The organism is Peptoniphilus gorbachii, assembly GCF_016908115.1.
Taxonomy (GTDB): Bacteria; Bacillota; Clostridia; order Tissierellales; family Peptoniphilaceae; genus Peptoniphilus_A; species Peptoniphilus_A gorbachii.
In genome coordinates, this window is sequence record NZ_JAFBDH010000004.1 from 115,343 (window position 1) to 172,353 (window position 57,011).

The 57,011-nt window shown below is 33.6% G+C and carries 65 protein-coding genes and 1 pseudogene (2 of these 66 running past the window's edge); 5 read left to right on the forward strand and 61 right to left on the reverse strand.

Going from position 1 to position 57,011, the window contains the following annotated elements; all coding sequences use genetic code 11:
- The 39 genes from gloB to JOD41_RS05330 form a co-directional block, all read right to left on the reverse strand.
- On the reverse strand, positions 1-282 hold the beginning of the coding sequence (gene gloB / locus JOD41_RS05140; protein WP_205051881.1) for a hydroxyacylglutathione hydrolase. 408 nt of this gene lie to the left of the window's left edge; the window shows 282 of its 690 coding nt (coding positions 1-282); the start codon lies at positions 280-282; its stop codon lies beyond the left edge, outside the window.
- Between the two features lie 1,011 nt (positions 283-1,293).
- Positions 1,294-2,916 (reverse strand): chaperonin GroEL, encoded by a 1,623-nt coding sequence (gene groL, locus JOD41_RS05145; RefSeq protein ID WP_205051882.1) that lies wholly within the window; start codon positions 2,914-2,916, stop codon positions 1,294-1,296.
- Between the two features lie 11 nt (positions 2,917-2,927).
- A complete protein-coding gene (locus tag JOD41_RS05150) occupies positions 2,928-3,209 on the reverse strand; it encodes a co-chaperone GroES (protein ID WP_019124969.1) in 282 nt (93 codons plus the stop codon).
- A 171-nt stretch (positions 3,210-3,380) separates the two neighbouring features.
- Positions 3,381-3,986: a methylated-DNA--[protein]-cysteine S-methyltransferase gene (locus JOD41_RS05155; RefSeq protein WP_205051883.1), complete on the reverse strand. Its 606-nt coding sequence runs from the start codon at positions 3,984-3,986 to the stop codon at positions 3,381-3,383.
- A gap of 43 nt (positions 3,987-4,029) precedes the next feature.
- On the reverse strand, positions 4,030-4,371 hold the full coding sequence (gene rplQ / locus JOD41_RS05160; RefSeq protein WP_205051884.1) for a 50S ribosomal protein L17: 342 nt from the start codon (positions 4,369-4,371) through the stop codon (positions 4,030-4,032).
- Positions 4,372-4,381: 10 nt separating this feature from the next.
- Positions 4,382-5,329 carry a DNA-directed RNA polymerase subunit alpha gene (locus JOD41_RS05165; protein WP_205051885.1) on the reverse strand — a complete coding sequence of 316 codons (948 nt, stop codon included), beginning with the start codon at positions 5,327-5,329 and terminating at the stop codon, positions 4,382-4,384.
- 26 nt (positions 5,330-5,355) lie between these two features.
- Entirely contained in the window at positions 5,356-5,751 is a 396-nt protein-coding gene (rpsK, locus tag JOD41_RS05170) for a 30S ribosomal protein S11 (protein WP_019124973.1), read from the reverse strand.
- A gap of 16 nt (positions 5,752-5,767) precedes the next feature.
- Entirely contained in the window at positions 5,768-6,130 is a 363-nt protein-coding gene (gene rpsM / locus JOD41_RS05175) for a 30S ribosomal protein S13 (RefSeq protein ID WP_019124974.1), read from the reverse strand.
- Between the two features lie 11 nt (positions 6,131-6,141).
- Complete coding sequence (gene rpmJ, locus JOD41_RS05180; RefSeq protein WP_010244353.1) at positions 6,142-6,255, reverse strand: 50S ribosomal protein L36; 114 nt, start codon at positions 6,253-6,255, stop codon at positions 6,142-6,144.
- A 23-nt stretch (positions 6,256-6,278) separates the two neighbouring features.
- Positions 6,279-6,497 carry a translation initiation factor IF-1 gene (infA, locus tag JOD41_RS05185; protein WP_156700495.1) on the reverse strand — a complete coding sequence of 73 codons (219 nt, stop codon included), beginning with the start codon at positions 6,495-6,497 and terminating at the stop codon, positions 6,279-6,281.
- An 18-nt stretch (positions 6,498-6,515) separates the two neighbouring features.
- Positions 6,516-6,770: a KOW domain-containing RNA-binding protein gene (locus JOD41_RS05190; protein WP_156700493.1), complete on the reverse strand. Its 255-nt coding sequence runs from the start codon at positions 6,768-6,770 to the stop codon at positions 6,516-6,518.
- 3 nt (positions 6,771-6,773) lie between these two features.
- Positions 6,774-7,415, reverse strand: coding sequence for an adenylate kinase (locus JOD41_RS05195; RefSeq protein ID WP_205051886.1), 642 nt, complete (start codon positions 7,413-7,415; stop codon positions 6,774-6,776).
- Positions 7,416-7,424: 9 nt separating this feature from the next.
- Positions 7,425-8,726: a preprotein translocase subunit SecY gene (gene secY, locus JOD41_RS05200; RefSeq protein WP_205051887.1), complete on the reverse strand. Its 1,302-nt coding sequence runs from the start codon at positions 8,724-8,726 to the stop codon at positions 7,425-7,427.
- Positions 8,726-9,175 (reverse strand): 50S ribosomal protein L15, encoded by a 450-nt coding sequence (gene rplO / locus JOD41_RS05205; RefSeq protein WP_156700487.1) that lies wholly within the window; start codon positions 9,173-9,175, stop codon positions 8,726-8,728. Before rplO ends, secY begins: the two co-directional genes overlap by 1 nt.
- Positions 9,176-9,187: 12 nt before the next feature.
- Positions 9,188-9,364 (reverse strand): 50S ribosomal protein L30, encoded by a 177-nt coding sequence (rpmD, locus tag JOD41_RS05210; protein WP_156700485.1) that lies wholly within the window; start codon positions 9,362-9,364, stop codon positions 9,188-9,190.
- Positions 9,365-9,374: 10 nt separating this feature from the next.
- On the reverse strand, positions 9,375-9,881 hold the full coding sequence (gene rpsE / locus JOD41_RS05215; RefSeq protein WP_205051888.1) for a 30S ribosomal protein S5: 507 nt from the start codon (positions 9,879-9,881) through the stop codon (positions 9,375-9,377).
- 13 nt (positions 9,882-9,894) lie between these two features.
- Positions 9,895-10,257 carry a 50S ribosomal protein L18 gene (gene rplR / locus JOD41_RS05220; protein ID WP_205051889.1) on the reverse strand — a complete coding sequence of 121 codons (363 nt, stop codon included), beginning with the start codon at positions 10,255-10,257 and terminating at the stop codon, positions 9,895-9,897.
- Between the two features lie 15 nt (positions 10,258-10,272).
- Positions 10,273-10,809 (reverse strand): 50S ribosomal protein L6, encoded by a 537-nt coding sequence (gene rplF / locus JOD41_RS05225; protein ID WP_156700479.1) that lies wholly within the window; start codon positions 10,807-10,809, stop codon positions 10,273-10,275.
- Between the two features lie 14 nt (positions 10,810-10,823).
- Positions 10,824-11,219: a 30S ribosomal protein S8 gene (rpsH, locus tag JOD41_RS05230; RefSeq protein WP_205051890.1), complete on the reverse strand. Its 396-nt coding sequence runs from the start codon at positions 11,217-11,219 to the stop codon at positions 10,824-10,826.
- A 30-nt stretch (positions 11,220-11,249) separates the two neighbouring features.
- Positions 11,250-11,435: a type Z 30S ribosomal protein S14 gene (locus JOD41_RS05235; protein ID WP_005957510.1), complete on the reverse strand. Its 186-nt coding sequence runs from the start codon at positions 11,433-11,435 to the stop codon at positions 11,250-11,252.
- A gap of 11 nt (positions 11,436-11,446) precedes the next feature.
- Positions 11,447-11,992, reverse strand: coding sequence for a 50S ribosomal protein L5 (gene rplE / locus JOD41_RS05240; protein ID WP_205051891.1), 546 nt, complete (start codon positions 11,990-11,992; stop codon positions 11,447-11,449).
- A gap of 11 nt (positions 11,993-12,003) precedes the next feature.
- On the reverse strand, positions 12,004-12,312 hold the full coding sequence (gene rplX, locus JOD41_RS05245) for a 50S ribosomal protein L24 (protein ID WP_205051892.1): 309 nt from the start codon (positions 12,310-12,312) through the stop codon (positions 12,004-12,006).
- Positions 12,313-12,326: 14 nt separating this feature from the next.
- On the reverse strand, positions 12,327-12,695 hold the full coding sequence (gene rplN, locus JOD41_RS05250) for a 50S ribosomal protein L14 (RefSeq protein ID WP_156700471.1): 369 nt from the start codon (positions 12,693-12,695) through the stop codon (positions 12,327-12,329).
- Between the two features lie 23 nt (positions 12,696-12,718).
- Positions 12,719-12,973 (reverse strand): 30S ribosomal protein S17, encoded by a 255-nt coding sequence (gene rpsQ / locus JOD41_RS05255; RefSeq protein ID WP_019124985.1) that lies wholly within the window; start codon positions 12,971-12,973, stop codon positions 12,719-12,721.
- Between the two features lie 4 nt (positions 12,974-12,977).
- Entirely contained in the window at positions 12,978-13,184 is a 207-nt protein-coding gene (gene rpmC, locus JOD41_RS05260; protein ID WP_156700469.1) for a 50S ribosomal protein L29, read from the reverse strand.
- On the reverse strand, positions 13,174-13,605 hold the full coding sequence (gene rplP, locus JOD41_RS05265) for a 50S ribosomal protein L16 (RefSeq protein WP_156700467.1): 432 nt from the start codon (positions 13,603-13,605) through the stop codon (positions 13,174-13,176). The genes rpmC and rplP overlap by 11 nt, the downstream gene beginning before the upstream one ends.
- Positions 13,606-13,622: 17 nt before the next feature.
- Positions 13,623-14,387 carry a 30S ribosomal protein S3 gene (gene rpsC, locus JOD41_RS05270; RefSeq protein WP_156700465.1) on the reverse strand — a complete coding sequence of 255 codons (765 nt, stop codon included), beginning with the start codon at positions 14,385-14,387 and terminating at the stop codon, positions 13,623-13,625.
- A gap of 11 nt (positions 14,388-14,398) precedes the next feature.
- Entirely contained in the window at positions 14,399-14,734 is a 336-nt protein-coding gene (gene rplV, locus JOD41_RS05275; RefSeq protein WP_019107918.1) for a 50S ribosomal protein L22, read from the reverse strand.
- Between the two features lie 11 nt (positions 14,735-14,745).
- Complete coding sequence (gene rpsS, locus JOD41_RS05280; RefSeq protein ID WP_019107919.1) at positions 14,746-15,030, reverse strand: 30S ribosomal protein S19; 285 nt, start codon at positions 15,028-15,030, stop codon at positions 14,746-14,748.
- A gap of 12 nt (positions 15,031-15,042) precedes the next feature.
- On the reverse strand, positions 15,043-15,873 hold the full coding sequence (gene rplB / locus JOD41_RS05285) for a 50S ribosomal protein L2 (RefSeq protein WP_156700464.1): 831 nt from the start codon (positions 15,871-15,873) through the stop codon (positions 15,043-15,045).
- 17 nt (positions 15,874-15,890) lie between these two features.
- Entirely contained in the window at positions 15,891-16,178 is a 288-nt protein-coding gene (gene rplW, locus JOD41_RS05290) for a 50S ribosomal protein L23 (RefSeq protein ID WP_156700462.1), read from the reverse strand.
- Entirely contained in the window at positions 16,178-16,801 is a 624-nt protein-coding gene (rplD, locus tag JOD41_RS05295) for a 50S ribosomal protein L4 (RefSeq protein ID WP_156700460.1), read from the reverse strand. The genes rplW and rplD overlap by 1 nt, the downstream gene beginning before the upstream one ends.
- A gap of 17 nt (positions 16,802-16,818) precedes the next feature.
- A complete protein-coding gene (gene rplC / locus JOD41_RS05300) occupies positions 16,819-17,451 on the reverse strand; it encodes a 50S ribosomal protein L3 (protein ID WP_156700458.1) in 633 nt (210 codons plus the stop codon).
- A gap of 58 nt (positions 17,452-17,509) precedes the next feature.
- Positions 17,510-17,827, reverse strand: coding sequence for a 30S ribosomal protein S10 (rpsJ, locus tag JOD41_RS05305; protein ID WP_005957385.1), 318 nt, complete (start codon positions 17,825-17,827; stop codon positions 17,510-17,512).
- A gap of 559 nt (positions 17,828-18,386) precedes the next feature.
- Positions 18,387-19,910 (reverse strand): alkyl hydroperoxide reductase subunit F, encoded by a 1,524-nt coding sequence (ahpF, locus tag JOD41_RS05310; protein WP_205051893.1) that lies wholly within the window; start codon positions 19,908-19,910, stop codon positions 18,387-18,389.
- Entirely contained in the window at positions 19,910-20,479 is a 570-nt protein-coding gene (gene ahpC / locus JOD41_RS05315; protein ID WP_205051894.1) for an alkyl hydroperoxide reductase subunit C, read from the reverse strand. The genes ahpF and ahpC overlap by 1 nt, the downstream gene beginning before the upstream one ends.
- A 158-nt stretch (positions 20,480-20,637) precedes the next feature.
- Complete coding sequence (locus tag JOD41_RS05320; protein ID WP_205051895.1) at positions 20,638-21,438, reverse strand: ABC transporter ATP-binding protein; 801 nt, start codon at positions 21,436-21,438, stop codon at positions 20,638-20,640.
- Entirely contained in the window at positions 21,435-22,463 is a 1,029-nt protein-coding gene (locus tag JOD41_RS05325; RefSeq protein ID WP_205051896.1) for a FecCD family ABC transporter permease, read from the reverse strand. The genes JOD41_RS05320 and JOD41_RS05325 overlap by 4 nt, the downstream gene beginning before the upstream one ends.
- On the reverse strand, positions 22,460-23,620 hold the full coding sequence (locus JOD41_RS05330; protein WP_205051897.1) for an ABC transporter substrate-binding protein: 1,161 nt from the start codon (positions 23,618-23,620) through the stop codon (positions 22,460-22,462). Before JOD41_RS05330 ends, JOD41_RS05325 begins: the two co-directional genes overlap by 4 nt.
- A 187-nt stretch (positions 23,621-23,807) precedes the next feature.
- On the opposite strand from JOD41_RS05330, the gene JOD41_RS05335 reads away from it, so the two are divergent.
- Both JOD41_RS05335 and JOD41_RS05340 read left to right on the forward strand, forming a co-directional pair.
- On the forward strand, positions 23,808-24,605 hold the full coding sequence (locus JOD41_RS05335) for an electron transfer flavoprotein subunit beta/FixA family protein (RefSeq protein ID WP_205051898.1): 798 nt from the start codon (positions 23,808-23,810) through the stop codon (positions 24,603-24,605).
- Positions 24,606-24,613: 8 nt separating this feature from the next.
- Positions 24,614-25,609, forward strand: a complete 996-nt coding sequence (locus JOD41_RS05340; RefSeq protein ID WP_205051899.1) for an electron transfer flavoprotein subunit alpha/FixB family protein — start codon at positions 24,614-24,616, stop codon at positions 25,607-25,609.
- A 307-nt stretch (positions 25,610-25,916) separates the two neighbouring features.
- On the opposite strand, the pseudogene JOD41_RS05345 reads toward JOD41_RS05340, so the two are convergent.
- The 13 genes and pseudogenes from JOD41_RS05345 to JOD41_RS05405 all read right to left on the reverse strand — a co-directional run bounded on the left by JOD41_RS05345 (position 25,917) and on the right by JOD41_RS05405 (position 36,691).
- Positions 25,917-26,206: pseudogene (locus JOD41_RS05345) on the reverse strand (DUF3847 domain-containing protein).
- A 211-nt stretch (positions 26,207-26,417) separates the two neighbouring features.
- Positions 26,418-27,170: a hypothetical protein gene (locus tag JOD41_RS05350; protein WP_205051900.1), complete on the reverse strand. Its 753-nt coding sequence runs from the start codon at positions 27,168-27,170 to the stop codon at positions 26,418-26,420.
- Positions 27,154-28,026, reverse strand: coding sequence for an ABC transporter ATP-binding protein (locus JOD41_RS05355; RefSeq protein ID WP_205051901.1), 873 nt, complete (start codon positions 28,024-28,026; stop codon positions 27,154-27,156). Before JOD41_RS05355 ends, JOD41_RS05350 begins: the two co-directional genes overlap by 17 nt.
- Positions 28,027-28,195: 169 nt before the next feature.
- Positions 28,196-29,617 (reverse strand): sensor histidine kinase, encoded by a 1,422-nt coding sequence (locus JOD41_RS05360; protein WP_205051902.1) that lies wholly within the window; start codon positions 29,615-29,617, stop codon positions 28,196-28,198.
- The gene (locus tag JOD41_RS05365; RefSeq protein ID WP_205051903.1) at positions 29,610-30,290 is read right to left on the reverse strand and encodes a response regulator transcription factor; all 681 of its coding nucleotides are present in this window, start codon (positions 30,288-30,290) and stop codon (positions 29,610-29,612) included. Before JOD41_RS05365 ends, JOD41_RS05360 begins: the two co-directional genes overlap by 8 nt.
- 193 nt (positions 30,291-30,483) lie before the next feature.
- Positions 30,484-30,624, reverse strand: a complete 141-nt coding sequence (locus JOD41_RS05370; RefSeq protein ID WP_205051904.1) for a hypothetical protein — start codon at positions 30,622-30,624, stop codon at positions 30,484-30,486.
- A gap of 2 nt (positions 30,625-30,626) precedes the next feature.
- A complete protein-coding gene (locus JOD41_RS05375; protein ID WP_008902116.1) occupies positions 30,627-30,839 on the reverse strand; it encodes a helix-turn-helix domain-containing protein in 213 nt (70 codons plus the stop codon).
- Positions 30,840-31,327: 488 nt separating this feature from the next.
- Positions 31,328-32,020, reverse strand: a complete 693-nt coding sequence (locus tag JOD41_RS05380; protein ID WP_205051905.1) for an LrgB family protein — start codon at positions 32,018-32,020, stop codon at positions 31,328-31,330.
- Positions 32,013-32,363 (reverse strand): CidA/LrgA family protein, encoded by a 351-nt coding sequence (locus tag JOD41_RS05385; RefSeq protein ID WP_205051906.1) that lies wholly within the window; start codon positions 32,361-32,363, stop codon positions 32,013-32,015. The genes JOD41_RS05380 and JOD41_RS05385 overlap by 8 nt, the downstream gene beginning before the upstream one ends.
- Positions 32,364-32,370: 7 nt before the next feature.
- Positions 32,371-33,342: an electron transfer flavoprotein subunit alpha/FixB family protein gene (locus tag JOD41_RS05390; protein ID WP_205051907.1), complete on the reverse strand. Its 972-nt coding sequence runs from the start codon at positions 33,340-33,342 to the stop codon at positions 32,371-32,373.
- Positions 33,343-33,351: 9 nt separating this feature from the next.
- The gene (locus JOD41_RS05395; protein ID WP_205051908.1) at positions 33,352-34,119 is read right to left on the reverse strand and encodes an electron transfer flavoprotein subunit beta/FixA family protein; all 768 of its coding nucleotides are present in this window, start codon (positions 34,117-34,119) and stop codon (positions 33,352-33,354) included.
- Between the two features lie 2 nt (positions 34,120-34,121).
- Positions 34,122-35,258 (reverse strand): acyl-CoA dehydrogenase family protein, encoded by a 1,137-nt coding sequence (locus JOD41_RS05400; RefSeq protein ID WP_205051909.1) that lies wholly within the window; start codon positions 35,256-35,258, stop codon positions 34,122-34,124.
- A gap of 20 nt (positions 35,259-35,278) precedes the next feature.
- Positions 35,279-36,691 (reverse strand): FAD-binding oxidoreductase, encoded by a 1,413-nt coding sequence (locus JOD41_RS05405; protein ID WP_205051910.1) that lies wholly within the window; start codon positions 36,689-36,691, stop codon positions 35,279-35,281.
- A 172-nt stretch (positions 36,692-36,863) separates the two neighbouring features.
- Here JOD41_RS05405 and JOD41_RS05410 point away from each other — a divergent pair, with 172 nt between their 5' ends.
- On the forward strand, positions 36,864-38,300 hold the full coding sequence (locus tag JOD41_RS05410) for a hypothetical protein (RefSeq protein WP_205051911.1): 1,437 nt from the start codon (positions 36,864-36,866) through the stop codon (positions 38,298-38,300).
- Between the two features lie 460 nt (positions 38,301-38,760).
- Here JOD41_RS05410 and JOD41_RS05415 read toward each other — a convergent pair whose 3' ends face one another.
- Positions 38,761-45,294, reverse strand: a complete 6,534-nt coding sequence (locus JOD41_RS05415) for a S8 family serine peptidase (RefSeq protein ID WP_205051912.1) — start codon at positions 45,292-45,294, stop codon at positions 38,761-38,763.
- Positions 45,295-45,867: 573 nt separating this feature from the next.
- Here JOD41_RS05415 and yfcC point away from each other — a divergent pair.
- Complete coding sequence (gene yfcC / locus JOD41_RS05420) at positions 45,868-47,580, forward strand: putative basic amino acid antiporter YfcC (protein WP_205051913.1); 1,713 nt, start codon at positions 45,868-45,870, stop codon at positions 47,578-47,580.
- A 20-nt stretch (positions 47,581-47,600) separates the two neighbouring features.
- Entirely contained in the window at positions 47,601-48,785 is a 1,185-nt protein-coding gene (iadA, locus tag JOD41_RS05425; protein ID WP_239541056.1) for a beta-aspartyl-peptidase, read from the forward strand.
- 197 nt (positions 48,786-48,982) lie between these two features.
- On the opposite strand, the gene JOD41_RS05430 is transcribed toward iadA, so the two are convergent.
- The 8 genes from JOD41_RS05430 to JOD41_RS05465 all read right to left on the reverse strand — a co-directional run.
- Positions 48,983-49,813, reverse strand: a complete 831-nt coding sequence (locus JOD41_RS05430) for a class C sortase (RefSeq protein ID WP_205051914.1) — start codon at positions 49,811-49,813, stop codon at positions 48,983-48,985.
- Positions 49,803-50,633 carry a class C sortase gene (locus JOD41_RS05435; protein WP_205051915.1) on the reverse strand — a complete coding sequence of 277 codons (831 nt, stop codon included), beginning with the start codon at positions 50,631-50,633 and terminating at the stop codon, positions 49,803-49,805. The genes JOD41_RS05430 and JOD41_RS05435 overlap by 11 nt, the downstream gene beginning before the upstream one ends.
- Entirely contained in the window at positions 50,611-51,558 is a 948-nt protein-coding gene (locus JOD41_RS05440) for a class C sortase (protein ID WP_205051916.1), read from the reverse strand. Before JOD41_RS05440 ends, JOD41_RS05435 begins: the two co-directional genes overlap by 23 nt.
- A 38-nt stretch (positions 51,559-51,596) precedes the next feature.
- Entirely contained in the window at positions 51,597-52,820 is a 1,224-nt protein-coding gene (locus JOD41_RS05445; RefSeq protein WP_205051917.1) for an MSCRAMM family protein, read from the reverse strand.
- Positions 52,821-52,955: 135 nt separating this feature from the next.
- Positions 52,956-55,178: a pilin N-terminal domain-containing protein gene (locus JOD41_RS05450; RefSeq protein WP_205051918.1), complete on the reverse strand. Its 2,223-nt coding sequence runs from the start codon at positions 55,176-55,178 to the stop codon at positions 52,956-52,958.
- Positions 55,179-55,361: 183 nt separating this feature from the next.
- Positions 55,362-56,039, reverse strand: coding sequence for a hypothetical protein (locus JOD41_RS05455; RefSeq protein WP_205051919.1), 678 nt, complete (start codon positions 56,037-56,039; stop codon positions 55,362-55,364).
- A gap of 141 nt (positions 56,040-56,180) precedes the next feature.
- Positions 56,181-56,558: a hypothetical protein gene (locus JOD41_RS05460; RefSeq protein WP_205051920.1), complete on the reverse strand. Its 378-nt coding sequence runs from the start codon at positions 56,556-56,558 to the stop codon at positions 56,181-56,183.
- Positions 56,548-57,011, reverse strand: the 3' end of a protein-coding gene (locus JOD41_RS05465; RefSeq protein WP_205051921.1) for a SpaA isopeptide-forming pilin-related protein. 12,418 nt of this gene lie beyond the right edge of the window; 464 of the gene's 12,882 nt are visible here — the last part of the coding sequence; its start codon lies beyond the right edge, outside the window; its stop codon occupies positions 56,548-56,550. The genes JOD41_RS05460 and JOD41_RS05465 overlap by 11 nt, the downstream gene beginning before the upstream one ends.

Genomic DNA, 57,011 nt, shown 5'->3' on the forward strand with positions numbered 1-57,011 from the left:
TCCTAAGAGCTCAAATTCATCGCCGTCTTTTAAAGTTATGTCGTTATACTCTTTTGTTTCAAGAGGTCCGTAGACTTTCGCACCGTATTTATTTTTAAGCTCTTTAACTCCTCCCACGTGGTCCATATGCTTGTGAGTTAAAAGAATGTAGTCAAGATTTTTATCCTTTAAATAATCTATGACAGGACCAGCATCGCCTGGGTCCACAACAAGAGTCTTTCCATCTTTTTCTATTGTCCAAATGTAATTGTCATTAAAAGCTTTTATATAGTTAATTAACATATTCCACCTCATTATATACTTACTCTTGTTGCAAGTATTTAAACATGAGAAGTGACTTTGCTTTTCTTTAATTAATTGTTCTTTTTTTGGATAAAATTTTATATAATTTCAGCATTTACTGTGAAGACAAAAACAGACTTATTATATGACTACTCTTATTTATTACAAATTAAAAGCATCTTGCTAAGAATATCCTATGGAAAAAATTGCCTTATTTTCAAATCGAAGAACTTCCGCTAAAATCGCACTGTTTGAGCGAAGCGAGTCCCAGATTTTAGAAGTTCGAGATTTAGAAAATAACAATTTTTGTAATGAGATAGACCTGCATGATGGTTTTAAAGATTTATAAAGTTGATTCAAGATTATATTTTTATAACTTGACCTTAAATAAATTTAAAAAAGACAGTCAAATAATGACTGCCTTTGATTAGGTTGTTTTTGAGTTTTACAATCCGACTCGCTTGAAATTTCTCCTTATTCAGTCACATTGGATGAGACTTGATCAAATTTCTGTAAGAAATTTTGATAAGTCTGCCCACAGATTTTTGCTTGTCAAAAATCTATGTTCCTTTATTTTTGCTGGATAAGCTTCTTCATCACTTCTGCATCGCTAACGCTCGACTTCGTAGTGAATACATTTTAAAAAGACAGCCATATTTGTGGCTGTCTTTGTTTAGGTTTTTTTCTGATTTACAATCCGACTCCTTTGAAAAAACTCCCTATTTGGTCGTTTTTTCTGCAGTCGCTGGATAAGATTTTTCATCACTTCAGCCTTCACTTCGCTCGGATTCAGTGTGAAAACCAGAAAAAGTAGCCTTTTGTTTTTAAGACTACTTTTTGTTTTTTATTCAGTTGGTTTCTATATCTCCGACTCACTCAAAAATGTTCCCTAATCGGTCACATTTTTTTCGTTCGCTGGATAAGGTTCTTCATAGCTTCAGGCTCCTTTCAGTCGCCTTCAGCTTGAAGACCGTCTCAATCGTGACTCGTCACGATTGAGACTACCATTAATTACATCATACCCATGCCTGGATTCATTTGTGGCATTGCTGGTGTTTCTTCTTTTATGTTGGCTACTGCTGCTTCTGTTGTCAAGATCATTGATGCTACGCTTGCTGCGTTTTGTAGGGCTGATCTTGTTACTTTTGTTGGGTCTACTATTCCAGCTTTTTTCATGTCTACATATTCTGATTTATATGCGTCAAAGCCTATGCCAGCTTCTTTAGTTTTTACATGTTCTACTATTACTGAACCTTCTAGTCCTGCGTTTTCTGCTATTTGTCTTAGTGGTTCTTCTAGTGCTTTAAGAATTATATTTGCGCCAGTTTTTTCGTCGCCTTCTAATTCATCAACTACTTTTGCTATTGCATCTATTGAGTCAATTAGAACTGTTCCACCACCAGCTACAATTCCTTCTTCTACTGCTGCTCTTGTTGCTGCAAGGGCATCTTCGATTCTTAGTTTTCTTTCTTTAAGTTCAACTTCTGTTGCTGCTCCTACTTGGATTACTGCAACTCCACCAGAAAGTTTTGCAAGTCTTTCTTGTAATTTTTCTTTGTCAAATTCTGAATCTGATTCTTCAATTTGATTTTTGATGTGGGAAATTCTATTTTCAAGTTCAGATTTTTCCCCTGCACCATTTACTATAACTGTAAGATCTTTTTCTACTCTTACCTTTGATGCAGATCCAAGCATATCAATTGTTGCATCTTTAAGGTCTTGACCTAAATCAGATGATACAACTTGTCCGCCAGTTAAAATTGCAATGTCTTGTAACATTTCTTTTCTTCTGTCGCCATAGCCAGGAGCCTTTACTCCAACTACATTAAGTGTTCCTCTTAATGAGTTTACAACAAGAGTTGCAAGGGCTTCTCCGTCAATGTCATCTGCTATGATAAGAAGTGCTTTTGATGCTTGAAGTACTTGTTCAAGTAGTGGCAAAATTTCTTGTATATTTGAAATCTTTTTGTCTGTAATTAAAATATATGGGTCTTCTAATTCTGCAACCATTTTGTCAGAATCTGTCACCATGTATGGAGAAAGGTATCCTCTGTCAAATTGCATACCTTCAACTACATCAAGGCTTGTTCCCATAGATTTTGATTCTTCAACAGTAATTACTCCGTCGTTTCCAACTTTTTCCATTGCTTCAGAAATAAGCTTTCCAACTTGTTCATTGGCAGCTGAAATTGATGCAACTTGTTCAATTGCTTCCTTTGAAGAAACTTCTGTAGAGAATTTTTTAATTTCTTCAACAGTTTTTTCAACTGCCTTAGCGATTCCCTTTTGTAGAACCATTGGGTTTGCACCTGCTGCAAGGTTTCTCATTCCTTCTCTAATAATTGCTTGAGCAAGAAGAGTGGCAGTAGTTGTACCGTCACCTGCAACGTCATTAGTCTTTGTAGCAACTTCCTTTAAAAGTTGTGCGCCCATGTTTTCAAATTTATCTTCACATTCAATTTCTCTTGCAATTGTAACACCATCATTTGTAATAAGTGGTGTTCCATATTCCTTGTCTAAAATTACATTTCTACCCTTAGGTCCAAGTGTAACTTTAACTGTATCTGCAAGAGTATTTATTCCTTTTATTAAGCCTTTTCTAGCATCTTCTGAAAATTTAATTTCCTTTGCCATGTTATCACTCCTTATTCAATAACTGCCAAGATGTCTTGGAATTTTATAATTGTATATTTTTCCTTGTCAAGTTCAATGTCATTTCCTGCATACTTTGAGAAAATAACCTTGTCGCCAACTTTAACAAGTCCCTTCATATCTTCATCTGTGTCTAGTTTATTTCCTGTTGCAACAACTTCTGCAATATTTGATTCTTCCTTTGCTGATGAAGGAAGAACTATGCCTGAAGCAGTTGTTTCTTCTTTTTCAATTTTCTTGATGACGATTTTGTCGTCAAGTGGTCTAAGTTTCATCTATATTAACCTCCTTATAATTAGCACTCACTAATGTCTTCTGCTAATACATATATGATAATACATTGGAAAAATTTTTTCAAGGGTTAAAAGTAATAAAATCCTTAAAAATTTTCTTGAAATTATTAATATTAAGCTTTATATAATTGCCTCTTAAAAATCTTTTAATAATTATTTGTGATTTTTTGGAAAGAAAAAATTATCTGTATTTATACCCTCAAGTTTAAGGAGCTTCATTTTTCTATGAAGACCTCCTGCATATCCTGTAAGAGATCCACTAGTCCCCATCACTCTGTGGCAAGGAATAATTAGAGATATAGGATTACAAGCTACTGCACCACCTACAGCCTGATTAGACATTTTCTTATATTTTCCACTGGCAATAAGTTTTTCTGAAATGTCCTTATAAGTAATAGTCTTTCTATAGGGAATCTCTAACAAAATTCCCCAGACATTTTTTCTAAATTCTGTACCTTCTAAATTTAGCTTAGGTGTAAATTTTGGCTCCACACCAGAAAAATATATATCAAGCCATCTTAATGTATCAGAAAAAATTTTATCTTCAGAAATTTTTTTGTTTTTATTTATTTCTTGAATTTTATTTATTTTTTCTATTTCATTATAATTTTCTTTTTCATAAAAATTTTTTATTTCGCCCTTTTCTTTAAGGTCTTTAAATTCCTTTTGATTCTCAAAATAAAGTCCAGTAAGTGAATCTTTACAAATTATAATTAAAATTTCACCAAGGGGTGAATTATAAATGCTCTTTTTAATCATAAAGCTCCATAAATATAAAAAAAGGAAATCCCATTGGATTTCCTTATACTAATTCTATAATTGAAATTTCTGCGCCGTCTCCACGTCTTGGACCCATCTTCAATACTCTAGTGTAACCACCATTTCTATCAGCATATTTTTCAGCGTATTCACTAAATAATTTTGTAACAACATCTTCTGAATAAATATATGCTAAAGCTTGTCTTCTTGCGTGAAGGTCGCCTCTTTTTCCAAGTGTAATCATACGATCTGCAATTCTTTGAACTTCCTTAGCTCTTGTGTGTGTAGTTTTAATTCTACCTTCATTTAAAAGAGAAGTAACAAGATTTCTAAGCATTGCACGTCTATGACTTGAATTACGGCCAAGTTTTCTGTTTTTTGCCATAATGTCCTCCTTAATCTTCTTCAGCTTTGAGGCCTAGTCCTAATTCTTCAAGCTTTTCAGTTACTTCTAGTAGAGATTTTCTACCAAGATTTCTAACTTTCATCATTTCACTTTCAGTCTTACTAGTTAATTCCTCAACGCTGTTTATTCCAGCTCTCTTTAAACAGTTAAAAGATCTAACAGATAAATCTAATTCTTCAACTGTCATTTCAAGAACTTTTTCTTTTTGATCCTCTTCTTTTTCAACCATCAAATTTATTTCACTGACATGTTCTTTAAGGCCAATGAAGAGTTCAAGATGTTCTGTCAAGATTTTTGCTGCAAGAGATGTAGCTTCGTCAGCTTTCATTGAGCCATCTGTTGTAACTTCAAGGATTAATCTATCATAATCAGTTCTTTGTCCAACTCTTGTGTTTTCAACTTTCCAGTTTACTTTTTCCACAGGAGTGAAGTTAGAATCCATTGGAATAATTCCAATTTCAGTGATTTCATCCTTTTTAAGTTCAGAAGGTTCATAGCCTCTTCCCTTTTCAACCATCATTTCAAGATAAAAATCAGCATCTTCATTTAGTGTTGCTATATGTTGATCTGGATTAATAACAGATACGTGAGGTTGAAGTTCAATGTCACAGGCTTTAATTTCTCCCTTGCCCTTTTTTTCTATAATAAGTTTTACAGGTTCATCTTCAGTCATCTTTAAAACTATAGATTTAATATTTAAAACTATTTCAGGTACATCTTCCAATACCCCTGGAATTGTATCAAATTCATGTTCAACGCCACGTATATTGATAAATGATACAGCTGCGCCTGGTAGAGAGGAAAGTAACACTCTTCTTAAGGAATTTCCAATAGTGATACCAAATCCAGCTTCTAAAGGTTCAACGACAAACTTGCCATATAAACCAGATTCATCTAATTCTTCAATACTAATTCTAGGTTTTTCAATTTCAATCATGGGTACCCTCCTTCTCGATAAATAGTTTAGACTCTTCTACGTTTTGGTGGTCTACATCCATTGTGAGGAATTGGAGTAACATCTTTAATCATAGTTACTTCAAGACCTGATGCTTGAAGAGATCTAATAGCAGCTTCTCTTCCTGAACCTGGACCCTTAACATAAACATCAACGCTCTTTAATCCATGTTCTTTAGCTTTTTCAGCTGCTTCTTGTGCTGCTTCTTGTGCTGCAAAAGGAGTTGACTTTCTTGAACCTCTAAATCCAAGTTGTCCAGCACTAGCCCAAGAAATAACATTACCGTTAATATCAGTAAGAGTAACCATAGTGTTATTAAATGTTGAAGCTATATGAGCTTCTCCCTTTTCAATATTTTTACGCACACGTCTTCTTGAACGTGTAACTTTTTGTTTTTTAGCCATTAAAGTCCCCCCTTACTTATTTACTTTTACTAACAAGCTTCTTAGGACCTTTTCTTGTCCTAGCATTAGTCTTAGTTTTTTGTCCTCTTACAGGAAGACCCATTTTATGCCTTCTTCCACGATAACAGTTGATTTCACGAAGTCTCTTGATGCTCATTGCAACATCACGACGCAAATCACCTTCTACGTGGTATTTATCTATTTCATCTCTAATTTTAGCAAGTTCAGCTTCTGTCAAATCTTTAACTCTTGTATCAAAATCAACGCCTGCAGCAGTTAAAATTGCTTGAGATCTAGGTTTTCCAATACCATAAATATAAGTGAGTCCGATTTCAACTCTCTTTTCTCTAGGTAAATCTACACCGGAAATTCTAGCCATAATTACCTCCCTTATCCCTGTCTTTGTTTATGTTTCGGATTTTCACAGATTACCATTACTTTTCCGTTTCTCTTTATTATTTTGCACTTTTCGCACATCTTTTTTACAGATGGTCTTACTTTCATTTAAATGCCTCCTAACTCTAGGATTATTTCTTTCTCCAAGTTATTCTACCCTTTGTAAGATCATAAGGTGAAAGCTCAACTGTCACCTTATCACCAGGAAGAATTCTAATATAATTCATTCTCAATTTACCTGAAATATGAGCAAGTATGATATGTCCGTTTTCAAGTTCAACCTTGAAATGAGTATTTGGAAGAGCGTCTACAACAACGCCTTCAACTTCAATTACATCTTCTTTAGCCATATTATTAAGGATCCTCCTTTAGCTATAAGGTAATAGTTTCTTCCTAATATAACTGTCATTAAAATCTATAACATCAAGATCAATAATGTCTTTATATATATAAAGATGTTTTACCTTTTTTTTCTTTGGTCGATCTAGCTTTCTCAGTTTTCCATCAACAAGATAAAGGTAGTCTTTGTCAATAATATCAATTATAACAAAAACTTTTCCCTCATCTCTACCCTTTTTGGATCTTACAACTTGTCCCTTTAAAAGACTAAATGTATTATCCATGAACTATTCGAGACCACTAACTATATCTTCAAATACCTTGTCAATATCCTTAGCACCATCGATGTCTACAAGAAGATTTTGAGCTCTGTAGTAATCTATAAGAGGTGCAGTTTGATCAAAGTAAACTGAAATTCTAGTTTTTACAGTTTCTTCAGTATCGTCATCTCTTTGAATAAGCTTAGTACCATCCTTATCACAAATTCCTTCTTCCTTTGGAGGATTGAATTTAACATGATAAGTCATTCCACAAGTTTTACAAACACGTCTTCCAACAGCTCTTTCAATTAAAATTTCAGGATCAACTGAAATATTAATTACTTTTGTAAGCTTTTCGTCATTTTTATCTAAAATAGAATCAAGACTAACAGCTTGAGCTACCGTTCTTGGAAAACCATCTAATAAAAATCCTTCTTTTGCATCGTCTTTGTTAAGTCTATCTTCAACAAGGGCAATAACAAGATCATCTGGAACTAAAAGTCCCTTATCCATATAAGATTTTGCTTCTTTACCAAGTTCTGTGTTGTTTTTAATATTTTCTCTAAAGATATCTCCAGTTGAAATATGTGGAATATTGTATCTTTTTACAATATATTCAGCTTGTGTGCCTTTTCCGGCCCCTGGAGGTCCTAATATAACTAATTTCATAATTGCCTCCTATTTATTCTTTAAGAAACCACGATAATTTCTCATGATTAATTGTTGTTCTAATACTCTATGAATTTCAAGTACAACACCAACTACGATGATAATTGATGTACCACCATAATTAAATTGAAGTCCTGAAATAAGTGTTAGAATTGTTGGAAGAACTGCAAGTATAGAAAGTGCAATTGCTCCCGGCATAACTAATCTATTTAAAGTTCTACCTAAATAATCACTTGTTGGTTTTCCTGCTCTAATACCACTAATAAAACCACCATTTGCTTGAAGGTTTTTAGAGTATTCAACAGTATTAAATTGGATTGTTGTGTAGAAGAATGTGAAGAATACAATAAGAATTATTGTAGATATTATATAAATCACAGCTCCAGGTATAAAAACCTCAGCTCCAGGTCCTCCAGCAGGAGTTAACCATTTTTGAATCCAATTTCTAGTTGATTCACTAGTAAACATAGCAATAGTTGCTGGTATAGCAAGTAGTGAGTTGGCAAAGATAATTGGCATAACACCAGTCATCAAAACCTTAATAGGAATATGAGTAGCTTGTCCGCCATACATTTTTCTTCCTACAACTCTCTTTGCATATTGTACAGGGATTCTTCTTTCGCCTTCTGTAAGTGTTACTACAAATACAACAATTGCAATGGCAATTACTACAAATAACACTAAGAATATTGGGCTAGATTTTCCTGCTTTTACAAGAGCAACAGATTGAGCTATATCAATTGGGAATCTTGAAACAATACCTGCAAAAATTAAAATTGAAATACCATTTCCGATTCCATGTTCAGTTATTTGTTCACCTATCCATACAAGTACGGAAGTACCAGCTACTATAGATAGGATAATTGTAACATATTCAATAGCACTTGTAGCATTGATAGCTTGTCTAAATAGACCAAAAGTATAACCAATTGCTTGAACAAGAGCTATGGCAGTAGAAAGGTATCTAGTATATTTAGCAATAGCCTTTCTACCAGTTTCTCCTTCTTTTGCAAGAGATTCCAAGGAAGGAATAGCAATTGTCAAAAGTTGAAGAATAATTGATGCAGTAACATATGGATAAATGTTAGCAGCAAAAATTGTAAATCGTCTAAAGTTACCTCCTGCCATTAAATCTAGGAAGGAGAAAATTGAACCGCCTGCTCCACTCATAAGTTGTGAAATAACTTGTGAGTTCATATATGGAACGGCAATGTGTGATCCAAGTCTATAAAGTAGAAGCATGAATAAAGTGAATAACATCTTCTTACGAATTGATTCAACTTTCCACGCATTTCTAAAAGTGGATAACATTAAATCACCTCGGCCTTTCCTCCGCAAGCCTCAATTTTTTCTATAGCAGACTTTGAGAAATGCTGAGCTTTAACAGTAAGTTTTACATTTAATTCACCATCTCCCAAAATTCTAATTCCGTCTTTAGCTTTTCCAGCTTTTACAAATTTATTTTCTATTAAGAATTCAGGAGTGATTTCAGTTCCTTCTTCAAATACATTAAGATCTGCTACGTTAATAACTGCATATTCTTTCTTGAAGATGTTTGTAAATCCTCTCTTTGGAAGACGTCTAAATAGTGGCATTTGTCCACCTTCAAAACCAGGTCTAACTCCTCCGCCACTTCTAGCATTTTGTCCTTTGTGACCTTTACCAGATGTTTTACCAGTACCGGAACCTATTCCACGACCTATTCTTTTTCTAGCTTTAACTCCGCCGCCTTCATTAGGTCTTAAGTCATGTAACTTCATTGGTACACCTCCTTATTCTACTACTTCGATCATATAATCGACTTGCTTTAACATACCTCTAATTTGAGGTGTATCATTTTTTTCAACAACTTGGTGTAATTTTCTAAGGCCAAGTGCTTCAATTGTTTTTCTGTGTTTAGGTACTTTCCCGATAGGACTTTTTACAAGTTTAATTTTAATTGTACTCATTATTTTCCTCCTATCCTAAAATTTCATCCGCTGATTTATTTCTAAGTTTCGCAACGGATTCAACAGTTTTAAGTTGTTTTAATCCTTCAATAGTTGCATTAACTGTATTTCTTGGATTGTTTGTACCAATATTTTTTGTACGAATATCAGTAATACCTGCAAGTTCACATACAGCACGAACTGCACCACCTGCAATAACTCCTGTACCTTCTCTTGCTGGTTTTAAGAAAACTCTACCAGCACCATAAATTCCAGTAACTTGATGAGGAATAGAAGTATTTAGTAGGTTTACTTTTATAAGATGCTTTCTAGCATCTTGAGTTGCTTTTCTTATTGCTTCAGGAACTTCAAGAGCCTTACCTGTACCTACACCAACGTGTCCGTTTCTGTCGCCAACTACTACAAGAGCAGAGAATCTAAAGTTTCTACCACCCTTAACTACTTTGGCAACTCTATTTATAGATACAACTCTTTCTTCAAGATCAAGTTCTGCCGCATTTATTAATGAACGCTCCATTACTTCCTCCTTCTTAGAATTTTAGTCCGGCTTCTCTAGCTGCGTCAGCAAGTGCTTTGATTTTGCCGTGATATACATAACCACTTCTATCAAAAACAACTTCTTCGATACCTTTTTCTTTTGCCTTATTAGCAATAGCAGTACCAACAGCCTTAGCCGCTTCAATATTTCCAGTGTTTTCTAAATCTAGTGACTTATCAAGAGTAGATGCACTTAGTAAAGTGTTACTAGCTTCATCATCGATAAGTTGAGCATAGATGTGCTTTGATGATCTGTAAACTGAAAGTCTAGGTCTCATAGCAGTACCGGAGATATGATTTCTAAGTCTTTTGTGTCTTTTTATTCTATTTGCATTTTTATTAATCTTTTTTAACACTTAAATTCTCCTCCCTTACTTACCTGTCTTACCAACTTTACGTCTTACATGTTCATCAGTGTATCTAATACCTTTACCTTTATAAGGTTCAGGTTCTCTGAAGCTTCTAATGTAAGCAGCATAAGCGCCAACTTGTTGTTTGTCATTACCCTTTACAATAATTGAGTTAGGAGCAGGAACTTCAACTTCAATACCTTCTGGATCTTCAAGATCTAGAGGATGTGAAAATCCTAAGTTAAGAGAAAGAGTTTTTCCCTTCTTAGCAGCTCTGTATCCAGTTCCGATTATTTCAAGAGATTTTGAATAACCTTCTGTAACGCCAATTATCATATTGTAGATTAGAGTTCTAGTTAAACCGTGAAGTGCCTTAATTTTTTTAATCTCATTTGGTCTTTCTACAGTGAGAACTCCGTCATTTAATTCTATTTTTAAATCTTTATCAAAAGATTGTGTTAGTTCACCCTTTGGTCCCTTAACAGTAACTGTTTGACCGTCAACTTTAACATCAACGCCCTTTGGGATTTCAATAGGTTTTTTGCCAATTCTTGACATTTTTCACCTCCAAATTACCAAACGTAGCAGATTACCTCTCCGCCAACTTTATCTTGTCTTGCTTTTTTATCTGTAATTATTCCCTTAGATGTAGAGATAATTGCAATTCCTAGTCCTCCAAGAACTTTAGGAACATCTTCGCACTTAACATAAACTCTAAGTCCCGGTTTAGATATTCTCTTTAAACCAGAGATAACTTTTTCTCCTTCAAGAGAATATTTAAGATCAATCTTGATCATTCCTTGTTTGTCGTCTTCAACAACATCATATCCTTTTATATAGCCCTCATCAAGAAGAATTTGAGCAATTTCTTTTTTGATTTTTGAGCAAGGAATATCAACAGATTTGTGTCTTGCATTATTTGCATTTCTAATTCTTGATAGCATATCTGCAATTGGGTCTGTCATCATATCAGTTTGCCTCCTTTCATCTAAGGCTTTTTACCAGCTAGCTTTTCTTACGCCAGGAATTTGTCCCTTGTACGCAAGTTCTCTAAAGCATATTCTACATATTCCATATTTTTGTAAAACAGAATGTGGTCTTCCACAAATTTTACATCTAGTATATTCACGAGAAGAATACTTTTGTTTCCTCTTTTGTTTTGCAATCATTGATTTTTTTGCCACAATGTACCTCCTTAAGCCTTAGCAAAAGGCATTCCCATTTTGTCTAGGAATTCTTTAGCTTCTTCATCAGTATTAGCAGTAGTTACTATAATGATGTCCATTCCCCTAATAGCATCAACTTTATCATACTCAATTTCAGGGAAGATAAGTTGTTCTTTAAGACCTAGGGCATAGTTTCCTCTACCATCAAAAGCAGTAGGTTTAACACCTCTAAAGTCTCTTACTCTTGGAAGAGCAACATTCATTAATTTATCTAAGAATTCATACATTCTTTGTCCTCTTAGAGTAACTTTAACACCAACATTTTGTCCTGCACGAAGTTTAAAGTTGGCAATTGATTTTCTTGCTTTAGTAACAATAGCTTTTTGACCAGCAATAGTAGTAAGTTCTTCTACTGCAGATTCAAGAGCTTTATGGTTATCTTTAGCTTCACCAAGACCAATGTTGATAATGATTTTTTCAAGTTTCGGTACTTCCATAACGTTACTATAGTTGAAACGTTCCATTAGGTGGCCCACAACTTCTGTCTTATATTTTTCTTGTAATCTTGAAGTCATTATTTTACCCCCTATTTAATGTTCTTTCCGCTAGATTTTGCATATCTAACTTTTTTTCCGTCTTCATATTTGTAACCAATTCTTGTAGCTTTTCCTGATGCACTGTCAAAGTACATAACATTTGATACATGAATTGGAGCTTCCATTTTTTCTATTCCACCTGGATTTTGAGGTCCTCTAGGTTTAATGTGTTTAGTAACAACATTAATCTTTTCAACAACTACTAAATCTTTTTTAGGAATTGTTCTTAGGACTTTACCAGTTTTGCCTTTATCTTTTCCGGCTATAACTTTTACGATGTCATCTTTTTTAATTTTCATATTACACCTCCAAATTATAGTACTTCCGGAGCTAGAGAAATAATCTTCATAAAGTTTCCAGCTCTTAGTTCTCTAGTTACAGGTCCAAAAATACGAGTGCCAACAGGGCTTCTATCATCTTTAATTACAACAGCAGCGTTATCGTCGAAGCTTATATAAGATCCGTCTTTTCTGCTGATTCCCTTGCTTGTTCTAACAATAACTGCCTTTACAACAGCGCCTTTTTTTACAACGCCACCGGGTGTTGCATTTTTTACAGAACACACTACAATATCTCCGATGCTAGCTGTTCTTCTATTAGTTCCACCAAGGACTTTAATTACAGATAGTTCTCTTGCACCTGAATTGTCAGCAACACGCAATCTTGTTTCTTGTTGAATCATGTTATTCTCCTTTCAAGTTAAAATTATTGAGCTTTTTCAATAATTTCTACAAGTCTCCATCTTTTATCTTTACTTAGTGGTCTAGTTTCCATAAGTTTTACGCGATCACCAATACCACATTCATTATTTTCATCATGAGCCTTAAATTTAGTAGTCTTCTTAAATCTCTTTTTGTAAATTGGATGAGTCTTTAAAGTTTCAGTTTGAACTACAATAGTCTTATCCATTTTATCACTTACTACAATTCCTGTTATAGTTTTTCTTGAATTTCTTTCCATGAGATTAAGCCTCCTTTCCAACTTCAAGTTCACGTTCTCTAATGATCGTTTTTACTTTTGCTATATCTCTTTTAACACTTTTAATACTTGATGGATTGTCAAGTTGACCAGTGGCCAATCTGAATCTCAAATTAAAAAGTTCATTTTTAAGTTCATTAACTTTATTATTTAAATCTTCGCTAGACATCTTGCGAATTTCATTAGCCTTCATTTGAGTCACCATCCTTATCTTTCATAACGAATTTAGTTCTCACAGGGAGTTTCATAGATGCAAGTCTCATTGCTTCTCTTGCAACTTCTTCAGAAACACCGCCCATTTCAAATAAAATTCTTCCTGGCTTAACTACTGCAACCCAATACTCTGGAGCACCTTTACCAGAACCCATACGAGTTTCAGCAGGTTTTTCAGTAACAGGTTTGTCTGGGAAAATCTTAATCCAGATATTTCCACCTCTACGAATATATCTTGTCATAGCACGACGTGCTGCTTCTATTTGATTTGAAGTAATCCAACAAGGTTCTAAAGCTTTTATACCATATTCTCCGTATGCAAGCTCATTACCACGCATAGCCTTGCCCTTCATTCTGCCTCTGTGAACTTTACGATATTTTACTCTCTTAGGCATCAACATGACTATTCCTCCCTTCTTTAAGACTCTTTATTTTTATTGTCTCTTCTATTATTTCTATTAAAATTATTGTTTCTGTTATCGCGTCTCTTGCGGTTTTTGTTATCTCTATTGTCTCTATTATCTCTAGGTCTTCTTCTTGAATCTTCTCTTAGTTCAGGAAGAACTTCGCCTTTATAAAGCCAAACTTTAACACCGATTTTACCGTAAGTTGTATCAGCTTCAGCAAAACCGTAGTCGATATCAGCTCTTAATGTTTGAAGAGGAATAGTTCCTTCAGAATAACCTTCTGTTCTTGCCATATCAGCTCCGCCTAAACGACCTGATACAGAAGTTTTAATACCAAGAGCTCCTTGACGCATAGTTCTTTGAATAGCTTGTTTCATTGCTCTTCTAAATGCGACTCTTCTTTCAAGAGATTCAGCAATAGCTTCAGCAACGATTTGTGCATCTAAATCTTGATTTTTAATTTCTTCAACATTTATAACAACAGATTTATTTGTAAGCTTTTCAATTTCAGCTCTAAGTTCTTCAACTCCAGCACCACCACGGCCAATTACCATGCCTGGTTTAGCTGTATATATAGAAACTTTAACTCTATTAGCAGCTCTTTCAATTTCAATTTTAGAAATTCCTGCAGTGTAAAGTTTTTTCTTAACATATTTTCTAATATTGTTGTCTTCAACTAAAAGATCGGCAAAATTTTTCTTATCTGCATACCATTTTGAATCCCAATCTTTGATTACTCCAACACGAAGTCCATGTGGGTTTACTTTTTGGCCCATTCTCTACCTCCTTACTCTCTTTCTGCTACTACAACGCCAATGTGACTTGATCTTTTAAGGATCGGATAAGCCATACCCTTAGCCTTAGGACGAAATCTCTTCATTGTAGGTCCGTCATTAGCATATGCTTTTTTCACATAAAGATCGTCTCTGTCTAAATTAAGGTTGTTTTCAGCATTAGCTACAGCTGATTTTAATACCTTATAGAGTTCATGAGCTCCCCTCTTATTAGTAAACTTTAAAATAGAGAGGGCCTCATCAACGCTTTTGCCGCGTATTTCAGCGCAAATATAATTCACCTTTAGAGGTGATATTCTAACATATTTTGCAATTGCTTGTGCTTGCATTTTAACCCTCCTTATTTAACTGTTGTGCTCTTTTCGCTCTTGCCGCCGTGGCCTCTATATGTTCTTGTTGGAACAAATTCTCCTAATTTATGTCCTACCATGTCTTCAGTAATATATACTGGCACATGTTTTCTGCCGTCATGAACAGCAATTGTGTGTGAAACAAATTCAGGGAAAATAGTTGAGCGACGAGACCAAGTTTTAATTACTTTCTTTTCGTTTTTTTCATTAAGCTCGTCAACCTTCTTTAGAAGGTGTTCATCAGCAAATGGTCCTTTTTTTATTGATCTACTCATTATACCCTCCGATTACTTAGTTCTTCTTCTTACTATATACATATCAGATTTTTTAGATTTCTTTCTAGTTTTAAGTCCTAGAGCTTTCTTGCCCCAAGGAGTCATTGGTGAAGGTCTACCTACTGGAGTTCTACCTTCCCCACCACCATGAGGGTGATCAACAGGGTTCATTGCAGATCCTCTAACATGAGGTCTATTTCCAAGATATCTGCTCTTACCTGCTTTACCTAAAGTGATAAGTTCGTGAGAAATATTTCCAACTTGTCCGATAGTTGCCTTACATCTTTGATTTATTAATCTAAATTCACCTGAAGGAAGTCTAAGTTGAGCATATTTTCCTTCTTTTGCCATAAGTTGAGCTGATGATCCAGCACTTCTTGCAATTTGACCACCCTTACCAGGAGTCATTTCAATGTTGTGAACTGTAGTACCAACTGGGATATCAGCAAGCATTAGTGCATTACCAACTTTAATATCTGCATCTGATCCTGATTCAATAACATCGCCAACTTTAAGTCCGTTTGGTTGAATGATGTATCTCTTTTCACCATCAGCGTAAGATAAAAGCGCAATGTAAGCAGTTCTATATGGATCATATTCAATAGCTTTTACTCTTGCAGGAATATTATCTTTATCTCTTTTTAAATCTATAATTCTATATTTTCTCTTAACTCCGCCGCCTCTGTGTCTACTAGTAATTCTACCTTGCGCATTTCTACCGGCAGTTTTGCTCATGCTAACTAAAAGAGATTTTTCAGGTGTTGTTTTTGTAATCTCTTCAAATGTAGCAACAGTCATCTTTCTACGGGCAGGAGTTGTAGGTTTAAATCCTCTAATCGCCATTTTAATACCTCCTACTATCAGATAGAATCAAAAAATTCTATCGGCTCTGAGTCATCAGTAAGTTTTACTATAGCCTTTTTCCATGAAGGACGTCTTCCTTGATGAACTCCTTGTCTTTTTAATTTTCCACGCATATTCATTGTATATACTTTTTCAACCTTAACGCCGAAGATTTCTTCAACAGCTTCTCTGATTTCAGGTTTAGTGGCATCCTTTTGCACTTCAAAAGTGTATTTATTTTCAGCCATCATGTCCATACTTTGTTCAGTAACTAAAGGTCTTTTAATAACGTCAAATTTATTCATCAGTTAAAAACCTCCTCAACAACATCAAGTGCAGCCTTAGTGATAATTAAGTTATCGTATTTTAATAAATCATAAACATTAATATCAGTAGCTCTTGATGTCTTTACACCAGCAATATTTCTTGCAGCTCTTTGAACATCTTTTTCATCGTCATTAATAACTACAAGAGCTTTCTTGCCTGCCTTAATATCTTTTAAGATGTTTGCGAAAATCTTTGTCTTTGGTTCTTCCATTGTGAACTTGTCAACAAGAATCATTTCGCCATCTTGGAATTTACTAGTAAGAACTGATTTAAGAGCAACTCTTCTAGCTTTCTTAGGAGTTGTGTAAGAGTAATCTCTTGGTTTCTTTGCGAAAACAACTCCGCCGCCTCTCCATTGAGGTGATCTAATGGAACCTTGTCTTGCTCGACCTGTTCCCTTTTGTCTCCAAGGTTTTCTTCCGCCTCCACGCACTTCAGCACGAGTCTTAGCAGAGTGAGTACCTTGTCTTTTATTAGCCAAAATATTTTTAACAACTAAATAAACAGCATGAGTGCTAACAGGAGCATCAAATAGCCCTTCATTTAGTTCGACTTCTTCAACAGGATTTCCCTTAATGTCAATCATTTGAATTTTAGGCATTTCTTTACCTCCCTATCTTATTTAGTCATTTTAGTAGTGCTTTTAATTCTAACAGTTCCCTTCTTAGGTCCTGGAATAGCACCCTTAACTAAAATTAAATTTTTATCTGTATCTATTCTAACAATTTCAAGATTTTGAACAGTAACTCTTTCGTTACCCATTTTTCCAGCCATTCTGTGGTTTTTGAATACTTTTCCTGGATAAGAAGCAGCACCCATACCACCTGGCATTCTGTGGAATTTAGAACCGTGAGTTTCTCTACCACGTCCAAAGTTGTGACGTTTAATGATACCAGCAGTTCCTTTACCCTTTGAAGTTCCAACAACATCAATGTGTTCTCCAACTTCAAATAAATCTACCTTTATTTCATCGCCAAGATTGTAAGATTCTACATCGTCAGTTCTAAATTCTGAAAGATGTTTTCTATATCCTACGCCTGCCTTGTCGAAATGTCCCTTCTCAGGTTTGTTAAGTTTTCTTTCCTTAACTTCATGTGTTGCAACTTGGATAGCATTATATCCATCACTTTCAATAGTTTTCTTTTGCACAACAACATTTGGTTCTACTTCAATAACTGAGACAGGAGTGACAATACCCTCTTCATCAAAAATTTGGGTCATGCCAATTTTTTTACCTACTAAATATTTCATGTTGCACCTCCTAATATTTACAGCGGACTTCTAATTAGAAGTCATATAAAGCAAAGTTTTAAAGTTTAATTTCTATATCTACACCAGCTGGTAGATTTAACTTCATAAGTGAATCTACAGTTTTTTGTGTAGGATTAAGTATATCAATTAGACGCTTGTGAGTTCTTTGCTCAAATTGTTCTCTTGAATCCTTATACTTGTGTACAGCTCTTATAATTGTGATAATTTCCTTTTCTGTTGGAAGAGGAATTGGTCCAGAAACTTCTGCACCGCTCTTTTTAGCAGCATCAACAATTCTTAGTGCTGAATTATCAAGTAATTCGTGATCATAAGCTTTAAGTTTAATTCTGATTTTTTGTTTGCCTTTGTTAGACATATTTACCTCCTATTCGCTAAAGCCTTACTTGCGAATGGGGTTATCGATAAACGCACCCTGGTGTACCAAAAGGTCCGTCTGAAAAAAATAACCCGCGCCCAAGTCCAGCTTGGACTTCTCCGTCATAATTACCTCGAAACTCCTTTTTTTCGGCAAAGTTTCAAGCAACTTATAACTTCATCGCAACATTCTTTTTTAAACGCTCTGGTATTATATAACAAATAAAGCCACTTGTAAAGGGAAAATACACATTTTTTTAAAAATTTTTTAGAAAAATTTTATTTTTCTCCTAGACAAATTTTTTCCATATAAAAATAAATAATTTTACTAGAAAAATTTCCTTTGACAAAAATTTTTACAAATATTTTTTATTTTTTTCTATTATATAAGATATTTTTTATTTTTTTTCTATTATATAAGATATTTTTTCTATTATATAAGATTTTTTTCTATTATATATAAAGAATCTTAGAAAATTTTTTATGAAAAATATAGACTTTAAAAATCCAAGACAAGAAAAAAAGAAGTAGGTCGCCCATACTTCTTTTTAATAGAAACTTCAATTTCCCTTAGTCATTAAATAATTGTAGGCACCAAGGGCTGCTGTAGCACCTGATCCCTCTGCAATTACAATTTGTTTGAAGGCAGAGTTAGTGCAGTCCCCTGCCCCATAAATTCCTTCAAGATTTGTTGCTCCAAATTCATTTACAATTATTTCACCGCGAGGATTCTTTTTAACATGGTCAAGCCACTCTGTCATTGGCACAAGTCCAACTTGAATAAAGCAGCCATCAGTATCCTCTTCTATAACTTGTCCAGAAAGTCTGTCCTTATATGAGATTTTTTCCAACACTTTTTCACCACTTAGGGCCTTAGTTTCTGCATTTGTAACTATTTTTACATTCTTAAATTCCCTTAGCTTATCCTGAAGAACTTTATCCGCCTTTAATTCAGGCAAAAATTCTAGAACCAAAACTTCTTTAGCTAGGCTGGCAAGGTCTATGGCTGCTTCAATGCCAGAGTTTCCTCCACCAATTACTGTTACCTTTTTGCCCTTAAATAAAGGTCCGTCACAGTGAGTACAGTAGGCAACGCCCTTGTTCCTAAATTCTATTTCTCCTGGAACTCCAATGAGTCTCCACTTTGCACCAGTTGCTATTACAAGAGTCTTTGCAAAGAGATTTCCCTTATCTGTTAAGATTTTTATCTCCTCGCCATTTTCTATGCCTGTAACTGAAAGCCCTTCAATGACTTCAACCTTGTACTTGTCAAGATGTGCCTTGACATCTTCCATATACTTAGGACCCTCTGTATACTCTATGCCTGTAATATTTTCTATGCCAAGAGTTTCCTTTACTTGACCGCCAAATTCCTTTGCTACAAGAGCAGTTCTTATTCCCTTTCTCGCTGCATAAATAGCTGCTGTCGCCCCACTAGGACCTCCGCCTATTACTAGGCAGTCGTAAAGAGGTTTTTCTTCAAGCTTTAGGTCAACTTCTTCCTTCTTTATCTTATTTAAGATTTCCTCTAAAGAAATTTTTCCACTATTAAAGACTTCTCCCTTTGCATAAGTTGTTGGCACAGCCAATATGCCAAGGTCTTCAACATAGTCTGTAAAGGCAGAGCCGTCCACCATTGTATGTGAAATTTTTGGATTTAGGACAGCCATAATATTTAGGGCTTGAACTACTTCAGGGCAGTTGTGGCAGGATAGACTGACTATAGTTTCGAAATTCATTTCCTCATCAATTGCCATAATCCTTTCCCTGGTCTTCTGATCAATTTTTGGTGGGCGACCTCCTACTTGAAGGATGGCAAGTATAAAGGACTCAAATTCGTGACCAAGGGGTATGCCTGCAAAAGTGATGCCACTTGCACTATCTGATGAAAGGCTAAAGCTTGGCTTAAACTTTAAGTCACCTTCTTCTATTTTTATCTTATCAGAAAGCCCCCTTAGGTCGTCCAAAAACTTTTTTAAGTCTTTTGAATTTTCTGAATCATCAAGATCAACCGAAATCAAAACCTCCTTCTCAAGAAGTTTAAAATATTCAGCTACCTGATTTTTTAAATTTTGATCTAACATTAGATCTTACCAACTAGATCTAGTCCTGGAGTTAAAGTCTTGCCAGATTCTTTCCATTTTGCTGGACATACTTGGCCTGGATTGTTTCTTACAAATTGTCCTGCACGAATCTTGTCAATAACTTGACTTGCATCACGACCAATGCCATCTGCATTTATTTCCAAAGTTTGGATCACTCCATCTGGATCAATTATAAAAGTAGCCCTTTGTGCTAGACCTGCATCTTCATCAAGTACATCAAAGTCTCTTGCTATTGACTTATGTGGGTCAGCTAACATTGTGAACTCAAGCTTACTAATTGCTTCAGAGTGGTCATGCCATGCCTTGTGAACGAAGTGAGTGTCAGTAGACATAGAGTAAACTTCAGCTCCAAGTTCCTTTAACTTTCCGTATTGTTCTTGCATATCTTCAAGTTCAGTTGGACATACAAAAGTAAAATCAGCAGGGTAGAACATTAAAACTGTCCACTTGCCTTCAAAGTCTTTGTTAGAAACTTCTACAAACTCTTCCTTACTAGGTGCATAACCCATAGTTTTAAATTCAGGTATCTTCTTTCCTATTTGTGACATATTGTCCTCCTTATATTTTAAAATCTATTTGATATTCTCTATCAATTTATCTATACCCACAAAAGCGCTAGATTTTTAAATATAAAATCTTTTTAAATTTAATTTTCTCATCAAATAAAAAAGAAGTAGGTAACCATACTTCTCTTCTAATATATTTTCTATTTTAAATTTTCTTCTGCTATGCCAAGAGGAATAATGCTCTCATAGTCTTTGCCGTCCACAGAAATTTTTTCTATCTTCACATCTACAGAAAAAGATTTTTTCAAATTCTTTCTATTTAATACATCTCTCGTACTTCCAAACTTATAAGTCTTATCGTAATTTAATAGAAGACATTTGTTGGAAATTTTTAGGGCATGTTCTGGATAGTGAGTATTCATCACAATGATTACTCCCCTTTCAGATAATTTTTTTATTAGATTTAAAATAATTAGCTGATTTTTGTAGTCAAGGCCACTTTCTGGCTCATCTAAAATAATTATTTTTGGATCTTTCACAAGACTTCTTGCTATTAAAAGCATTTGCAGCTCGCCACCACTCATTTCGTTGGCATTTTTATGAGAAAGATGGTCTATTCCTATCATCTTCATGACTTCTTTTGCCCTTATTCTTTCTTTTTCATTGGGTTTTTCAAAAATATTTAAAGATGAAGTCGACCCAAAGAGGACCATTTCAAGCCCAGTATAGGGAAAAGAAAAATTTCTCTTTTGGGGAATATAGGAAATTTTTGACCAAATTTCATTTTCTTTTATAGAAGAAATATTTTTTCCCTCAAGAAAAGTTTCGCCCCTAGTCCATTTTAGAAGTCCCGTCAAACACTTTATGAGAGTTGTCTTTCCCACTCCATTGGGACCAAGAACTGAAAGGATATCTCCTTCTTCAAGAGAAAAATTTATGTCCCTCAAAATAAAATCTGTATTTTTGAATTTAAAAAATCCCTTAGAGACTTCTAATTTCATTTAAATATCCCTCCAGACCTTCTCATGAGCATTATAAAAATTGGAGCTCCAATAATTGCTGTTAAAATTGAAATTGGAAGTTCAATTACAGAAACTGTCCTCGATAAGGCTTCTATTAGGACCATAAATCCTGCTCCAAAGCTTATGCCAAAGGGTAGGGTGTAAATATTATTTGCCCCAATAATCATGCGAACTAGATGGGGAATAATTAGTCCAATCCAGCCAATTTGCCCACAAATAGAAACGCTAGATGCAGTTATTATTGTAGAAGTAAGTATAAAAATAAACCTGGTCCTTTTTACATTTATGCCAAGAGACCTTGCCTCATCTTCTGATAGGGAAAGGAGATTTAAGCCCCATCTCATTTTATAAATTACAAAAATGGAAATTAAAATGAGAGGTCCTGCCAAGACTAAATTTTTATAAGAAGTTCTGCCAAAGGAACCCATTAGCCAATAAGTTATTTGTGGCAACTTATCCATGGGGTCAGCTGTGTACTTTAAAAGGGAAGAAAAGGCATTGGCAAGAGAAGATACAATAATACCTGCCAAAACTAACATTACAATAGAAGATTCATCTCTTCTCACAAGATTTATTGTGATAAAAATTGAAATAAGACCTGTCACAAGGGCAATAATTTGAATGCCCATGGTGCCAAGGGAAAGTAAAATCCCAATAATTGCCCCAAGGCTTGATGCACTTGTCACGCCTAAAATATCTGGTGTTGCCAGTGGATTTGAAAAAATAGCTTGAAAGACAAGACCTGCCACAGTTAGACCTGCACCAACGATTAGGGCAGTGAGAATCCTTGGCAGCCTTATCTTAAAAATTAAGGACTCTATCATAGGGTCCAAATTTCTTTTTAATATGTAATTTTTAAATAAATTTATTATTTCAAAAATATTTATTTTTATCCTTCCCATAGAAAGTGCAATTATAGCACAGACTATGGGAAGAATGAATAAAATAAGATAGACATAGAGATGAAGTTTCCCATCATCTCTTATGCAATATTTTTTTATCATATATTAAACATGTCCTCGATTTGTTCATCACTAAGTTCATAATTATACCATTTTTGGTAGTAGTCTTTTATAACTTTCTTTAAGTCGTAGTCCTTGAAGGCATCTGGATAAGTTTCACTTGCAAGCCATGCAAGAACAAGTGGCGCGTCTGGGTTTGGTGTAAGCCAGTTCCACATGCCAAGCTTTGAATTGTATACTCTCTTGTCCTTAACAGATTTTAAGTTAGAAAAATCAAAACCCTCTACAGAATTATTGTAGACATCTTCTGTCTTAATATTTAAAAGGCCAGGTCCGTCAAGATAAAATACATCTGGGTTCCAAGAATAAATTTGTTCCACATTTACCTTTGCATAGCCCTTTGCTTCTCCTGCCACATTTTTTACCTTTAGTCTCTTTAGCCAGAAGTCGCCAAAAGTTCCCTTGCCGGCAACAATTGGAGTGCCTTCTTGATACTTCCAAAGGATCATGCCACTAGGTCTTTTTTCTTCAGGCACCTTTGCTATTCTTTCTTCAACATCTTTTACAATTTCATCGCCAGCTTTTAAGAAATCATCCATTTTTCCCTTTTCGCCAAAAACATCTTCAAGAAGTTTTAGCCATTCTCCGTACCTATTTATTGGATCTGCTGGAGTGTCAGCCCCCATAGTTACAAAGCCAATACATGGCACGCCAGTCTTTGATAATTTTTCGTAGCGATCTTGGTTTTTTGCATTGTAAAAAATTACATCTGGCTTTAATTTCATAATTTCTTCCACATTTAAATCTGATTGACCTTGAACAGTATTAGTAGCATCTAAAAGTTCTGGAGCCATATCCTTTAAAACTGTGCCAGAAATAACTTGTTTAAGAGAACCGGCATAGCCAACAATGTAAGGAGCCTTGCCTTCGTTATATGCCATATAAGTAGATAAAATTGGCACTTGGTCAATTACAATCTTTTCAATTTTATTTGGCACTTCAACTTCGTGACCTGCGTGGTCAGTGACTATGTGACTTCCAGCCTCATCTTTTGTAGCAACTTTTTCTTCTGTAGAAACATTTTTTGCTTCCGCATTTTTTTCTGTGGCATCTTTTTTACCGCATCCGCCTAAAATTCCTGCAAACAATGTAAAAACTAAAAGCAGGCTTAGGAATTTTTTAAACTTTAAATTTTTCATTAGGTACTTCCTTTCTATAAAGTAAATTTTCATAAAAAATAATCTTCATAAATATTATAATACACTTAGATAAATTTTTAAGGGCTAGTTAAATAAAATATTTTGATTAAATTTATCACTTGTAAATACTTTGAAGATTTTGGGGTATGATATAACTATGATGAAAAAAATAAATTTAGGAGGAACTATGAAAATATTATTACTAATGAAAACTGTTCCTGACACAACTAATGCGAGAATCGATCCAGAAACTAATAACTTAATTAGAGATGGAATTAAAACTGTAATAAATCCATCTGATTTATGTGGATTGAAATTTGCATTAAATATATCAGAACAAGTAGAAGAAGATGTACAGATTGATGTCCTAACTATGGGTCCACCCTCTGCAGATAAATATTTGCGTGAATGTATTCAAATGGGTGCAGAAGAAGCTTATCTATTAGAAGGACTTGAGTTTAAAGGTTCTGACACAATAGCAACTTCCTATGCCCTAGCTGAAGCAGCAAAATCCATTGGAGACTACGACATAATCTTTACTGGCGACCAAACTATGGACGGCGACACTGGACAAGTTGGTCCACAAGTAGCTGAAAGACTTGGCATGAACCAAGTAACTTATGTCTCTGACATAAATTATGTAGACGGCGAATTTGAAGTTAAGAGAAATATTGGAAGAGGTATTGAAACTGTAAAACTTTCCACTCCTTTTGTTGCATCTGCACTTAAGGGCTCAGTAAATAAGCCTTCAAAATTTGCTTTAAAGAGATCTAAAATTGCAAAAGAAAAAGAAATTCACGACTTGACTCCATCTTCTCTTGGCCTTGACCTTGAAAAGCTTGGACAAAAGGGTTCACTAACAATAGTAAAAGATTTGTCTGCTCCAAGAAAATCTGAAGCAGGAAACCTTATAGATAAGGGCTCTGCCAAAGAAAATATAGAAGAAGTCATTAAGATTTTAGAAGACAAGAAAGTATTAGTGTAGGTGATAAAATGAAAAAAGGAAATATTTGGGTAGTAAATGAAGCTTCAGAAGGTTCACTTTCACTTATAACTAAAGAAACTATGTCAAAGGCAAGAGAACTTTCTGATGAATTAAATAAAGAACTTGTAGCAGTGGAAATTGGCTACAATAATGATGAACTTGCAAAAGAATTAGGCTATTATGGTGCAGATAAAGTTATAGAAGTTAATGATGAACTTTTAGAAAATTACAGCACACTTGCTTATGCAAAAGTTTTGGAAGCTCTAATGGAAAAATATGATCCAGCAATAGTTATGCTTCCAGCAAGCCACAATGGTCGTGACTTAGCAGGTAGAGTTTCTGCAAAAAGAGGAGTTGGACTTGTTGCCGATTGCTCAAGCGTTGAACTAACAGAAGACAAGGAAGACATAAAGTGGATTAGACCATCCTTTGACGGAAAATTATTCTGCGATGTAAGAATTTTATCTGAAACGATGATGGCAACTATTGGCAGAGGGTCTTTCGTAGAAGCTCCTCGTGACGAAAAAAGAGAAGTTGAAATAATAAAAGAAGAAGCTGGACTAAGTGAAGAAGATTTAAAGACAAAATTCATTGATTTTGAAAAAGCTGACATCAATCCACTTCTTGACAAACTTTTAAATTCAAAGGTAGTTGTATCTGGCGGCAGAGGACTTGGTGGACCAGAAAACTGGCATTTAGTAGAAGAACTTGCCGATGCCCTTGGCGGTGCAGTTGGTGCAACAAAGGCTGTAGTTGACCTTGGCTGGTGCGACAAGGACCTACAAGTTGGCGTAACTGGCGTCCAAGTAAAACCAGACTTATACATTGCCCTTGGCATCTCTGGAGCCATCCAACACACAAAGGGCATGGAAAATTCTGCAACAATTATCGCCATCAACAATGACCCAGATGCTCCAATATTTAACATTGCATCCTATGGAATAGTTGACGATTTATTTAATATAGTTCCAGACTTAATAAAAGAAATAAAAAATAGAAAATAAATTTTTAAAGCTATGGTTTTGCCATAGCTTTATTTTTTTGCAGTTCTTAATATATTTCAATATATCCGACTAACTCGACAATGCTCCCTTTTCGGTCGCATCGTCGAGTTAGTCGGCTTAATTGTTACTTTCATTTCAAATTTTAAAAGTCAAGGGCGAGCCTTAGCGAGTTTATTTACCCTTGACTTTTAAGAAGCGAATGGTTGTTGGTCTCTGCAAGGGTTTGGCTCCGCTGGACGCAAGCACCCTTTAGGGTGTATAATTGCGCCCTTAGAAAATCTAAGGGAGATTTGGTTATTTTATTTCTTTAATTTTCTCTCATTATTTTTAGTATTTCTTTGAATTCTTTTGTCTTTGTTGCTTCTTCTAGTAGGATTTTTATTTCTTCATCTGTTAGTTCTTCTGCAATTTCTATAAGGCTTTCTAAGATTGCTCCTCTTGTTATTAGTCTATGAGTTCTTTATTTTCTTCTTTTTACTATGTCTTGTTTTAATATCTTTTTTCTTGATTTTTTAGTTGCCTTAGTCTTTCTTCTGTATCATCAATTTTATCTTTTATTTCCTTTGATTCTTGTCTTATTTGATCTAAATCTTTCATATATAACTCCTTTCTTGTATTAAAAAAAGGCGATGAAGATATACTCTCCCCGTCCTATAATTTATATCATAGTTTGAATTGTTTGTTTAAAATATCATATTACCTATCTTAAAGTCAGATATAGAAAAAGTGCCTAAAATTATAGGCACTTTAAGAAAATTTGACTCAATCTTTTATTCTATCTATTAAATGATTTATAAAACATATATTTTTATAGATCACTTTTTTTGAATTTTTTAATTCCTAAAAAAGAAAATAAAAATACTAGTCCCCAGTTAATTATCATATATTTAACAAAAATAATTGTATTCCAATTATCTAAAATTTTATTTAGATAATAAAATGGAGATACCAATTGAACTTTAGGAAACTCTTTCAAGTACATTAAAATTATAAAAACTATTATAAATATTCCTATAGAAACAAAAGGTTTAAAATTCATACTCAAACTTTGAACCATGCTTATTACAAAAATGTATGAAGACCATAATGAAATAATTATTAAAGTATCACTTATCCAGTCTTTACTTACAATGCTACCACTTGCAATTTTTAATTTCGATATAAAAATGTAATAGCAAAATATAGAAAATAAAACAAATAAACATGTAATCACTGTCCAATAAATAATTTGAGCGTATAATTTAGCTCTATAAATTTTACTTCTATTGTTTATCCTTGTGAGCATTATACTAATACTATTATTTTCTATTTCTCCTCTTAATATATTTGAACTATTTATTGCTAATATAATATAAACAATAAAAGCCATATATATAAAAGTAAACATGTCCTTTGCAAAAGAAAGTCCATTAACCAGTTCACTACTATTGTAAGTAATAATATTTGAGTTTCTGTACACACCTATTGAATAAAGTAATGGCATTAAAAACATAAAAAATAAAATTAAATTTTCTTTTCTTTTAACTTGCTTACCAATTTCAAATTTAATGATTTTCAACATTATTATTCACCTCTAACATCTTTTCTAAGGGATTTATAACCTTTTCAATTCTTGTTATTTCTGTTATTTTTGTAATATTCTTTATTTTGTCATTAAGATTTCTTTCTGTAACCTCAACTGTAGTTGAATCAATTTTTTTAACAATAGAGTCATCAATTCCACTGCTATCTCTAACCTTTATTATTATTGAACTCTTTATATCTAGATTCCCATCATAAATTTTTTTCCCATTTCTTATTACAACCAACCTATTACACAAGGCTTTAACTTCATCTAAATTATGATCCGAAAATACAACTGCCATTTGCTTTTTTTCTGCCATTTCTTTTACATATTCTTTAACCATATTTCTTCCATTGACATCAAGACCTACAAACGGTTCATCTAATAACATAATTGATCCTGAATTCAGTATTGCCTGTGCAAACCCTAATCTTTGTTTCATTCCAAAGGAAAATTCTTTTATTTTTTTGTTCTCAACATTTTCAAGACCAACTATTTTTAAAACATTTTTAATTTTCTCATTTACAATCTTTTTATCACTTATTCCATTTAAATATAAAATAGCTTTTAAATTTTCATAAGTATTAAGATAATCATAAAAACCAGGGTTAACAGAAATTCCGAATTTTTTTCTACATTTAGAATCAATTCCTAATTTTTCCCCCTCATAAAAAATTTCTCCAGAATCTGCTAAAATTTTTCCTGACACTGTGTCTAATAAAGTTGTTTTCCCAGCACCATTAATTCCTATTAGACCTACAATTTCGCCTTTATTCAAATTCATTGAAAAATTAAATAGTCCTTTTCCATTTCCATAATCTTTTGTAATTGATTCTAATTTCAATAGTTCCATAACAATAATCCTCCTCATCACTTATTTATAGATATGATAACTAATAAATATTACACTCACGCTATTCTAATCTTTCTCTAATATTAATAAACCTTTCAGCAGTCTTAAATATTTTAAAATTAAAAGTCAATAAAAAAAGATCTAGAAAATTATCCTAGATCCATATATCTTAATTTAATTTGTTTAATTCTATTATAAAGCTTTTATTGTAAAGTTCTGTATTGTTTTGATTCAAAAATATTTTTCCATTATGTTTCTCTACAATTTTTTTCGCAATAGATAAACCAAGCCCTCTATTTTTATTAGAAGTGTTTCTCGAAGTATCATTAGTAACAAATGGTTCAAATATATTTTTTGCCAACTTTTCATTTATTTTATTTCCGCTATCTCCAATAATTAGTTTAACTTTTTTGAAACAGTTTTCTATAGAAAAATACACTGTAATATGTTTTTCATTATGATCAATTATATTTTTCATCAAATTTTTAAAAACTCTAGAGAATATGTTTTGATCAATTTTTACATATAATTTTTCATCCGGAATGTTAATTATTACATTCATATCATTTTGCTCAAATATAGGTAAAAAGTCTATTATTGCATTCCTTGTAAATTCACAGAAATCAATTTTCTCAAGATTTAAACTATAAGAATAATCTTCATACTCTATAATTTCTGATAATTCGTTTAACAAAGTGTCTATATTCGATGCATTTTTGTCAATAGATTCCAAATATTTTTTAGAACTTTCTATTGGAATTCTTCCATTAATTAATGCTTCTGAGAAACCTTTAATAACAGTAATCGGTGTCTTGAGATCATGCCTTATATCAATAAATAACTGAATCCTTCTTTTTTCATTTTCAAGTCTCTCTTTTTGAAATTCTCTTAATGATTTCACCGTTGAATTAAATTCATTTTGAATAAAATCAAATTCAGAAATATTATTATATTCTTGTTTTCTTAAACTAAATGAATAGTCTTCTTTCTTTAACTTTTTAAAACCCATTTCTAATTCACTTAAAGGATTATATAATTTCCTATGTAATACTTTTGAGAATATGAGCACAATTATAAAAGTTCCTAAAATAAATAAAATAACTTTTAGTGTAAAAAATAGAAAAATTAATCCCGAATCTTGCATACTAGGAGTAACAAACACCCTATTACTAATATATTTTGTTGGTAAAATAACAACTCCATATTTGTTTATTCCATTTTCTTCTATATTTTTCATAGATGCAAAATAAGTTCTGTCTTTGTATTTAAAGGTGCCTTTATTTAGATTTACAATATCATCAAAAGAATAATCTTTTGGAACATTATCATCTGATATATAACTCAAAGATAAATCATTATTTAAAATTAATATCCATCCATCAAGCTTTTTAATTTTATTCTCATTTTCACTTAGGTCATTATCAAAAATATAATCTGCAGAATACTGATGAGCAATATTTGAAAATATTTTATTCCCAACTACTTCCAAAATACTTGAAGTTAAAATGTTATATACATATACAATAAGAACAATGGATATTATGCTTATGAACAAAAATTTTTTGAATGTAATTTGTTTGTTTTTAATCATTAAATTTATACCCCAGCCCTCTTATTGTTATGATATGTTTCTTTTCACAATCTCGATCTCCAATTTTATCTCTCAGTCTACTAATATAAACTGAAACTATATTATTATCATAATATTCATTGTCATTCCAGATTCTTTCTAATAAAATATCAGTAGTAAATACTTTATTCTTGTTTTTCATTAGAAATTCTAATAATTTATATTCTTGACCTGTAAGATCTATAATTTTTCCTGAACGAAATACTTCACAAGTTTCCATATTCAACTCTAAATTCCCTGATTTTATAGTCTTATTATTATTTTTTGAATCAACTCTTCTCAACAATGCATTAACTCGTGCAAACAATTCCATAGGATTAAATGGCTTAATAACATAGTCATCTGCACCCTTATCTAATCCGAGTATGATTTCAAAGTCAAGATTTTTAGAAGATAATATTATAATTGGTATATCACTTGTTTCTCTAATTTTCTTTAATACTTGGTAACCATCTAATATTGGCAGCATCAAATCTAAAATTATCAAATCAAATTTTTCTTCATAAAATAATTTTAATCCTTCTTTACCATCTTTTGCATCAAATATATCCATAGATCCAGGCTTGTATAATTTAATTAAATCAATAATATCTTCGTTGTCTTCTATAATTAGCAATTTAATAATTTTTGTCATAATTACTCCCATTTTACAAATTTTGTCGTTTCACAAATCGAATTAAATAAGTATGATAACTTAAAAATTTTAATAAATATAAAAAACAATCTAATGTTTTTTTATTTATACTTTACATTCATTGTATCATGATTTAATCATTGATAATTTATATAAAATCGCCTAGGAAATAATAAAATTATATAATCTTATTTCATAGACCATATTTTTTCTCAGTTAAGGCAGTTTCAATCTTGCTAAGTGCAATCCTACTTTCATCATTTGTATGAATTTCTTTTAGATGATTTAAGTATTCAAGCATTTCAGCTCTTCTTATTTGTGATAAGTTTCCCAATTTTATTCCACCTCATTTCTATGAATTTCTATAACATCTTCAATTCTGCAATCCAGTGCCAAGCAAATCTTTTCTAATGACTCTAAGTTCACATAAGAGTTTTTGCTCATTCTAGAAACTATGTTACTTGTTATGTTTGCAGCTCTTTTTAAGTCTTCTTTGTTCATTTCTCTTTCTACCAATAAGTGCCATAATGGTTTATAAGAAATTGCCATATTAATACCCCTTATCCGTTTTATTGTTAAGATATATTATATAATAAATAGGCTGATAAGTCACTTGAGCCTATTTTATACTTGTGCTTGCGTTAGTATTTATTGAGATATTCCTTGTTTTTTTACTTGTCCCACTTGGAAATGCTCCAAATTCTTCGCTGGATAAGATTTTTCATCAGCTCATGCTTCGCTAAGGCTCGCATTTGCTGTGAAAACCAGAAAAAGAAGCCTTATGGTTTTAGACTACTTTTTGTTTTTTATTTAATTTATTTCAAGAAATCCGACTCACTCGACAATGCTCCCTTTTCGGTCGCATCGTCTTCCTTCGCTGGATAAGATTTTTCATCAGCTCATGCTTCGCTAAGGCTCGCATTTGCTGTGAAAACCAGAAAAACAGAGACTCGTCTCTGTTTTTCTTATCATTAAAAAAGACCTATTGAGGGAGACAATAGGTCAATAAATTTATATAAATTAAAACAACATTCGCCTTAATATAAGGTATCTATAACTTTCATTGCAAGAGGCATTAGGATTACAGTCACAAGACCTGCCACAGCAATAGAAAGTCCACTCATGGCACCTTGAATTTCTCCAAGCAGTCTCGCTTCAGAAGTACCAACTGCGTGAGAAGATGTACCAATGGCAACACCTTGTGCTGTTGGGTCTTTTATTCTAAAGAGCTTAATTACCATTGGTGCAATAACTGCACCAGTTACTCCTCTTACTACTACAAGAACTGCAGTAATAGCAGAAGCTCCGCCATACTCTTCAGATAGAGAAATTGCAATTGCAGTTGTAATTGATTGTGGAGTTGCAGATACAACTAGATTTTTGTCAATGCCAAGCATGCTAAAGACAAAGACCACAAAAAATACTGCAATAAATGAGCCAAGTACCGTTCCTGAAAGAATTGGGATTAAATTCTTTTTAAGTTCAGGTAAATTTTCGTACAAATCAACAACCATTGCTACTGTGGCAGGAGCGATGAAGAACATTATAAAGTCTCCACCTTGCTTATAATCTTCATAAGATATTCCCGTCACCTTTAAAAATAAAATACATAGGGCAATGGATATTAGAAGAGGATTCGCCAAAGGAGTTTTTAGTTTTTTGTTGATCATTTTTCCTATTTCAAAGGTTGCAAAAGTCAAAATGATGCCAAAATATTTATTGCTAAACATTTTTCCTCCTTTGTAGAATTTCTATAATTTTCCCAGTAAGTCCCATAGTTACAGCTGTACCAAGGACTACTAGACCAATAAGTAGTAGAGCTTTTCCTCTTATCTCGTCATAGGAATTTATAATGCCAACACCTGCTGGCACAAATAAAATCGCCAAATTTTGTAAAATTCCATTGGAAGTCTTTTTTACATCATCAGGTTTTATTATTCCAACAGCAAAGGCTATGAAAAGATAAATCATACCATAAACAGCTTCAGGTATGGGGAAATTTATAAGATGTCTAGTCGCTACTCCAAGCATTAAGCAAACACACAGTATTACAAATTCCTTTAAATAATTCATAAATCACCTAGGCGTTAGCTTTAATTTTTTTCACTTCTTCAATAAGTAGTGGAAGAATAACTTTACAATCTCCAACTATTCCAACATCAGAAAGATTAAATATAGGAGCATCTTCGTCCTTATTTATTGCTAGGATAAAACCAGAGTTTTCCATACCAGAAATGTGTTGCACTGCACCAGAAACTCCGCAGCCAATGTATAGAGCAGGTGAAACAATTTTACCAGATTGACCAATTTGTGAAGCCTTTGGAAGAACTCCATCGTCAATTACTGGTCTTGTGCCAGATATTGGAGCACCAAAAACATCAGCAAGTTCCTTAACAAGTGGGAAGATTTCATCAGATGATGCACCTCTACCACAAGTTACTATTACTGGAGCATCTTCAAGATTTATTTCAGCTGCTGCAGAAGTAACAACATCTCTAATAATAGCTTTTAGGTCCTTAACTTCTTCAATATTTTCTTCTACAAGATTTCCAGCACCCTTAAGGTCATCTCTCTTGTCAAAAGATCCAGCTCTTACAACAATAATTCTTGGAGCCTTATTTATTTTTGATTCAGTTAAAACAGTTGCACCATAAGAAGGAGTAACAAAGATTATATCTTCTCCTTCAAATTTTATGTCCATTACATTTGTAAGAGAAACTGTATCAAGACTTGCAGCTACATTTGGAGCCAAGTCCTTGCCGTCTAGTGTACCTGGAATAAAAATGTCTTCACAATCATATTTTCTTGCTACTTCAACAATAATATTGGAAAAGTCTTCCATGTTGTAAGCATCTCTTTTTACGACTACAATATCACTTGCTCCTGCTCCCCTTAATTTATTTAATTCATCATCTTTTAATTCTTCAGTAATTAAAGCAAGAGATTTATTTCCCTTTTCAATTGCAATTTCACTTGCCTTAGAAAGAGCTTCTAAAGAAAGTTTAATAGGAGCACCATCTTTAATTTCTATATAAGTTAATATATTTTTCATCTTTTCCTCCTATAAAACCTTTTGTTCCTTCATAATTGCAATAGCCTTTGCTACGCTATCTTCTGGCTCTTCTTCATTAATTTTAACTCCAGCTTCTCTCTTTTTAGGTTCGAAATCTTTAATTTCTTCTAGAGTTAAAGAAGAATCACAAGTAACTTCAAAGTCTTCAATTTTTTGTCTTCTTGCAGCCATCTTTGATTTTATAGTAGGATATCTTGGTTCATAATCTGGCTTAGCAATAGTAACAACGCATGGAGTTTTTGTTTCGATTTCTCTATATCCACCGTCGATTTCTTGCTTAGTGATAAGTTTGTCCCCATCTAATTCCATTTCGATAACAGATGTAACAACGCCAAGATCAGATTTATTGGCAAAGTAAACTCCAACTTGTGAGCCTTCAGCATCAGTAGTTTCTTTTCCGAAGCAAATTAAGTCGAAAGGACCAAGCTCTTCTTCTAATTTCGCCTTTGCGCCCATAAGTATTTCTGTAATCATTTTTGCGTCAAGATTTCTATAATCATCACGCTTTACTAAGTAAGCCTTGTCAGCACCAACAGCTAGACAGTTTTTAAGTGAATTTTTAACATCTTCACCGCCAATAGAAAGAACAGTTACTTGTCCTTCCACTGCTTCCTTTAATCTTACTGCCATTTCTAGGGAGTAAGTGTCAAAGGCATTTACAACAGGTGTGATGGAATCTATTGCAGCCCTGTCTCCTTGGACAGAAACTGCAACTGAATCATCAGGCACTTCTTTTATACAAACTAAAATATTCATTCTTAACCTCTCAATAAATTATTCGCAACAACAATTCTCAAAATTTCATTAGTACCTTCAAAAATTTGGAAGATTTTTGCATCTCTTAAAAGTTTTTCAACAGGATATTCTCTACTGTAGCCATAACCGCCAAATAATTGGATGGCATCTTCAGCAACTCTCATAGCAATATCAGATGCATAACATTTTGCAATTGCAGATTCTCTATTGTATGTCAAGCCCATATCCATTCTTGTAAGTGCATTGGCAACCATTTGTCTTGCAACTTCAGTTTGGATGTCCATGTCAGCTAATTTAAATTGAATAGCTTGGTTTTTGTTAATTGGCTTTCCAAATTGGATTCTTTCACTTGTATATTTTTTAGCTTCGTCAATACCTCTTTGAGCGATACCAACTGCAATACAACCCATCCATGCTCTAGCTTGGTCAAGAGTTTTCATGGCAATAGAAAAGCCCTTGCCTTCTTCGCCAATAAGATTTTTAGCAGGAATTCTACAATCTTCAAGTACAACATCAGTTGTGTTTGAAGTTCTAATTCCCATTTTGTCTTCTTCCTTACCAGCACTTAGTCCAGGAGTTCCTGCTGGAACTAAAAACATTGAAATACCCTTAACGCCCTTAGATTTATCAGTAAGAGCAGTTATGCAGTAGTAAGATGCAACAGCACCATTAGTGATAAAGCATTTTCTACCATTAAGAACATATTCGTCGCCATCTTTTACAGCAGTAGTAGTTCCTGAACTTGCATCAGAACCAGCGCCTGGTTCAGTAAGACAGAAGGCACCAAGTCCACCTTCCATAGCTACATCAGCTACATAATTTTTTTGTTCTTCGCTGCCTGCAATGAGAACTGGCTTCATGCCAAGTCCTGATGCAGAAATAGTAGTGGCAAAACCAGCGTCAGCCTTTGCCATTTCTTCAAATAGAGCAGCAATGTCCACTCTTGAAAGACCAGGTCCGCCTAATTCTTCTGGCACTTCAAGGGCAAAGTAACCTTGCTCTTTTGCCATTTCATATAAATCTTTTGGCCATTCGCCAGTTTTATCTGCTTCTTTACAAACTTCAACAACTTCTTTTTCACAGAAGTTTCTAACATCTAAAAGCAAGTCCTTTGCTTCTTCAGAAATTAAATATGACATCTTTATCCCCTTTTTCCTTATTAAATAACTTTATTTGGATTTAAAATCATGTTAGGGTCAAATACTTTTTTAATGCCTCTCATTAGTTCAGTATTAACATCCCCTTCGAAGATCTTCAAGAATTCCTTCTTACCAAAGCCAATTCCGTGTTCACCAGAAATTTGTCCGCCCATTTCATAAGCCTTTCCATAAATATCCTTCATGAAAACTTCAACTTCTTTAACAAATTCTTCTTTTTCCATGTCATTTGAGCAAGTGTAAATGTGTAAGTTACCATCGCCTGCGTGACCAAAAGACTTAACTTCAAATGGGAAGTCCTTAGCTCTTTCGTTTACATAGTGAACATACTTAGCAATCATGTTAATTGGCACAACAACATCACATTCATCAAGAAGTTTAGTTTGTGATTCAATAGCTTCAAGGAAAGAAGATCTTGCAGCCCAAGCTTCTTTAATCTTGTTTGGAGTGTCAGCAACTAAAATATCAATTGCTCCAGCTTCCATAAGAACTTCAGCAGCTTCTTCTATAATGTCATTAAGTTCATCTTCATCATTTCCATCAAAAGTAATAAGAAGGTAAGCTCCAATGTCAATTCCTTCTAATTCTTTAGGGAAAGTAGACTTGCCAATGTAAATTTCAGACATATTAACAATTTCTTTTTCCATAAATTCAATAGCTTGTGGATTTAAGTGAGCCTTGAAAAGTTGTGGAACAGTTGAAATACAAGTGTCAAGGTCTTCGTAAGGAACAATTAGAGAAATAGTTTCCTTTGGAGCAGGAATAATTTTTAAAGTAAGTTCAGTAATAATTCCTAGAGTTCCTTCAGATCCAATAATTAAATCTTTTAGTGAATAACCAGTTGATGTTTTAGAAACAGTGGCACCAAATTGAGTGATTTCACCAGTAGGAAGAACAACTTCCATTGAACGCACATAGTTTCTTGTAGTGCCATACTTAACAGCTCTCATACCGCCAGCGTTAGTAGCAACATTTCCCCCAAGAGTTGCAAACTTTTCGCCTGGATCAGGTGGATACATATATCCCCTAGTTAAACAGTCTTCAGCTAAATCGTTTAATAATACGCCTGGTTCAACTTTAACAACCATGTTTTCTTCATCATAAGAAAGAATTTTATTCATTGATTGCATATTAAGCATAACGCCACCAAATCTTGAAACACCAGCGCCAGTAAGACCAGTACCAGCACCTCTTGCTAGTACAGGAATTTTATTTTCATTACAAATTTTTACGACATTTGAAACTTCTTCAGCAGAAGTTACATCAACAACCACATCAGGTTGTCCTTCGCCATAAATAGGCATTTCATCGTGGAAGAAGTCAATATTAATTTCTTCGCCAACATATACTTTGCAGCTAACAGCAGCTTTAATGTCTTCAATAACTTTATCAGTTACAGAATTATAATTTACCATTTTTCCCTCCAATAGTTTTTTAAAAATATTCTTAGTAATTTAATTATATAACCTAATTGTAAAAAAACGGTTTATTTGAACTTGCAATATGTTGAATAATCTTTACAATATTTGACTTTTATTCAACAAAACCATATAATTTAAACATATTATTTTAAGAAAGGATAAAAATATGTGGCAATACAGACAAGTTTTTAAAATTTTAACAGACATGACAAATACAAAACTATCTACAATTGCCTATGCCTTGGACTACGACATATCCTACATAAGCAAGTGGAATTCTGGCAAAAAATTGCCATCTTCAAAAAATATTTACACAATAAATAGAAAACTTGCTCCCCTCTTTGCAAGGGCTCTTGTTGAAGAAGACAAGGTCAAGGACTTTCTTCTTAGTTTTGAGCTTAAAAATTCAGAAATCTTAAAAAAAGACCAGGAAAAAGGTCTTGAAATATTAATCTATAAACTCCTAAATGAATCTTATGCCTACACAAATACAGATTTAAAGGAAGAAAGCCCATCTCTTACAAATTTCATCTTCAAAACATCAAGTGTGGAAGGCGACTTAAAGGAAATCCTAGATAAATTAATTTTGGAAAATAGAGACCTTGACATTTGGGCAACTTTTGACATAACAAGTCCCTATGCAGAAATACTTATTCAAAGCCTAAAAAAAGCTGCAAAAAATGTGGAAGTTAGCCTCCACCTAGTTTGCAAAAAAGATGAAGTTGAAAAAATCGATCTCTTAAAAATTATTACTGATAATTCCTCCATAAATATGGAATTTTATGAACGCAGCTACACTCACTGCGACTTTATACTTATAAAGGGCGAAATGTATATAATCATCGCCGAAAGAGAAGATTACTCAACTTTAACCTCTGGCAGAGAACTTGACACCATTTTTGAAATTTCCTCCTTTATGGATAATTTCTTTGAAAGGCTAAATAAAATAATTGTAACAGCACCTCCCCAAGATATGGCAAATACAAATTACAGAAAATATTTCTACTCTGACAACGAATTTTTATTTTTGTCAAATTACGGTTTCGAATTCTTGCTTCCCAATGAAATAATTGATAAAATTCTTGAAAATATTGACGAAGACAAGGACCTAAAGAAAAAAGAAATTGAAGATATAAAACTTTTGTGGGAAGAACTTTTTGTAGATGCAAAAATAAACTTTTTGACTACAAGGACTAGCCTCTTAAATTATTTTGAAACGGGAAATATCTTATATTGCTCCACAAAGGCAAAATTAAGTCCACAAGAAATTGAAGCTCACCTAAAAAATATTATTAAAATAATGGAAAAAAATGAAAATATAAACTTTTACATTATTAACGACAACAGATATCTAAAATCCACTGGCCTTGATAAATTTAATTTCTTCATAAACGAAAACAATATGTTTTTCAAAAAAATTCAAAAGGATCCTTTGCAGGCAAAGACATCCATAGTTACAAACATAAAGATTCACAACAAAATCCAAGATGTCCTAAGAGACCTAATGCACAGCCCCTACAGCAAAAAATATAGCGTCAAGGAATTGGAAAAACTCTTCCATAAATACGCCCAAGTATTTAAAAAAATGTCCCACAAGGACTAACCCATGGGATTAACAATTATTTATTTAGAATTTTAAACTAATTCAGAAAAATTATTATTAAAAATTATTTATTTAGAAAAAATATGCACTCTATAAAAATTAACTAACCAAAAACGAAAACATACTAAAAAAGCTATGAGAATAAACTCATAGCTTTTTTCTTGGCTTAGACTTGATCAAATTTCTGTAAGAAATTTTAATAAATCTGCCCGCAGATTTTTCATTCATAAACAAGAAAAATTTATAAGACCTTCAAGAGACTTTCCAAAAATTCTTATTCCAGAAAAACAAAAACTTCCCTTTTTATTTATAATCTACTACGTCATTGTAAATAATATCCTATTTCAAATATTATCTTTCCTAAATAATCATATCTTTTTTGCAAGTTTATTTTGTTCCTCTAAGAAATAAAATAAGAGGCTCGATTTTTCGAGCCTCATAGTTTTTTTATTTTGACCTTTTACTTAATCCCAAATACTACTTGAGCAATTTGTGCCCTTGTTAATTTTTCTTTTGGCATGAAGTTTCCATCATCCATTCCCTTGATTAGACCTAGTCTAACCATTTCTCTTACAGATCCCTTAGACCAATCCGAAATATTCTTTTCATCTTTGAAGCTAATATTAATATTTTCTTCTTTATTATTTATCTTATGAACCTTGTTAAATCTCGATAAAAAGGCACACATTTCTTCTCTTGAAAGTTCCTTGTCAGGCATAAATTTACCGTCGCCAAATCCACTTGCTATTTTATTCTTATAAGCCCAATCAATGTATGGTGCATAATACTTGTTTGCATCAATATCATTAAAGACCTTGTCCTTATACTTACTTGTATCTACATTTGCAATTCTGCCAAGTATAGTTACAAATTCAGATCTTGTTAGACTCTTATCTGGCATAAAGTTATTTAGGTCAGCTATATCTTTGAAATAATTTTTATCCACTGCATACATAATAGCCTTCTTTGCCCAGTGATTTTCAATAGAACTTGGATTTGAATTATAAGAGGAGAAGATACTTGTGTTTTTGCCATTAGATTCTGTCACAACTTTACTAGTATTCTCATGGCTTCTCCTCCTAAGAATACCCTTATCCCAGTTGTTTTCCCCTTCAATAGAATTATCAGCTGGTTTATTCTTATCTGAAGGTCTGTTTTCATTAGATGGTTTATTATCTTCTTGTGGTCTTTCCTTGTCCATATCTTTCCAAGAAGCTGTAATAGTTATATCTGAATCAACCTCAATTTTATCTCCTGGATTCTTCTTGCCTCTATTTCCAGAAACAATCCATCCATCAAAGACTTTTCCACTTGGTGAAGTGAATGTATTTTGTGGCAAGATTATTTCTTCCTTATCTCCAACATTAATACCTTCTATTCTTCCACTTCCGCCATTGGCTACAAACTCAACCCTGTGTGTAATTTGTCTAACTTCTTCAAAGTTTGGAGTGATTTCAATGTCCTTTTGACTTATAAAGATATGTCCTGGTTTTTGATTTACCCCTCTCACATTCCATCCTATGAATTTTTTACCCTTTTCTTCAGGTCCAGTAAATTCTGGAAGTACAAAATCTTCGCCTTCTTTTACTTGTGTTTCTATTCCATTAACCTTTACATTTATCTTCTTGTTTTCTACGTCAGTAATTGTATCTGAATCTAGGTCTATAGAATAAATTTTTACACTTGTATTCTTTGCATAGTCACTTGCACTTACTTTTACTTCAACTTTTCCATCTTTAGCATAAGCTTCAAGTGACTCATTAGGATTAAATTCCCTTCCATTTACATAAATTTTACTGCTTTCTATACGTCCTGCTTTGTCGCCATCTCTCTTATCAGAGATATTTAGATGATAAGTTTTGTCCTTATATTTTAATAAAAGGTCATTTTCACTAATTTTATCTTTAGACAATTTTATATCTGGCTTAGCTCTATCTAAATAAATCCTATATTGTGATAATATTCCTTTTTGTGGACCATTTAATTTATAGTCCTTAGCAGACCAATCCATTACATCATTGTCCCTTACATCAAATGTAACTTCAAAATCCTTTGAGTTGTCAGATTTCAAATCGCCATAAATTAAATATTGGTCTACCATTGATTCATTTATTCTAAGATGCCAGTTGAAGCCACCCTTATCTCCAATCCTTCCTCTTAGGGTATGTGGACTCTTCCTAACATAAAGTTCCCCTTTTTCTCCATCACTGTAAGGATTAAATGTATCTTGGTCCATGTCTAATTGAACTCCATCCCTATCGATGTAAAGACACTTGCCCATTTCTTCAACTAAGTTTTCTTCTTTAAATTCTCCACTGCCATCTAACTTGTAAATTTCATATCTAATTACATTAAATCCATCAAGACCCCTGATAAGTGCATCAACAGTCTCTACATCTTTATCATTATTTATGAAATCTTCTTTATAGTTAGCATCTAGGCCTGTCTTACCTGGATTTCTGGATATAATCCTAACTCCATAACCCTTGCTAATTCTAAGTTCATCTTTTACTTCATAGTAAGTTTTTCCATTTTCATCCTTTTTCTCTTTAAGTTCGCCACCTAGTTCAGCTTCTCCAAGTTCAATAATGCTTTTTTGTGAAGTTAAAAGTTTTGCCTTTTGCTTTTTCTCTACACTATCATTTATTTCCTTTGGCATTCTGAGGAAAATACTTTTACTTGTCTTTCCACTATCCACTACATAAAATTCAAGATCTCCCTTGTAGTCAATTCCCTTAGTATTATCCACATCATCCTTATTTGCCCATAGATTAAATTTGAAAGAGTGAGTTTTTTCATCATAAGAACCCGGCACTTTTTTAACTTCTTCTTTTTTAGTTGTCTTTGACATTCTTGTAGATTTAAAATAAATTTTTGCATCAGGAGATACATTTTTAATTTCTCCCTTTATGTCAAATCCACCATTTGAGTCTGGGATGACTTTTCCAACATATCCCATAGCTTTTAAAACACTTACATCTTTATCTTTAAATTCCATCGGAGTTCCATCAGAATAATTTGAAGGAATACCATATTCGTCTATAGAATTAATATCTCCATAGTCATAATCTATGCTTTCTTCTCCTGTAAATTCATTAGTTTTCTTTGTTTCTTTTGGCTCTATAATTCTTTTTGTATCAGCTTCTGTAAGTTCTTGTATATAAGAGCTATTCTTTTCAATACTTATTTCAGGGTTCCCATAATTTTTCTTTGGATCATCCTTTGGACTATTATCTTTTTTGTCATCTTCTTTTACTTCTACATTTTTAAGTTTAGACGCATCAATTTCTCCAAGCTTAGTATTTTCATTTCCTTCCAAGTAATAAGCAAGTTTTCCATCCTTGACTTTATCGTCGAACTTAACCCTATAAAGATTAGTGAAGTTAGACGCTCCATCAAGTGCAGCCACCTCTAAAGTTTTACCAAGAAGATTTTTATTTGCTCCAAGAATCTTGTAAACAGAATTTCCTTCCTCGTCTATTTGAAAACTTCCATACTTGTCAACTTTTCCAGTATTTACTACCTTTAAATTCTCCTCGATTTCACCATCTTCAGTGACAAAAGCCGCACCAGCAAACCAAACCTTGTTATTAGTTACTGCAAAATCATTTGAATTCTTTTCTTGATCCCTTTGGAATAAAGTCTTATTGGGATCCTTTTGAACATTGTAAGTATCCTTAACCTTTAAGATGATCTCATCAGGATTATCTGCATTTAAGCTAATAATTTGAGGTGGAGTCCTATCAATTTTTACAGGAATATAAGAAACTTGATAAGGATATTTTGGTGAAAGCCTATATTGGAACTTGTAATAGTACTGACCTTCTGCAATAGGATCAAATTTTCCTTCCACATAATTTGGATCATTCTTATCTTCTGCGTGAGGATTATAAATCAATCCGTCCCATCTCAAATCTCCATAAACTTTTAATTTTGAAGACTTAATACCCTTAGCATCACTTCTCTTAGAATTTAAAATTCCCTTTATAAAATGATCCACTGTAATTACCTTAAGATCTTTTTGATTCTTTTCATCCATAGTATTTACAATGGAAATTTTGCAATCAGAAGCTGATCTTAATATCAAAGGACTAGGAGTAAGTCCCCTGTCAATTTCATTTTTAGAAATAATTTTACTATCACCTGTGGAACTCATTGTAAAATCTTGAGAATTGTTAAAAGCAAATAATTCAGGATCTTGGTCTAGAGTCTTATTTTCATTTTCTCTATTTTGAATTACACCAGCTGGCTTAAATAAATCTATACCATGCTCTCCTCCACGGCCCTTATTTAATGTACCTGGAATTTTAGGATTTCCTTCATCATCATAACCTACAATCCCCTTTGATCTTGAACCTTCTTCCCAAGCCCATTTATCAACAATTGGTTCTTTGTTCCAATCTCCTGCAAAGCCCATTACTGGCATTGAAAGTGAAGGTTGTGGATCTTTTACATTCTCCTTCTCTTCCTTAGATTCAAAATTAATAAAGGCCTCAACAAACTTATCCTTTTCCTTTGCCTCTCCAACATTAAGAGTAGCACCTAAGTTAAAAGAACCCCTTGCAGGAATTGTAATTTCATCTTGTGCAAAACTTATACTTGCTCCCTTAACTTCTGTAGGGTGGATCTCTGCAATATTTTGAATACCATCCTTACTTTTTTCATCCTTATATTGCTCATCTAATTTTTTCTTATTAACTTCTCCATCAGTAGTTACCTTTGATGAAGAAACTTTAACAGTAATATCCCTGTCAGAAGGATTGTCTATATTTATAGTAAAATCTTTTTTGTCTGACTTTATTTCTTTAAGAGAAACAGCTCCATAGGAGTTCATTTCTCCAAGTGAATCTTCCACCTTATATGACACAATTAAATTACTCTTCAATGCCCTCTCAACATTAATAAGACCTGATCCCTGTTGTCTTGGGGATGCAAATAGATAATTGCCCTTGCCGTCATCGGTTGTTGGATCAATCATTGGTCTAGAAGTATTCTGAAGCATTATTTTAGTAAGAGAAGTTATATCAATTCCCCTGGCCTTAATAACCGGTTCCTTGACAAGCTCCTTCACCCTTGGCCTAATCAAGACAGTAGAAGCAGAAACAACAGGAGTCGCCATAGATGTTCCCGACATATATTGATAAGTATCAACACCATTTATCTTATTCAAAGTTGAATAAATATTCTTACCTGGAGCAGATACATCTGGCTTTAACATCAAATCTATTCTAGGACCCCAAGAAGTAGAACCAGCTGGCACATTAGTATCTTCCCATGCAATCTTATGATCCAAGAATTTTATACTAAGCTCTTTTTCCTCTCCAACCTTAGGTTTTTTAGAATTATACTTCTCCATATCAATTCTATAGTCAGAGTTCTTTGTCTTGAAATCTTCTTTTTCATCAGGAGTCCTGCCGCAAATCATATCCCAGATTAACTTTCCATCCATACCTGATACAGAAAAAACAGGAACTCTTGTATTTTCATCTTCTTCATATCCCATTGCAGGAATATTTTCCCAATCATCTCTGTTGTAATAGGATACTGTATTAACTACAACTACGCCCCTTGCTCCCTTATCAAATACCTTTTTAAAAGAGTATTTTAAGTCCTTGGTATAGATCCTATCCATTACAACAATCTTATCTTTTAGATCCTTACCAGCAATATCTTCATCTTGGCATTGTCCCAAATATATGAACTTGTACTTATCTTGTTTGAAAGTTCCCTTATCGAAGAAAGCACCAATTTGTGAATACCTAAAATCCTTGCCTCCAATATTTACGCCTTCATATTCAATTTTTGTATTTCTAGAAGAAGCAACGGCTATTGCATCTTCATGAGCAGCAGTTCTTGTTACATTGCCAGTATCAGTCATCTTTAAAGCATTATTCGCATACCTGTCCCACGACGAACTAGAAGATGAAGTTGCATAATTACCTGTCGCTACACAAATAGGAATTCCAGCCTTTCTCAAAGACCTAATAGCTTGCCAGTACTTTTCTCCAGCCAAGCCAGTTCCTGTGAATCCAGAAGAAACAGAAATAACATCAACATCATGTTTTATACAGTCTTCAAAGGCGTGAAACATAGTTTCATCACCAGCAAATCCATCGCTTGCATCTGAATACATTTTGTAAGAAAAAAGTTGAGCATTAGGAGCAATACCCCTTATTCCCTTATGGGCTTTAATATCTTCATCAGTGTCATTAGCAGCCAAAATCCCAGCAATGTGCATGCCATGTGGGTCATGATAATCTGAACCATCATCATACTTCTCTGTTGTTATCTTTCCACCATTTAAGTAATTAAAAGAATGTGGTACCTTATCAGAAAGCCAAAACTCCTTATCAGAACCCTTTAGATCTTTCTTTTTTAACTTTAGAGAATTTTTAGCGTCATCATCAATACGCATAGCCTTATGACTTGCATCCATACCCGTATCAATGTTGGCAATAATCATCCCTCTACCATCATAGTTCTTGCCAAGATTTGCATTAATTGCATTTAAACTTTTTAAATAATCACTTGCCCTGTCGACACCAACAAGTTTTCTTGCATTTTCCATAAGAGGAACTAACTTTCCAGCCCTTTCGACATCTTTTACACCCTTGATGCTTTTTAACTTGTCAAGCACTTCAGGATATGCCTCAACAGAAACAGCTTGGAACAAAATATTGTACTCATAAAGAACTTTTACATCCTTAATTTCTTTTAAACTCTGTATAACTTGATCCTTATTTGCTTTATCATCAAACTCTACAAAGTAAACTACCTTTTCCCTCTTAACCTTTACGCAAGCTTCATCTTTTTCAAAATCTTCAAGAATTTTACTTTTCTTGAAATTCATTTCCTTTTGACTTCTTACAATTCTCTCAGTCTCGCTTAAAGACTTATTAATGTTATTGCCTTCAGCAAAAACTCCATTAAAAGAACTCATTACAAAAATTAAAGATAAACCTAGCGAAGAGTATCTTTTTAAATTTTTATTCATATTACCTCCAAATATTTTAACAATAATGTTTATCATTAACGATAACTTTTTATAGTTTAACATATTATTTTTTGAATTTATATACCAAAATACGATAATTTATCAATTGATATCATAATCAAAAAAATTAAAAATATTACTGACTTTTCCCTTATGTAAATGGCTTGAATAGGATAATCTAAATCCTTTTTTAAAATTATTAATCTTTTTAGAATTTTATCGTAATTTATATAAAACTAGAGCCTATTCAAAACAAAATAAAAACAATAAATAAATCTTTAAAAAGATAAAAATTAACTAACCAAATCGAAAACATACTAAGAAAGGCTATGAAAACTCATAGCCTTTTTTCTTGGCTAAGACTTTATCAACAATCTAAAATTAAAAATTATCAACTTCTTAATAATTATAAAGACTTAAAAAAATTTATTTTTATATCCTTACTACTACACAGTGAAAACCTTTTGATATATACTACTAACAAGGATATAAACTTTTGTGGCTAGCTTAAAAAAGCAAAAATTATATCTTTAACTTATCGTTATAAAATTTTAAACTCGAAAGGAGAAAATTATGAGAAAAAAAGATTTAACAAAATTTAAAACACCGCATACCTATGCAATTATTTTTGTTGTAGTTCTTATTTGTTGGTTTCTTACATTTCTAATTCCAGCTGGTAAATTTTCAACTCACGATGTTGAGTATAAAAATGCCACAGGAGAAATCGACACAAGAACAGTTTTACAAACCGATACCTTTAGATATATGCACCCTCTTAACAAGGATTTCTTATCCCAAAACTTAGGAAAATTATACCAAGATAAAAAAGCCTTAGAGGAAAAGGAAATTGACCAGGAGGCCTTTGCTGAACTTCTAAAAACTCCAGCTGATTCCTGGGACCAAGGTGCACTTGATGAGGTTGGTTTGACAGATGATACTTTATATGGACTTTATGGGGATAATTTTTATGATAAGACTGTCAACTTAAATAAGACAGCAAAAATTTGGGGAACAGATGACTTTAATGGCTTTGGTTTTCTAAACTATTTATTTGAAGGTCTTGTGTCTGGCGATAAATACGGTTCTGCCGTTGGTATTGTTGCCCTACTTTTAGTTGTAGGTGGAGCCTTTGGTATTATCATGGCAACTGGTGCCATTGACGCTGGTATTTATGCTGTAATTAATAAAACAAAGGGCCTTGAAAAATTTGCAATTCCAATTATATTTTACCTATTTTCATTAGGTGGAGCTACTTTTGGCATGAGTGAAGAGGTTATACCTTTTTCCATGGTCATGGTTCCCTTTGTCATTGCCCTTGGCTACGACTCCATTGTCGCCGTCACTGTAACTTTTGTTGCATCACAACTTGGCAATGCCGTTTCTTGGATGAGTCCCTTCTCTGTTGCCATTGCTCAAGGTATAGCTGGCATACCAGTTTTATCTGGCGCGGGCTTTAGACTTGCTTGTTGGGTTGTTGTTACAGGTCTTGGTGCAGCTTACACTATGGTTTACGCAGAAAGAATAAGAAAAACTCCAACTCTTTCTGTTGTCTATGAAACTGACAACAAATTTAGAGCAAAACTTGCAGAAGATAATTCAGCCCAAGAATTTAAGCTTGGTCACAAGCTTATCCTTCTTGAAATGCTAGCAGTATTAATTTGGATAGTTTGGGGAGTTATGGAAAAAAGTTACTACATCCCAGAAATAGCCTCCCAATTTTTTGTAATGGGTCTAGCTGCAGGTCTTACTGCTGTAATTTTTAAATTAAATAATATGACAATTAACCATATGGCTTCATGTTTCCAATCTGGTGCAGCAGATCTTGCTGGAACTGCAGTTGTTGTAGGTATGGCTAAGGGTATTTTAATTGTACTTGGTGGCAGCGATGCAAATTCTTTCTCTGCTTTAAATACAATTCTATACTCCATGGGCAATGCCTTCGCTGGAGTGCCAAAAGCCATAGCAGCAATTGGCATGTATTTATTCCAATCACTCTTTAACTTAGTTGTAACATCAAATTCAGGTCAAGCAGCTCTTACTATGCCAATTATGGCACCTCTTGCAGACCTCGTTGGACTTTCAAGACAAATTGCAGTTCTCGCTTACCAAATGGGCGCAGGCTTTATGGATGCCTTCACACCAGTTTCAGCAAGTTTAATTGGTGTCCTTGGTGTAGCTGGCATTGATTGGTCTAAGTGGGCAAAATTCCAAATTAAAATGCAAGCCTTCTTCTTCCTACTTGGCTCAATAATCTTAATTATTGCAGTCCTTATTAATTTCCAATAGGAAGTGAAAAAATGGATACAATGATTAAAGTTATTAGGCAGGCAAAAGTTTATAGTCCAGATTTTTTAGGGACAAAGGACCTATTAATTCTTGGCGATAAAATTGCAGCCATAGAAGATGAAATTAAAATAGACATATCTTCTCTAGAAGTTGAAGAAATTGACGGGAGAGGAAAAATTTTAACACCAGGTTTTATAGACTGCCATGTTCACATACTTGGTGGCGGTGGAGAAGGCGGCTTTAAAACAAGGACGCCGGAAATCACTTTATCCACCCTAACAAAAGCTGGCGTAACAACAGTTGTTGGTACCCTTGGCACAGATGGAATGGCAAGAGATATATCTGCCCTCCTTGCCAAGGCTAGAGGTCTAGAAGAAGAAGGAATTACATCCTATATTTACACAGGAGCCTATCAAATACCAACGCCTACCCTAACTGGCGATGTCATGAAGGATATAATGTCAATTGATAAAATAATTGGCGCAGGAGAAATTGCCCTATCTGATCACAGATCATCTCAGCCAAGTTTTGAAGAATTTATTAGACTTGCAGCAAATGTTAGAGTTGCAGGCATGCTTTCTGGCAAGGCTGGCATAATTAACATCCACATGGGCGATGGAAAATCCAACTTAGACTATTTAAATCGTGCAGTAGATGAAACGGAAATTCCTATTTCACAATTTTTGCCAACTCACTGTGGCAGAAATCCTGAACTTTTTGAAGAAAGTATAAAATATTTAAAGCGTGGTGGCTACTGTGACTTCACTGGTGCCGATGACCCTGACCTTTGGGAAAAAGAATATGGCGAAGTGAGAATTTCCAAAGCCCTAAGGCGCATAATTGACGAAAAAATATGTCTCGATAACTTCACTTTCACATCAGACGGACAAGGAAGTTTCCCAATGTTTAACGAAAAAAATGAATACATTGGACTAGGCATTGGCAAATCATCTTGCCTACTTGAAGCCATAAAGGAATGTGTCTTTAAAGAAGATATCCCCCTTGAAATCGCCCTAAGAGGTCTTACTACAAACCCGGCAAAAATATTGTCCCTAAAAAATAAGGGGTCTATAAAAGTCGGCTACGATGCAGATATAAATTTGCTAGATGAAAAAACACTTGATATAGATACAGTCCTAGCTTTGGGAAAAGTTATGATAAGGAATAAAAAAGTAGAAGTCCTTGGAACTTTTGAAAATATTTAAAAATTTTAAATTCTCATGACTTTTTTAAAAATCAAAAAATTTTCTAATAACTTTTAAAAATATTAAAAAATACCACACAAAAAAGGATGCAGGAAAAAACCCCGCATCCTTTTCTTCTTATTAACTTCTTTAACAAGAAAAACCCTAGAACAAAAAGTTCTAAGGTTTAATAATTTTTATCTCACATAATAAAATAATCAGTGTCTCTTATTTCTTCTCTTACAATTTCTTACATAGCCAATCATCTTAAAGAAGCTGATAATAAAAGCAAGCCAACCTATAAGACTTATAGCATAGATTCCATATTTTAAATATGAAACTTGTCTTTCTTCACTTACTTTTTCCACAGGCTCAGGCTTTTTTTCCACAACTCTTTCTGCATTAATGAGAAGTCTCTTTGGTCTCGGTGGTCTCTTTGGATGACATGTAAAAAGTGTCACCATGTCCTTACCCTCTATAGGCAGAACTTTTTCCCAATCACTGGGGTCTATTATCTCCTCGCCAGTAACCTTGTACTTCAAAAGACCAGAGCGACCATCAATAAATATATCGTCGCCAGCTTCAAGCTTTTCTACATTATAAAACATAAGGTCTCCCCACCAACCTCTGTGGCCAGCAATAACAGATCTTGTAGACTTGCCACCAAGTGGAAGACTTGTCCCTTCAATTTGTGCCACGCCAAGGTCCAAATGCTTATAACTTGCATCAAGATAAATCGGTTTTTTCATGTCAAGTTTTGGAATAATTAAATAGGCAAAGACTTCATTTTTATCTATGCCCTTGATGTCATAATAGCCATCATATTCTTCATTGGAAAAGGGGTCAATAATATTTGCATCGCCCTTAACAATGTCTTCATTGTATTTTTTAAGATCCTCAGTTACTTTTTCGCCCTTTGTCTTAAAAGATGCATACTTTTTGTCTGCCATAATTTCCCTATAAGACATGGAAGTAAAAGCCATAAGGGGCATAAAAATCCCCAAGAGAATAAATAAATATCCAATTAAAACTCTAGACTTAAGCTTCATAGCGTCTCCTCCTATGTCTGATGTATAAATAAATAATAAGCATAACAATAGCAAGAATAAGACCTGGCACAATTAAAGATTTGTAATTAAACTTAGCTCTTTCAATTTGCTCTTTAACCTCTGGCACATAAGGCACCCTGTGACCACGCACAAGAAGTCTTTGAGAATTTATCATGTAAGGCGTACAAGTAAGTAGGGTCATGAGGTCTTTACCTTCCACAACGAGGACTGGCTCAAAATCCCAAGGTTCAACAACGAGAATTTGGTCCACCTTATAGGCAAGAGTCTCCTTAACATTTGTGAAGAAAAATAAATCTCCCACTTCCATTTTGTCTAGGTCCCTAAAGAGTTTAACTTGTGGTAGACCCCTGTGAGCTGTTATAACTGCGTGAGTGTCCTTGCCACCAATAGGAAGAGATGTCCCTTCCAAGTGACCACAAGCGTGTTGCAAAACATCTTCAGAAGTACCAGCGTAAACTGGAATTTGTTGACCAATTTTTGGAATATCAACATAGCCAATTTTTTCTCTTACTTCAAGCATACGAGCGTAGTTTTCCACGCCCTTCTTTTCCCTTTCAGTGTAGGGGTCTGCAAGTCTTGAAGGGTCAAGAGTATCATTGTAGGCCTTGGCAAGTTCAATTCTCTCCAAAACTTCCTTACTTGGCATTTCAGCAACTGCCTCATTAAATTCCGCAATCTGATTGTTGTTGTCAATAGTATAATAATAATTTGAAATAATTGGATAAGTGGCAATCAAAAGTCCTAGAATAAAAATAAGTATAATTTTCCAATTTTTTTTAATCTTTTCCACTATTTCCATCATCCCTATCTAAATTATTATTACTGTCCTTATTGGAAGGCATATTCATTTTAGTCATCTCAATATTTTTAGCTCTTTCAAGTTCTCTCTTCTTAGCTAGTTTTTTCTTTCTCTTGGAAAATAAATATCTTCCTATGATAATTATAGCAAAAATTAAGAGAATGATAAGCCTTTTATCAATGCCAAGATTTTTACCCTTGTCTTCCTTAACCTTTTCATCAACTTCAGGCACATATGGCACCCTGTGACCTCTTACAATGAGCCTGTGAGTGTTAATCATAATAGGAGTGCAAGTAAGTAGAGTTGCATAGTCCTTTTCTGGCACCACAAGTAGCTGAGAAAAATCACTTGGGTCAATGACATCAATGTGGTCAACCTCATAAGCCAGTGTACCAGCAATATTGTCGATGTAAAATTTCTCGCCCATTTTTACCTTTTGTAGGTCCGTAAAAAGCCTTGCAGAAGGAAGACCTGAGTGAGCCGTTATAACAGTGTGAGTGGACTCACCACCAATAGGTAGACTTGTACCCTCCAAGTGGCCGGCACCCTTTTGTAAAATTTCTTCATTAGTACCAGCATAAATAGGAAGCTCAACATCAATAGAAGGAATGGATATAACGCCAATTTTAGTCCTTAGCTCTAGCATTTGAGCATAATTTTCTATTGCCTTATGCTTTTCCTCTTCACTGTAAGGATCCTTGGGAGTAACATTACCAAGATTGTCATTATAAATCTTGGCAAGGCGAATTCTCCTCTGTATTTCTTCGTCACTTAAAAGATCTCTTGCTTCCTTGTAGTCGGCAACTTGGTTATTGGACTCAATCCTATAATACCAATTGGAAATCATAGGATAGGTCATAATAGCAAGACCTAAAATAAAAATAAAAATAAATAATTTATTAGATTTTTTCTTTTTTTTGCTCATATTTCTCCATAAAAAAGAGGCTCCCAAGGAGCCCCATTCTATTTCTTGTCCTTGATTAAATACTTACCTAAAAAAACCATTACAGCACCGGCAAGGACTAACACAATTAGTGTGATGTCACCAGTTTTTGGAAGTGGAGGTGGTAGAGGTGACTCATCACCACCTTCAATTTTGTTTTCAATAATTAGGACATTTTCAAAAGAATTATCATTAATTTCAAATTCTAAACTGCCATTTAAAAGACTGTAACCCTTAGGAGCCTTAGTCTCCCAAATATAATAAGTGCCATAAGGTAGATCGTAAACAGAAAACTTACCATCATCGCCAGAATTTAGGACTAGATCCTTTCCATCACGCTTAACCCTTTCATCTTTGCCATCCTTAATTTGAGTGATGACAAATTCAGCACCAGCAAGACCCTTTTTCCTAGACCCATCAGTCTTAAAGAAATTATAAGAACCTGTCTTTTTCTTGTTGATCACATTAACATTGACACCTTGACCTTGAAAAACAACAAAATCACTTTCACTATTTAAAATCTTGTAGCCCACTGGCGCTTCAACTTCCTTAAAAGTATAAGTGCCAGGCTTCACATCTTTAATAGTAATCCTACCATTTTCATCAGTAACAAAAACTTCAGCGCTGCCCTTGTCATCAAAGGCACCATTTTTTGTCAAAACAGGATCACCATTTGCATAGTGAAGAGTAAACTTAGCACCAGGAAGATATTTGCCCTCATCATCAGTTTTAATAAGCACAATAGTTTCTGGTGGTGGAGGAGTTTCATGTGGTGGTGGAGGTGGAGGTGGAGGTGTGGTTTTAACAGTTAGCCCCCATTTTAACTTAGTAATATTAGTCTCTACTGTACTAAAAACAGCAGACTCAATAAACCTTTCCTTTTTATCTCCAAGCTCCCTAATATAATAAGTGCCTTCAGGTAGATTTAGAGTAATCTTATAATCATCAGCCTCTTTAGGACTAACAATCCATTTGTCGGCTTTATTTTCAAGCTGCTTATCAAGTTCAGCCTCACTTAACTTGTCAAGGATAGATACAAGTCTTGTCTTATCCATAGAAGTGTCGATAAACTTATCATTTAACTTCCATATACCGAGAGACCTGCCCTCTAAATCATTTTTACTTAAACTTTCCTTTGTCTTTATGTCGATGGTAACAGATGATGCTCCTAAGACAGTAAGAGGTAGGAAGACCATAGTTACCATCGCAAATAAAATTATTAAACTGTATATTTTCTTCTTCATCTCTACCTCACTATCATAATATGTAGGGGAAAGGGAAGATCCCCTTCCCAATTTAATAATTATAAGCTATTAGCCTAAAAATTACTTAAAACTATTTTAAACTTAAATTCTAAGAATTAAAAGACTTAAATCCTATTAAGCTTCTTCTCTATTCTTCTTCATTGCCATAACAGCGCCAGCCATTAGACCAATACCAACAACAGTGAATAGAACAGTACCAATACCACCAGTTTGTGGGATAGTAACTTTCTTGTTGACTAACCTTTGAGCTTTAGTTGTATCAGTTGTTGTTGAATCAATCATTACATTTTCACCTTTTAGGCTTAAGTTGCTGTAAGAATTCGCATCAACAGTGAATGGGAATTTTTGCCCATCAGCAGGAATTGCATATCCTTTTGGTGCTTCAATTTCGTGCAAGTTATAATCTGCAAAATCAAGACCAGTTATTTCCATGTAACCTTGGCTGTTTGGAGTTAAAACTACTAGATTTTCAGCTAAATTATCTTTTGTTCCAAATCCATCTTTCCAAGTATATTGAATAGATGCTTTTTTCTTTAGTCCTGCGATTTCAGTTACTTTTGCATCAATTGCTGTTTTCTTGTCTGTTCCAGTTTTACCCTTTTGTTCTTCAGCACTCAAAGCATTATATTGATCTACAAGAGTTTTTAATTCTCCTTCTGCTTTCTTTAAAGCTTTTTGTTCATCTGTTAATTGTTCAGCTGTTTTGTAGTATAAATATTTATTCTCTTTATTCATAATTAAGAATTTACCACCAACTAGACGAAGTGGCTTTGCATTATTGTCATCAGTTTTTACAAATCTGATACCACCTGATGTTACTGTTACTTCTGGAGGTGTAATTGGGTTTGGATTAGGGTTCTCCTTATTCTTGATTATAAGTTTGCCACTCTTATCGTGTGAATAATTTGCTACCCAACCATTAACTTCAGTTTCCACTACTCTATACTTTTCTTTTTCATCAAGTCCATCAAATTTACCACTTTTAGTTTTTGAATTTAAAGTTAATGCCTTTCCTGATTCTTCTTTCCAAGTATTTGTTGCTTGATCCCATTTTTCTAGTTTAAGAGTGATGGTCATATCTTTTGGCCAATCTTTTGCAGTAGTTCCATCGCCACCAACAAATGATTTATCAACATTTATTTCTTTTACGTTCTTTTCTGGTATTGGGTTTTTGTCTCCTGGTTGTGGAGTGTAACCTGGTTTATTTCCATAGAAGAAAGAAACAGTATTTGTTTCTGGGTCAACTGGACCAGTTAGTCCATTAAGAGTTGCTGAATATTTTAATGTAAATTCAACTTTTTGTGCAGCTTCATTAGCTTCTTTGTTGTATACTGTTGTACCGTCGATAAGTTTTACACCATCGCCCTTGTTAAGTGTTTTTTCTAATACTTTCTTGATACCAGCGTCTGTTAGTTTTAATACAAAACCATTGTCAGAATTTTCTATTGTATAATCAGCTGCTTCTAATCCTAGATTAGTTTTTTGATCTCCATAAGTTGCACTTACAGCTAAATCTTTATTGTAAGTTAATCCTTCGCTCATTCTATCTGACCAAGCTAGCATAACTTCTTTAGATCCTGCTGGGATTGGAGTAGTTACAACGTAAGGTACTTTCGCACCCTTGTCTAGTGTTAAGACTTTTTTACCTTTAGGATCTGTCGAATCTGTTATTGTTACATTGTGTGATTCTGATTTTTTATTTGCAGTGTTTGTAGCTTCATCTAATTTCTTATCAGTTGTTTTGTCTGTTAACTTGTTCTTTGGATAAATGTGTACATCATCCATTTTATTACTAGTTGCTTTATCATATATTGGTAATGTAATAGTAAATGGTACAGCAAGAGCGCCAGTGTGGTTTGCTGGAACTTCAGATTCTACGAAGTAGTATGTTCCTTCTGCCATGTCATTAATTGTTACTGAACCTTTAGTATCATCTTTTGTATCTTTTGTAGCTTCTGTTTCTACCCCTTGAACACCAGCAAATAGTTCCTTGTTAGCATCTATTATAGCCTTTACTTGATCAGGTGTTTGAGGGTTTGTTTCTTTAATCTTAGCAAGTTGTGCTGTGTTTACTTTGTAGTAAGTAAATTTAACTCCTGGTAGGAATTCTACATTCTTATCTTTAAAATAATTTTGACCATTAAGTGTTTCAAGAGTCAACTTTTTACCATCGTGATCTTTTGCACTTATACCATCAAAGTCATCCATTTTTAATTTGTGGATAGTTAATTTAGTGGTATTAGTAGTAGTACTATCTGCCATCGCTGTTAGTGGAGAGAATACTCCCACTAGCATCACTAATGCCATGATTAGTGATAGAATTTTTTTCTTGTTCATAATATAACTCCTTCTTTTATAAATTTTTATAAGAATTTGCCTCTGCAAATTATTAACATGAACATTTGTCTTTCGACTTTTGCCATAATTGGCTTTTTAATTTTTCTAAGTATCTCTAAAAATATTTTATCAAAAATAAATTAGAATTACCTAAACTCTCATAAATCTTTCGATTTATTTTCCTTAATTCTTTTTAATACTTTTGTTTTTATTATTTCCCTTTCTGCGATTTGCATTTGGCTTATCAGAACTTGTTTCATTTAATCCTTTGCAATCTTTAGATTCGTCAGCATCGGGAATTTTATTCTCCTCAACCATTTCATCTTTAATTGCTTCAAGAATATAAATTCCATTTTCAATAATCTTTAATTTATTGAGATCAGATTTTTTTCTTGTCCTTTTAAAAGATAAATATACAAATAAAGAAACTAATACAAATAAAATCCCTGCTCCTAATGTATAAGCTTCACTAATAACAATTGTGATAGTCGCAACATATATTGTTATCCCAGAAACAATAAATTTTTCAGTATCTAAATCTACTTTAATCTTATTTACATAGTTTTTTAATACTATTAAATCATTTACAAGTTTACCTTTCTCAATTTTATCTTTATCAAGGTAGTTTTCTTGAATATAGTTCGCTATGTTTTTAGAACTCAAATCCTTGGAATTGCTTAAATCTTCTTTTTTACTTTCTGCAATTTCTTGTTCAAATTTTGTTTCCTTATTGTTATCTTCCTTCTCAGAATCAGAATTTTTTACTGGAAACTCAAAGCTAAACTCTTTTTTGATTTTTGCTTCATCTTCAAGTTCTTTTTCAAACTTGAGATAATCTTTAAGTGTATTCTTGTATGCCATAAAATCACCATTTTATTATTTAGATATTAGGAAAGTATGAATCCGAGAGGGCGGCGGGGACTGACCCTTTCGCCACTCTCATCTTCATTAAATTTTATTTGCTCCCACTAAGGAGGGTGCCTCTTCTTATCTTTAATGCTATTAGTCATAAGAGCAACACCTTCTCTCACTTGCCTCTGGTGGGTTTTTCATAAGAGCCTTGCCCTCATAGATTTTAAAATCATTTAAGATAAGATGATTTCCCTTGTCCCTATAAGCTTTTTTCATAGGAGAACTTATCTTGTCCTTGTCACTACTCACAGTATAAGAACTTATTTTATCTTTGTAACTACTCAAAGCTTTAGAATTACTTTTGCCTTCCTTACTACTCAGCATCAGAAAATTTCTTTTGTCTTCGTAACTACTGGGCATTAGAAGATTTGCTTTGTCCTTGTTACTACTCAGCATAGGAGAACTTATCTTGTCATAGTTGCTACTCGCCATTAGAGGATTACTTTTGACCTTATAACTATTCATCATAAGATTCCCTCCTCTTTCTGCTGTAAACATAAGCCGCAGCAGTCATGAGTATCAAACCACTAACAGTAAAGATTAAAGTACCCATACCACCAGTCCAAGGATATTCCGCTTTTCTGTTTTCCACTTGGATTGGTTTTGGTGTTTCTCCCTCTTTTGTAGTTATCTCTACATATTCCTTTTCACCAGTAGGTGTGTCATTAAGATTTAAACTGAAATTCATCTTATCATAATAATATCTATCACCTACTTGTTGTATATCAACATCAATATTTAATGGTTTAACTATATTTTCATTCAACCTTCCAGTATATTCTATTACTATGGAGTTTTCTGTAAATATACCACTACTACTTGGATTAGGTTGTGTGTAATTACCTGTCCCTAACAAATCTACTATCTTATAATTAGGGATATTAGGCTTTGTTCTTCCACTAGTAGATGCTTCTTTAAAGT

Bases quoted from the DNA above. Each gene is read 5' to 3' on its own strand.
- rplF (WP_156700479.1), bottom strand. From the start codon at position 10,809: ATGTCAAGAATTGGCAAAAAACCTATTGAAATCCCAAAGGGCGTTGAT.
- rplD (WP_156700460.1), bottom strand. From the start codon at position 16,801: ATGCCTAAAATTCAAATGATTGACATTAAGGGAAATCCTGTTGAAGAA.
- ahpF (WP_205051893.1), bottom strand. From the start codon at position 19,910: ATGTTAGATCAAAATTTAAAAAATCAGGTAGCTGAATATTTTAAACTT.
- JOD41_RS05400 (WP_205051909.1), bottom strand. From the start codon at position 35,258: ATGTCATATTTAATTTCTGAAGAAGCAAAGGACTTGCTTTTAGATGTT.
- rplO (WP_156700487.1), bottom strand. From the start codon at position 9,175: ATGAAGTTACATGACTTAAGACCTAATGAAGGCGGCGGAGTTAAAGCT.
- JOD41_RS05455 (WP_205051919.1), bottom strand. From the start codon at position 56,039: ATGGCATACAAGAATACACTTAAAGATTATCTCAAGTTTGAAAAAGAA.
- JOD41_RS05155 (WP_205051883.1), bottom strand. From the start codon at position 3,986: ATGATTAAAAAGAGCATTTATAATTCACCCCTTGGTGAAATTTTAATT.
- rpmD (WP_156700485.1), bottom strand. From the start codon at position 9,364: ATGAGTACAATTAAAATTAAACTTGTAAAAAGTCCTATCGGGAAAGTA.
- JOD41_RS05435 (WP_205051915.1), bottom strand. From the start codon at position 50,633: ATGGAAATAGTGGAAAAGATTAAAAAAAATTGGAAAATTATACTTATT.
- rplV (WP_019107918.1), bottom strand. From the start codon at position 14,734: ATGCAAGCACAAGCAATTGCAAAATATGTTAGAATATCACCTCTAAAG.
- secY (WP_205051887.1), bottom strand. From the start codon at position 8,726: ATGTTATCCACTTTTAGAAATGCGTGGAAAGTTGAATCAATTCGTAAG.
- JOD41_RS05395 (WP_205051908.1), bottom strand. From the start codon at position 34,119: ATGAATATTTTAGTTTGTATAAAAGAAGTGCCTGATGATTCAGTTGCA.
- rplN (WP_156700471.1), bottom strand. From the start codon at position 12,695: ATGATTCAACAAGAAACAAGATTGCGTGTTGCTGACAATTCAGGTGCA.
- iadA (WP_239541056.1), top strand. From the start codon at position 47,601: ATGATTAAAGTTATTAGGCAGGCAAAAGTTTATAGTCCAGATTTTTTA.
- rplB (WP_156700464.1), bottom strand. From the start codon at position 15,873: ATGGCGATTAGAGGATTTAAACCTACAACTCCTGCCCGTAGAAAGATG.
- rpsH (WP_205051890.1), bottom strand. From the start codon at position 11,219: ATGATGACAGACCCAATTGCAGATATGCTATCAAGAATTAGAAATGCA.
- JOD41_RS05460 (WP_205051920.1), bottom strand. From the start codon at position 56,558: ATGATGAATAGTTATAAGGTCAAAAGTAATCCTCTAATGGCGAGTAGC.
- JOD41_RS05340 (WP_205051899.1), top strand. From the start codon at position 24,614: ATGAAAAAAGGAAATATTTGGGTAGTAAATGAAGCTTCAGAAGGTTCA.
- JOD41_RS05320 (WP_205051895.1), bottom strand. From the start codon at position 21,438: ATGAAATTAGAAGTCTCTAAGGGATTTTTTAAATTCAAAAATACAGAT.
- JOD41_RS05350 (WP_205051900.1), bottom strand. From the start codon at position 27,170: ATGTTGAAAATCATTAAATTTGAAATTGGTAAGCAAGTTAAAAGAAAA.
- rpmC (WP_156700469.1), bottom strand. From the start codon at position 13,184: ATGAAGGCTAATGAAATTCGCAAGATGTCTAGCGAAGATTTAAATAAT.
- rpsE (WP_205051888.1), bottom strand. From the start codon at position 9,881: ATGGAGCGTTCATTAATAAATGCGGCAGAACTTGATCTTGAAGAAAGA.
- JOD41_RS05450 (WP_205051918.1), bottom strand. From the start codon at position 55,178: ATGAACAAGAAAAAAATTCTATCACTAATCATGGCATTAGTGATGCTA.
- JOD41_RS05325 (WP_205051896.1), bottom strand. From the start codon at position 22,463: ATGATAAAAAAATATTGCATAAGAGATGATGGGAAACTTCATCTCTAT.
- groL (WP_205051882.1), bottom strand. From the start codon at position 2,916: ATGGCAAAGGAAATTAAATTTTCAGAAGATGCTAGAAAAGGCTTAATA.
- JOD41_RS05150 (WP_019124969.1), bottom strand. From the start codon at position 3,209: ATGAAACTTAGACCACTTGACGACAAAATCGTCATCAAGAAAATTGAA.
- rplC (WP_156700458.1), bottom strand. From the start codon at position 17,451: ATGAAATATTTAGTAGGTAAAAAAATTGGCATGACCCAAATTTTTGAT.
- rplE (WP_205051891.1), bottom strand. From the start codon at position 11,992: ATGACTTCAAGATTACAAGAAAAATATAAGACAGAAGTTGTGGGCCAC.
- JOD41_RS05385 (WP_205051906.1), bottom strand. From the start codon at position 32,363: ATGAATTATTTAAAGGAATTTGTAATACTGTGTGTTTGCTTAATGCTT.
- rpsC (WP_156700465.1), bottom strand. From the start codon at position 14,387: ATGGGCCAAAAAGTAAACCCACATGGACTTCGTGTTGGAGTAATCAAA.
- rplP (WP_156700467.1), bottom strand. From the start codon at position 13,605: ATGTTGATGCCTAAGAGAGTAAAATATCGTAAAGTTCACAGAGGCAGA.
- JOD41_RS05410 (WP_205051911.1), top strand. From the start codon at position 36,864: ATGTGGCAATACAGACAAGTTTTTAAAATTTTAACAGACATGACAAAT.
- rplW (WP_156700462.1), bottom strand. From the start codon at position 16,178: ATGAATAAATTTGACGTTATTAAAAGACCTTTAGTTACTGAACAAAGT.
- JOD41_RS05440 (WP_205051916.1), bottom strand. From the start codon at position 51,558: ATGAGCAAAAAAAAGAAAAAATCTAATAAATTATTTATTTTTATTTTT.
- rpmJ (WP_010244353.1), bottom strand. From the start codon at position 6,255: ATGAAAGTAAGACCATCTGTAAAAAAGATGTGCGAAAAGTGCAAAATA.
- JOD41_RS05190 (WP_156700493.1), bottom strand. From the start codon at position 6,770: ATGGATAATACATTTAGTCTTTTAAAGGGACAAGTTGTAAGATCCAAA.
- JOD41_RS05445 (WP_205051917.1), bottom strand. From the start codon at position 52,820: ATGAAGAAGAAAATATACAGTTTAATAATTTTATTTGCGATGGTAACT.
- JOD41_RS05335 (WP_205051898.1), top strand. From the start codon at position 23,808: ATGAAAATATTATTACTAATGAAAACTGTTCCTGACACAACTAATGCG.
- JOD41_RS05330 (WP_205051897.1), bottom strand. From the start codon at position 23,620: ATGAAAAATTTAAAGTTTAAAAAATTCCTAAGCCTGCTTTTAGTTTTT.
- rpsS (WP_019107919.1), bottom strand. From the start codon at position 15,030: ATGAGTAGATCAATAAAAAAAGGACCATTTGCTGATGAACACCTTCTA.
- JOD41_RS05165 (WP_205051885.1), bottom strand. From the start codon at position 5,329: ATGATTGAAATTGAAAAACCTAGAATTAGTATTGAAGAATTAGATGAA.
- rpsQ (WP_019124985.1), bottom strand. From the start codon at position 12,973: ATGGAAAGAAATTCAAGAAAAACTATAACAGGAATTGTAGTAAGTGAT.
- JOD41_RS05405 (WP_205051910.1), bottom strand. From the start codon at position 36,691: ATGGTAAATTATAATTCTGTAACTGATAAAGTTATTGAAGACATTAAA.
- rplX (WP_205051892.1), bottom strand. From the start codon at position 12,312: ATGAAAATTAAAAAAGATGACATCGTAAAAGTTATAGCCGGAAAAGAT.
- rpsK (WP_019124973.1), bottom strand. From the start codon at position 5,751: ATGGCTAAAAAACAAAAAGTTACACGTTCAAGAAGACGTGTGCGTAAA.
- rpsM (WP_019124974.1), bottom strand. From the start codon at position 6,130: ATGGCTAGAATTTCCGGTGTAGATTTACCTAGAGAAAAGAGAGTTGAA.
- infA (WP_156700495.1), bottom strand. From the start codon at position 6,497: ATGGCTAAAGAAGATGTAATTGAAGTTGAAGGCGTTGTTGTAGACGCT.
- JOD41_RS05390 (WP_205051907.1), bottom strand. From the start codon at position 33,342: ATGAAAAATATATTAACTTATATAGAAATTAAAGATGGTGCTCCTATT.
- JOD41_RS05195 (WP_205051886.1), bottom strand. From the start codon at position 7,415: ATGAAATTAGTTATATTAGGACCTCCAGGGGCCGGAAAAGGCACACAA.
- JOD41_RS05415 (WP_205051912.1), bottom strand. From the start codon at position 45,294: ATGAATAAAAATTTAAAAAGATACTCTTCGCTAGGTTTATCTTTAATT.
- rplQ (WP_205051884.1), bottom strand. From the start codon at position 4,371: ATGGCAAAAAACAGAAAACTTGGCCGTAATTCAAGTCATAGACGTGCA.
- JOD41_RS05375 (WP_008902116.1), bottom strand. From the start codon at position 30,839: ATGGCAATTTCTTATAAACCATTATGGCACTTATTGGTAGAAAGAGAA.
- ahpC (WP_205051894.1), bottom strand. From the start codon at position 20,479: ATGTCACAAATAGGAAAGAAGATACCTGAATTTAAAACTATGGGTTAT.
- JOD41_RS05365 (WP_205051903.1), bottom strand. From the start codon at position 30,290: ATGACAAAAATTATTAAATTGCTAATTATAGAAGACAACGAAGATATT.
- rpsJ (WP_005957385.1), bottom strand. From the start codon at position 17,827: ATGTCTAACAAAGGCAAACAAAAAATCAGAATTAAACTTAAAGCTTAT.
- JOD41_RS05360 (WP_205051902.1), bottom strand. From the start codon at position 29,617: ATGATTAAAAACAAACAAATTACATTCAAAAAATTTTTGTTCATAAGC.
- JOD41_RS05355 (WP_205051901.1), bottom strand. From the start codon at position 28,026: ATGGAACTATTGAAATTAGAATCAATTACAAAAGATTATGGAAATGGA.
- JOD41_RS05380 (WP_205051905.1), bottom strand. From the start codon at position 32,020: ATGTTTAGCAATAAATATTTTGGCATCATTTTGACTTTTGCAACCTTT.
- yfcC (WP_205051913.1), top strand. From the start codon at position 45,868: ATGAGAAAAAAAGATTTAACAAAATTTAAAACACCGCATACCTATGCA.
- JOD41_RS05430 (WP_205051914.1), bottom strand. From the start codon at position 49,813: ATGAAGCTTAAGTCTAGAGTTTTAATTGGATATTTATTTATTCTCTTG.